Here is a 41560-nt window from a genome sequence, read left to right on the forward strand (position 1 = left end):
AAGGCGCAGGCGCGACGCCGGGCGATTTCCCGCTCGCACGCGATGGCGGCCTGACGCAAGCGGCGCTCGAACGTCTGCCGGTCGATCTGCGCGGCGTGACCGATATCTATCCGTTGTCGCCGATGCAGCAGGGCATCCTGTTTCATTCGCTGTTCGCGCCGGAACAATCGACGTATGTGAACCAGCTCGCGGCGACGCTGATCGCGCCCGACGTCGAGCGTTTGCGCGCCGCGTTCGAAGCGGCCGTGCCGCGTCACGATATCCTGCGCACCGGCTTCACGCCCGACGAAGCCGCGCCGATGCAGATCGTGCATCGCCAGGCGCGCATGCCCTTCGATGTGCTCGACTGGCGCGATCGAAACGATTCGCTTGCATCGTTCGAAACGTGGCTCGCGGAGGACCGCGCCCGCGGCTTCGATCTCGCGGTGCCGCCGTTGATGCGCGTCACGCTGATTCGCCTTTCGGATGAAGAATGGCGCATCGTGTGGACGCGTCATCATCTGCTGCTCGATGGCTGGAGCACGGCGCGCATGTTCGCGGACGTGTTGCGCGATTACATCGAGCCGCCTCGCGCGCAGCCTTTCGCCGCGCATTCGATGAAGACGCGCTATCGCGACTTCATCGCATGGCTCGCTGAACGCGACGCGCAGGCCGACGAGGCATTCTGGCTCGAACGCCTTGCACGTCTGGACGAACCGACGCGTATCGCGCAACGCGAGGCGAGCGATCGACCTGCGCTCGACGATCACCGTACGTGGCGCGCGACGTTCGATACCGCGACGACCGCACGCCTCATCGATACCGCGCGCCGTCTGCGCGTGACGCTCAACACGCTCGTGCAAGGCGCTTGGGCGCTCGCGTTGCAGCGCATGACGCATCGGACGAGCGTCGCGTTCGGCGCGACCGTGGCGGGCCGCCCCGACACGCTCGCGGATATCGACGACGTGCTGGGCCTCTTCATCAACACGCTGCCGGTGATCACCGCGCCGCTGCCGCAGCGTGCCGCGTCCGCGTGGCTGCGCGAGTTGCAGGCCGATAACGCCGCGGCCAACGAACATGCCCATACGCCGCTCGCGGAGATTCAACGCTGGGCGGGCCAGGGCGGCGGTGCGCTGTTCGACACGCTCGTCGTCTTCGAAAACTATCCCGTCGATGAAGCCTGGGCTGGCCGCGATGAACGCGCGCTTGCGATGCGCGATCTGCGCAATATCGAAGCGACGGACTTCGCGCTGACGCTCGTGGTCGAGGCGGGCGAATCCATCGTCATCGATTATGGATATGACGCGGCGCGTCTCGATGGAGCGCGCGTGGCGGCGCTGCATCGCGCGATGTCCGTCTGTCTCGATGCATTCGCCGCGAACGCCGATGCGCCGCTGGGCACGATCTCTCTTGCCGAAGACGCCGCGCGTTTCAACGCAACGGCGCGTGAATGGAACGACGTCGAGCGCGCGCCACTGCATCGGCAGTTCGAGCGCATGGCGAAGGCCGCACCGGATGCCATCGCGCTCGAAATAAATGCTGGCGATGGCGCTTCGATCCGCATGACGTATGCCGAGTTGAACGAACACGCGGAGCGCGTCGCGGCCGCGCTCGTGAGCGTGGGTGTCGCCCCGGACACGGCTGTCGCGCTGTGCGTCGAGCGTTCGTTCGACATGGTCGTCGCGCTGTTCGGCGTGTTGAAGGCGGGCGCGGCGTATCTGCCGATCGATCCGGATTATCCGGCCGAGCGCATCGCCTATTTGCTCGACGATGCGAAGCCCGCCGTCGTGCTGACGCGAACGCATCTGCGCGAGCGCGTGGAAGCCGTCGCTGCCGATGCGCGCGTCTTCGATATCGCCACGCTCATGCAGAACGACGCGACGCTCGCAACGCCCATCGAAGTCAGCGATGCGCAACTCGCGTATCTCATCTACACATCCGGCTCGACGGGCAAGCCCAAAGGCGCGGGTAACACGCACGGCGCGCTGGCGAACCGCATCGCGTGGATGCAGGACGCGTATCGCCTGACGCGCGAGGACGTCGTGCTGCACAAGACGCCGTTCGGCTTCGACGTGTCCGTGTGGGAATTCGTGTGGCCGCTCGCGACGGGCGCGAAGCTCGCCATCGCGGCGCCCGGCGATCATCGCGATCCCGCGCGGCTCGTCGCGGCCATCGAAGCGCATCGCGTGAGCACGCTGCACTTCGTGCCGTCGATGCTCGCGGCGTTCGTCGCACATATCGATGAGTTCGGCGATGCGCATCGCTGCGCGAGCGTCGAACGAATCGTAGCAAGCGGTGAAGCGCTCGCGCCGGAACTCGTCGCACGCGTCGCGAGGCTGCTGCCGAACGCGCGGCTCTACAACCTCTATGGTCCGACCGAAGCCGCCATCGACGTATCGCATTGGACATGCGGTGCGCGCGATATCGAATCGGCTTCCGTGCCGATCGGTCATCCGATCGCGAATCTGCAACTGCATGTGCTCGATGCGGCCTTGCATCCGGTGCCTGCCGGCGGCATCGGCGAACTGTATCTCGGCGGCGCGGGTCTCGCACGCGGTTATCTCGGGCGCGCATCGCTGAGCGCCGAACGCTTCGTGCCCGATCCGTTCGTCGCGGGCGCGCGTCTGTATCGCACGGGCGATCTCGCACGTCGCCGCGACGATGGCGCGCACGACTATCTCGGCCGCATCGATACGCAGGTGAAGCTACGCGGGCAGCGCATCGAGCCGGGCGAGATCGAAGCGTTGCTGCGCGCCGAGCCGAATGTGCGCGATGCGGTCGTGATCGTGCGCGACGAGCAGTTGATCGGCTATATCGCGTGCGCCGCGCCCGATGCGTTCGATGAAGCCGCCGTGCTGAGTTCATTGCGTTCGCAATTGCCGGCCTACATGGTGCCGTCGCACGTGATCGCGCTCGACGTGCTGCCGGTGACGCCCAATGGCAAGTGCGACCGCCGCGCGCTGCCCGCGCCGATGCGCATGCAAGGAAGCGTCGAAGCGCCGCATACGCCGACCGAACGCGAACTCGCCGCGATCTGGCAGCGCGTGCTGCATCTCGAAGCCATCGGCCGCGATGACGACTTCTTCGCGCTCGGCGGCCATTCGCTGCTCGCGACGCAGGCGAACGCGCAGGCCAATCTGCACTGGTCGCTGACATTGCCGCTGCGCACGCTCTTCGATGAACGGACGCTTGCACGTTGCGCCGCCGCGATCGATGCCGCGCTCACGCAACGCGATGCAACGGGCGGCGCACATGACGCGGCGAGCGCCATCGACGCGCTGCTCGGTGAACTGGAGACGCAATGAGAACCGCAAGAAAAAGAGGAAACGCATGACGCAGGCCAAACCCGATCTGCTCTCGCTCGCGACGCGCTTCGCGCAGTTGCCCGATGCGCAGCGCAAGGTGTTCGTCGCGCGGCTCGCCGACGCGGGCATCGACTTCCGTATGCTGCCGATTCCGCCTCGCGCAAGAAGCGAGGGCTGCGACGAGCCAATGAAGGGCGTCGCCGCGTCGTTCGCGCAGACGCGTCTGTGGCTGCACGCGCGCATGATCGACGAGCCCGCCGCGTATCACATCACCGAGCGCATGCAACTCGACGGCGCGCTCGATGCGAACGCGCTGCGCCTGTCGTGCGATGCGTTGATCGCGCGTCACGAAGCGCTGCGCACGACGTTCTCGGAAGGCGCGGACGGCGTGCTGCAAACCGTGCATGCACCGATGCGCTGTCCGTGGCAATCGGTGGATCTCACGCATGTTCCCGTCGCGGAGCGTGAGGCGCGTGCCGCCGCGCTTGCACTCGCCGACGAATCGCGCGCCTTCGATCTCGCACACGCGCCGCTCGTGCGCGCGCATCTGATCAAGCTCGACGCGAACACGCACTGGCTTTCGCTGACGACGCATCACATCGTGTCGGATGGCTGGTCCGCCGATATCGCGCTGGCCGAGCTCGCATCGTTCTATCGCGCGTATGCACGGGGCGAGGCGGTGTCCGTCGCGCCATTGCCGATTCAATACGCCGATTACGCGCTCTGGCAGCGTCGCTGGCTCGATGCGGGCGAGCGCGAACGGCAACTCGATTTCTGGCGCAAGCGGCTCGATCCTTCGCGCGACGTGCTCATGTTGCCGGGTGCGGCAGCGCGTCCCGGCGAACGCAGCGCGCGCGGTGCGCGTCATGTATTCACGCTCGATGCGGCGCTTGCCGCGCGTCTGCGCGGCTTCGCCAACGAAAGCCGCGCGACGCCTTTTGCCGTGCTGCTTGCCACACTCGATGCGCTCTTCGCGCGCGCATCGGGCGAAGCGCATATCCAGATCGGCGTGCCCGCTGCGAATCGCGAACGCGCGGAGACGGCGGGGCTGATCGGCTTCTTCGTCAACACGCTGACGCTCGCGGCGCGGGTCGATGTAACGCAGCCGTTTTCGACACTCGTCGATGCCGCGCAAGGCGCGCTCGTCGATGCGCAATCGCATCAGGACGTGCCGTTCGAGCAAGTGGTCGAAGCGCTCGGCGTCGTGCGCAGCGCGAGTCATCATCCGCTGTTTCAGGTCATGGCGGCCTATGGCGCGCGTCGTTCGTTGCCTCTATTCGCCGATGTGCGCGCAACCGAATTGCCTTCCGGCACGCCGTTCGCGAAGTTCGATCTGACCGCGAACTTCGAGGAACGCGCGGATGGCTCGCTCGATGCCGCGTTCATCTATGCGCTCGATCTCTTCGATGCCGATGCGATCGGGCGTCTCGCGCGCCGCTTCGTCGAACTGTTGCGCAATGCGCTCGATGCGCCGCACACGCTCGTCGGCGATCTGCAATGGCTGCCGCAGGACGAGCGCGCGCAGCTCGAGGCATGGAATCGCAATACGCCTGAACGCGCGCCGGAATTCATCTCCGTGCAGGAACGTATCGCACGTCATGCGCGGGCGGTGCCAGATGCGCGCGGCGTCGCGGATATGGAGCGAGCCTTCACGCGCGGCGAAGTCGATGCGCGCGCGACGCGTATCGCGCAACGTCTCATCGATGCGGGCGTGCGTCCGGAAATGCGCGTGGGCGTCGCGTTGAGCCGTTCGGTCGATCTGCTCGTGGGCCTGATCGCGGCGCTGAAGTCGGGCGGCGCATTCGTGCCGCTCGATCCAAGCCATCCGCGCGAACGGCTCGCGCAGATTCTCGGCGATGCGCGCATCGAGCATATCGTCACCGAGCGCGCGAGCCTCGCTGCGCTGCCCGTGCCCGCGAACGCGCGCATCCTGCTGCTCGACGATGAAAGCCTCTACGCCGACGATCACACATCGCGCGTCGCATTGCCCGAAGTCGCGTCGGAACAGGCGGCCTACGCGATCTACACATCGGGATCGACGGGCAAGCCGAAGGGCGTGATCGTCGATCACGGTTCGTTCGCGCGGCATTGCGTGGCGATCGCCGAACGTTATGGCGCGACCGAACGCGATACGTTCATGCTGTTCCAGTCGGTCAATTTCGACGGTGCGCACGAAGGCTGGTTCTCGCAGTACATCTCGGGCGCGGCGGTCGCGATCACTGCCGACACGCTCTGGCCGCCCGCGCTGACATGCAAACTCATGCGCAAGGAAGGCGTAACGATGACCTACGTGCCGCCGGGCTGCGCGACGCAGCTCGCGGAATGGGCGCTCGTGCACGGCGCACCGCCCACGTTGAAGTCGATCACGGTCGGCGGCGAAGCGACATCGCGCGAAGCCTTCGCGTTGATGCGCCGCGCGTTTCCGAACGCGCGCATCGTCAATGGCTACGGTCCGACTGAAACTGTCATCACGCCGATGCTGTGGATGTTCAATCCCGGCGACGATCCCGCGAAGCTCGCGGATTGCGCGTATCTGCCGATCGGCACGCTCGTCGGCGCGCGTACCGCGCATGTGCTCGATGAGCGTTTGAATCCGCTGCCCGTCGGCGTGATCGGTGAGCTATATCTCGGCGGCGAAGGCGTCGGCGTTGCGCGCGGCTATCTCGACCGTCCCGCGCTGACCGCCGAGCGCTTCGTGCCCGATCCGTATGGCGAGCCGGGCGCGCGTCTGTATCGCACGGGCGATCTCGTGCGACGCCGCGCGAATGGCGTGTTCGACTTCATCGGCCGCGTCGATCATCAGGTGAAGCTGCGCGGCTTGCGTATCGAGCTCGGTGAAATCGAAGCGCAGCTCGCCGCGCATGACGATGTGCGCGAGGCGTGCGCCGTGGTGCGCGGCAAGGGCGCGCAAGCCGCGCTCGTCGCGTATGTCGAATTGAAAGCCGATGCGCGCGAACGCGCAACGCTCGGCCGTGCCGCCGATGCCACCGAACTCGATGCGCATCTGCGCCGCACGTTGCCCGATTACATGGTGCCGGCGCATATCGTCGTGCTCGATGCATTGCCGCGCAACGCGAACAGCAAGGTGGATCGCGCGATGTTGCCCGAGCCGCCGAAGAAGGAGCGCCGCTACGAAGCGCCTTCAGCGGGGACCGAAGCCGCGCTCGCGAAAATCTGGCGCGAAGTGCTGAACGTCGAGCGCGTGGGACGTGCCGATCATTTCTTCGAACTCGGCGGGCATTCGCTCGTGGCCGTGCGGGTCGTGACGCGCATCGCGGAGATGCTCGGACGCGATGTGCCGGTGCGCGCGCTGTTCGAAACGCCGGTGTTGTCGCAATACGCGAAGCGAGTGCAGCAGGCGAGTGCATGCGAAGGCGCAGCGGATACGGTGCAAGGCACGTTCGAGCCCGACGAGAACGGCATATGGCCGCTGTCCGCCGCGCAACTCGGCCTCTGGTTCCTGTGGCGGGCGCAGCCGCAAAGCGCCGCGTACAACATTCCGGTCGCGGTGAGACTGCGCGGTCCGCTCGATGCCGACGCCTTGCGCGAAGCGCTCGCGCAAGCGGCCGCGCGTCATCCGGCGTTGCGCACGCAACTGGTCGAGCGCGAGGGCGCGGCGCCGGGTCAGCGCATCGCGCCGATGTGGCGTTTCGAGTTGCCGGTAATCGATGTCGCGGGCCGCGTCGATGAGGCGAAGCGCATCACCGATGAAGACGCGCTCACGCCCTTCGATCTCGCGCACGCGAAGCGTCTATGGCGCGCGCGTCTGCTGCGCATCGACGACGACGATCACGTGCTGTCGCTCGTCGTGCATCACATCGTGTCGGATGGCACATCGATCGATCTTTGGCTCGACGATATCCGCGCGACGTACGTAGCGTTGCAGAAGGGCGCGTCGGTGGCGGAGCGCGTATCGAATGCGCTGGTGCTGCCGTCGTCCGCGACGGGCGCGCGTCTCGCGTTCTGGCGCAACGCGCTGAAGGCACTGCCCGCGATCGCATTGCCCGCGCCGGCATCGGGCCGCATGGAAGACCCGCAATGGCTCGCAAGCCGCATCGCGTTCGATCTCGACGATGCGCTCGTCGAACGCGGCCGCGCGCTCGCAATGGCATGCCACGCCACGCTGCCGATGCTGCTGCATGCGGCGCTCAACGCGGCCTTGCATCGTCTGACGGGCGCGCTCGATCAGCCGATCGGCGTGCTTGCATCGACACGCGAATCGACGGGCGATGCCGCACGCGATGCGCTCGGGCTCTTCATCAACGCGGTCGTCGTGCGCACGCGCATGTCGACGGACGATACGCCCGCGACCTTGCTCGCCACCGTGCGCGACGCGGCGCTCGCCGCCTATGCACACGCCGATGCGCCGTTCGCCGATGTCGTGTCCGCGTTGAACTCGCAGCGCCCCGGCGCGGCCAATCCGCTCTTCCAGGTGATGTTCAACTACCTCCGCCCGGCCGCGATGGCCGCGCGCGATTGGGCGGGCCTCGCGATCGAAGGCTTCGATGACGTGCGTCATCGCGTGGTGTTCGATCTGGAGCTGGACGTGACCGAATATCCCGATGGCCGCGTGAGCTGCGCGTTTTCCTATGCGAACGAGCGCGTCGATGCTGCGTTCGTCGAGACGCTTGCGCGGCGTTATCTCGCGACTGTCGAACAGTTCGCGCACGCGCCGCATGAAGTATTCGACGCGTGCGAAGAAACGCTCGAAGGTGTTGCGCGTATCGCACCGCAGTCATCGAACGAAGAGAACGAAGCGACCGGCGAAGCGCGAACGCTCGCGACCATCTGGAGCGAACTTTTCGACGGCCAAATCCTCACGCCGCACGACGATCTCTTCGCGGCAGGCGCGACATCGTTCGCCGTCGTGCGCTTCGTCGATGCGGCGCGCAAGGCCGGGTTCGATATTGCCATTCGCGACGTATTCGCCACACCGCATTTCGCGGGCCTCGCCTCGACGCTCGCACGCCGCTTCTCGCTGGCATCGACCAATGACATCTGAGAGACACAGGGAAATGAAGAAAGAAACCGTATTCGATCTGATCGGCGTCGGCTTTGGGCCGTCGAATCTGTCGCTCGCCGTGCGCCTCGCCGAAGAGCGCGGTACGTCGGACATGAAGCAGTGCTACATCGAGCGGCAGCCCGAGTTCGGCTGGCATCGCGACATGCTGCTCGACGATTGCCGCATGCAGATTTCGTTTCTGAAGGACCTCGTCACGCAGCGCGACCCGACGAGCCGCTTCACGTTCATCAACTATCTGTTCGAGCGCGGACGTTTGAACGAATTCGTGAACCTGAAGAACTTCTATCCGACGCGCGTCGAGTTTCACGATTATCTGAGCTGGGTCGCGCAAGCCTTCGACGATCGCGTGCATTACGGACAGAGCGTCACGGCCATCGAACCGGTGTTCGAAGCGAACGGCGACGTAAGCGCGCTGCGCGTCGTGTCGCAGGACGAGGACGGACGTGAATGGCGTCGCGTGACGAAGGCGTTGTCGGTCGGCGTCGGCGGCACGGCGCGCGTGCCGGAACCGTTCGCATCGCTCGGGCCGCATAACGTGATTCATTCGTCGGCGTATCTGAGTTCGATCGAGCGCGTCGCGGGCGATGGCCGCAACGGCAAGAAGCGCATCGCGGTGATCGGCGCGGGACAGAGCGCGGCCGAAGTGTTCTCGGATCTCACGCGCCGTTTCCCGCATGTCGATGCGACGCTCGTGATTCGCGCGAGCGCACTCAAGCCCGCCGACGATACGCCCTTCGTCAACGAGATCTTCAGCCCCGAGTTCACCGATGTCGTCTTCGCGCAATCAGAAGACGGACGGCGCTCGCTGATCGAGCGCTTCCGCGACACGAACTACGCGGTCGTCGATCGTCCGCTGATCGAGCAGATCTACGAAATGCTCTATCTGCAGAAGGTTTCGGATGACACGCGGCATCGGCTGCTGGCGAATACGGTCATCGAAAGCACCGCGCGCCGCGCGAACGGCGAGATCGAACTGACGATGCGCGACGTGCTGACCGGCCACGCGCGCGCGGAGCGATTCGATGCGCTCGTGCTCGCGACGGGCTATCGGCGCGACACGCATCTCGCACTGCTCGACGACCTCGCGCCGCATCTGGACGACGCGCTCGCGCAACGCAATGTCGGCCGCGATTATCGGCTCGTCACGCCTTCGACGTTCAAGGCGCGCATCTATCTGCAAGGCTGCTGTGAAGACAGCCACGGTCTCTCCGACACGCTGCTTTCGGTGCTCGCGGTGCGCTCGGACGAGATCGCCGCATCGCTTGCCGGCGCGGGTCAGGAACACGCCGCGGAACCAGCGGCGGATGCGAGGAAAACCGGGGTGAGCGGCGGCCGCGTGGCCGTGGCTCTTTGACAAAGTAGCGGCGCACAGGAAGCCGCATTGCGATGGAGAGTAGAAGAATGACGTGGGGAAGAGGGACGCGCCGTGCGATTGCCATAGCGGCGAGCATGGCATTCAGCCTGGCGGCCGCCGATCATGCGCTGGCACAGGAACAGGCACAGGAACAGGCACAGGCCGCGCAGCAGGATGCGCCGCAGACGAGCACATTGCCCGCGGTTCGCGTGAACGCGGCGGCGGACAGGAACGATACCGTCGGGCTCGTCGCGCGCAAGAGCCGCACGGGCACGAAGACCGATACGCCGATCGACGAGATTCCGCAGACGATCAACGTGGTCACGTCGACGCAGATCGAGGAAACGGGCGCGACCACCATCAACGAAGCGCTGCGCTATGTGCCGGGCTTTTCGTCGTATGGCTCGGATGTTCGCTCAGACTGGTATTCGGCGTTGCGCGGCTTCACGCCGACGGTTTTCGTCGATGGACTTCAGGTGCCGAATACGCTGAACCTGTCGAGCTGGCGCGTCGATCCGTACATGATCGACAGCATCACGATTCTGCGCGGACCGACATCGGTGCTGTACGGTCAGGGCGATCCCGGCGCGATCGTCGATGTGCAGAGCAAGCTCGCCGATGGCGGGCGTTATCGCGAGGCGGGCGTGCAGATCGGCAACTATGCGCGCAAGCAGGTGATGTTCGATATCGGCGACAAGATCGACAAGGACGGCACCTTGTCGTATCGCGTGCTCGCGGTCGGGCGCGACGGCAATTCGATGACCGGTCCGCACGCGGAGCAGCGCTTCGCGGTTTCGCCATCGGTGCGCTGGCAGCCGAACGCGAACACGTCGTTGACGATCGCGGCGAGTTATCTGCAGGACTGGGGCGATGCATCGAATAACTTCCTGCCCGCGCAAGGCACGGTGCTGCCCAATCCGAACGGCAAGATTTCGGAGAACCTTTATACGGGCGATCCGACCTACTCGTACTATCGCAAGAAGGAATGGTCGGTCGGCTATCAGTTCGAGCACAAGTTCAACGACATCTGGACGTTCCGCCAGAACACGCGCTGGATGCATCTCTCGCTCGACAACGGCGCGGTGTGGGGCGGCGGTCTCGATCCGAGCGATCCGAGCGAGCAGACGCTCGCGCGTTATGCGGGTCTGTTCCAGCCGAACTATAGCCGCTTCGATATCGACAACAACGCGCAGGCGCGCTTCGGCACGGGGCCGCTCGAACATACCGTGCTGCTCGGCTTCGAGTACAACCGCCAGAATTCGACCGATAGCGAATGGCTCGCGCAGGCGCCGAGCCTGAACATGTACAACCCGGTCTATACGCCGGTATCGACCGCGATCTTCAGCGGCCCGGATTCCTTCGGCCAGACGAACACGCGCACGACGCTCGATAACTTCGGCCTCTATGCGCAGGATCAGGTGAAGTGGAATCGCTGGATGCTGACCGTGGGCGCCCGCGAGGACTGGAGCAACACGAAGCAGGACGACATCGTCGGCGGCACGCAACTGAAGCAGGACGACAGCGCGTTCACGGGACGCGTCGGCCTGACGTATCTCGGCGATTACGGTCTTTCGCCGTATATCAGCTATTCGACTTCGTTCAATCCGATCATCGGCGTGAAGATGGCCGATGGCGGCTTGCCTGCGCCGACGAAGGGCCGCCAGATCGAAGCGGGTTTGCGCTGGCAGCCGCCGGGCAAGAACCTGATGCTCGGCGCGGCTGTGTATCAGATCAACCAGACGAACGTCCTCACGCCCGATCCGACCGATCCGACCGGCACGTTTTCCGTGCAGACGGGCGAGGTGCGTTCGCGCGGCATCGAGTTGTCCGCGGTGGGCAACGTGACGCGCAATCTGTCGGTGATCGCGGCATACGTCTATCAGGATGTGAAGAACATCCGCGCAAACGACGTGACGCTCGACAAGTGGCCGGTGTCGATTCCGTTGCCGCGCCAGATGGCGTCGTTGTGGGCGGACTGGACGTGGCATTCGGGACCGCTCGACGGCCTGGGCTTCGGCGCGGGTATCCGCTATCAAAGCGGCCTTGCGGGCGCGGCGGATAACTCGCTCTATATCCCGAGCTATACGGTCTACGACGCGGCCGTTCATTACGACACGCAGCATTGGCGTTTCGCGGTGAATGCGTCGAACATTTTCAATCGCACGTTCGTGAGTGGATGCCAGTCCGATTCGGCCTGCTTCTATGGCAATCCGCGCACGGTGATAGCGAGCGCCCGTTATAACTGGTGATGATCGTCGGCGGCGCGGTTGGCTCATGATTCGCGCCGCCATACTTTCGAGCAGGATTCAATGACGAAGATAAAGCTGGTCTACATCATGTCCTTGCGCAACGCCGCGGCGGATCGCGCGGGACAGCATATCGAATACAAGGGCGGCACGCGCTATATGAAGTCGCCGCTGGAATACCTTGTCGAGCAACTCAATGTTTCGCCTCTGGGCGATCTCTATTCGCTCGAAGGCGTGATCTATGACGATGACGAGGACTCGCCGCGAGATCGCGAAAAGCTCGCAGGATATGGGTTTCGTCATGCGCCGGGCGGGCAGTGGATTCATCCGCCGGAGCTTGCTGTGCAGGGCGTGCGGGTGACGAGTCTGCTGCATGCGATTCCGTCTTCTTATCGGCGTTTGGCCGTGGATGCGGTTGGCGAACGCGCGGTGCAGAAGAGCGTGTTCGAGAAGCGTCTACTCGACAAGCTTCATGCGCTCGATGCGGATTTCGTCGTGCTCGATGGATTGCTTGTGATTCTCGATGAGCTCGTTCGGCCGGGGGCGGAGTTTTGTCGGCGTATCGCGAATATTCATCCGGGCGTCACGCGGTTGGGCTCGCCGTTTGAGCGGCGCGGGGCTTATGCGACGCTCGATGCGCTTTATGGCGCGCGGGGTCAGCGCGTGGCGGACTGGAGCACGATGCGCGTGCAGTCCGCTCCGGTGATCGATCGGACGGGGGCTTCGTTTCATTACGTCGATAACGGGATCGATTCGGGGGAAGTGATTTTTGATGTGCTCGGCACGAGTATCGATCCTGCTGACACTATTCTCGAATTGCGCTGGAATAACTTTCAGCGGAGTTTGTTTCCTGCGCTTGAAGGGGGGCTTTTGGCTATGGCCGAAACGCTTGCCGGGGATGTTGTTTAGGGGTTTTTTTGTTTTCGCCGGATCCCGGTTTCGCGGTGGTCTATTAGCACTGCCCCTCCCCGGGGCGGGGGTCACTTTCTTTGCTGCTGCAAAGAAAGTAACCAAAGAAAGCAGCTTCTCATCGCCCGCGGTCACACGCACGTTGGCCATGCTTGCCAGCAGGAAGCGGCCCTCGCCTAAGTGTCGCCCTCAAAGGCCCACTCGGGCTTGGATCGCGCACGGTCTGCCGAGCTAGAGGGTTTAGCGCGCTGGTTCAGCACTAAATAGCTTCGGCACAGCGCTGCGCGCTGCCGTGGGGTTTGCAAGGGAAACCATCTATAGGAGAGGCATCAGCAAAGAAGCACGCGCAGACCCGATTGACCCATCGGCCGCGAAGCGGGCCGGAGCTATTTGGCGCTGAACCAGTGAGGCAAAACATTTGGTGGCGCAGACCGTGCGCGGTCCAAGCCCTTGTCTGCTTGTGGGGGCACTCGCTACTGCCGGGCCATTCAGCCAATCGTCTGTGCCGCGGCCGGTGTGAAGTGCTTAGGCTGGGGATAGCTGTTTCTTTGGTTACTTTCTTTGCAGCAGCAAAGAAAGTGACCCCCGCCCCGGGGAGGGGCAGAGCTAATAGACCGACACGAAAACAGGACTTACCGAAAGCCCAAGCGAACCCAAACCCAAACCCAAACCTACCCGAGACTCAACGATGAACATCCGTTTCGATCCAGACCTAGCCGCAACAGCAAAGCAACCTGCGAACCGCCCATTGACAACATGGAACGCAGACGCGTTGCTAGAAGCGCTATGCGACATCTACTGCAACGAACCTGAGCGCCGCACGGCGACGCTTGCACTCCAGTATTCCGGCACCGACGCACAAAAAGCCGAAGCCCTCGTAACACAAGCGCAAAACCAAAACCTGATCGACAACGCAAAACACGTCGAAGACCATCTGCTCCTGACGACATCCCGCCAGACGTTCTGGCAAATCGCCAAACCGTGGTTGAAGGCGCCCGCATCGAGCGAAACCTTGCTCAGCTACACGCAAACCGGCGATGTCACGCACCCGGTAAGACCCAACAACACCGAAGGCACGATCTACGAACGTCACTTCCCTCAGATCGACATGACCTTCAGCCTGCGCACCGCCGACCCCGACGCGGATTCGCAAGTCTTCAGCGATTGGATGAATCTCGACCGCGTCGCGCACTTCTGGGACCAGCGCGGCACCCGCGCCGAGCACGCGGCTTACCTGAAGGAACGTCGCGAAGATCCGCACATGCATCCGATGATCGGCTACTTCGACGACCACCCCTTCGGCTACTTCGAGTTCTACTGGGCGAAAGAAGATCGCCTGGGCCCGTTCTACGATGCGGGCGACTTCGATCGCGGCCTGCACCTGCTGATCGGCGATGCGCAGTTCCAGAGCGCAGGCAAGCTCAAGGCGTGGTGGAGCGGCGTGCTGCACTACATGTTCATCGACGATCCGCGCACCGAACGGCTCGTCGGCGAACCGCGCGTCGATCATGTGCGGCATATCGCGTACATGCATCGCATGGGCTTTCATACGCTGAAGGAATTCGACTTCCCGCACAAGCGCGCCGCACTCACCGTGATCGACCGCGAAAAATTCTTCAACGATTTTCGCTTCTGAAGCGCGTCGGCCGAATGGGGGCCGGAGCGCAAACGCAGTAACGGCGGCGGATTTGCGGCGTTGCAACATACCCTTAAGGGAAAACCCTTAAATCTGTTACAATGTCGCAAAGTTTGAGGACCTTTACTATGCGCCGCCGTTACGAAGTCATCGAGAAAGTTGCTTTTGCCCTGCTCACGCTGTCCGCCGTCATGGACGCGAGCTACATCACCTGGGAAAGCCACCCCAACTTCCGTGAAAATGTCACGGAAATCGTGAAAATGAGCGCGGATCTTTCGATGGCCAATCCGGGCGTCGGCGAGCCGACTCCGCTGGTCCCGATGGCCTTCAATTAAGCGCCGCCGCACCCTCTGCTTCAGGTCACATACAGGTTATTCGGCGCGCCGCCGCCCGGCGCGCGCTGACTGCTTTATGCTGGCGGCTTCCCGTGCCGTCGCCGCCCAGCATGTCTTCCGCTCTCCATTCGAACGCCGCCTTCGGCGACCAAGTCCGCAGTTTCGCCCGCGCGATCGGGCAAATCGTGCTTCAGCGCAATGCCGCGACCGGCGCGCTCCTGTTTCTCGCGGTCCTGTGCGCGAGCCCGCGCCTCGCGTGCGGCCTTCTGATCGGCACGCTGACGGGCAATGTCATCAGCGTGATCATCGAGGATGACGACGCGCCCGCGTTTCGCGACGCGCTCTACGGCTTCAATGGCGCGCTCGCCGCGCTCGCCGCGTTCGCGTTCATCGGCGATGCGTCGCAGGCGACGGCCGTCGCCATTGTCGCGTCGATGTTCGCGACCTTTCTCGCCAGCAAGCTCACGCACGTTCTTTCGCGCTACCGGTTGCCGACTTTTTCGAGCCCCGCCATCATCGTCACGTGGTGCTGGCTGCCGCTCTTCGCCGATCGCGGCGATACGGGCGCAATCCCGCAAGTCGCCGCCGGCTTTATCCCGATGCTCGAAGCCGCGTTCGCGGGTCTCGCGCCGATCACGTTCGCGACCGGCGCGCTCGCGGGCGCGTTGATCGCGGCGGGATTGTTCGCGTCGCGACCATCGCAGGCAGGCTGGGCGCTCGCGGGCAGCGCGCTCGGCGCGACACTGCACGGCCTCGGCGGCGCGAGCGATGCCGTCGTGCTCTCGGGCGCGTGCGGCTTCAATGCGGCGCTTGCGGCGCTCGCGGCCGCGCCGCTCGGCAAGCGCTATGCGATCATCGCGATCGTCGCCGCGGTGTTGATCGAGCGCGTGATCGATTGCATCGGCATTGCCGCATTGACCGCGCCGTTCGTGCTGGCGTCATGGGCGGTCATCGCCCTGGAGCGGCGCCTGTCCGGACCATCGAAACTAGGAGATTCGCATGTCGTTCACCCACACGCCTGAGCGCAGGATCGCGGAAAGCGGGCCGCGCTCGGCAGCCGAAGCGGCGACGCGCGTCGAACTCGCCGCCGCGTACCGGCTCGTCGCGCTCAACGGCTGGGACGATGTCGTCTACACGCATATTTCCGCGAGCGTGCCGGGCGAGCCGGGGCGCTTTCTGATCAATCCGTTCGGGCTTTCATTCGATGAAGTCACGGCGTCGAATCTCGTGAAAATCGATATCGACGGCAACGTGATCGGCGAGAGCGCGCATCCGGTGAACGCGACGGGCTTCGCGCTGCACGGCGCCGTGCACGCCGCCCGGGAAGACGCCGCGTGCGTGATGCATCTGCACGTGCGCGAGGCGATCGCCGTCTCGGCGCAACCGCATGGCCTGCTGCCCGCGTCGCAACACGCGATGCGCTTTCACGGCCATCTCGCGTATCACGATTACGAAGGTCTCGCGTTTTCGCCGGCGGAAGGCGAACGCCTCGTCGCGAGTCTCGGCGCGCATCGCGCGATGCTGCTGCGCAATCACGGGCCGCTCACGCTCGGGCGCACCATCGCCGAGGCTTATGTGCTGATGGATATGCTCGTCAAGGCGTGCGATATTCAACTTCGCGCGCTCGCGGGCGTGAGCAAGATGATCGTGCCGACGCCGGACGTGGTCACGCGCACCGCGGCGCAATTGCACGACGACGACGCCATCGAAGGCGCGCTCGAATGGCCGGCGCTATTGCGCAAGCTCGATCGCATCGATGCGTCGTATCGCGACTGAATACCGGTCCAACTCAAACAGGAGATCAACGGCATGCCGACATTCAACATTCAGCTATTCGAAGGCCGCACGGCGGAAGAGAAGCGCAAGTTCGTCGAGGCGATCACGCGCACGACGTGCGAGACGCTCGGCTGCGAGCCGGGCTCGGTGGACATCATTCTGACGGACGTGAAGCGCGAGAACTGGGCGACCGCGGGCAAGCTCTGGTCGGAGCAGTAGTAACGACGGCAGAGCGGTTCTGCTCTGCCGTCGGGCGCTAGTCAGCCAGCCATTTGTACAATCCGTAGACAGCCGCACCTAGAGCCAACGGGGCGGCTGCCGTTACGGCGACGCCAGCAGCCATGCCACCACCTACCGCCGCACCTACAGTCGCCAACCCCGACGTGATTCCGGCTGCCGACAGACCGGGAACGCCTAACGCAGCAACGGCGCCGACCGTTCCGACTGCGCCGGCCGTCGCACCTGCACCGGTCACGAGCATTGCTTCTTCATCTTTTTTCATTAGTGCTCCAAAATTTATTGCCGCTCATTGAGAGGGGCCTCTTGAGTTTTTAGCATTATCAACAGAATGCCTGTTGGATTTTCCCCTCTAAGGCTCTCGCTGCAAATACGGAAAATCTTACTATGGTGATTCTTTTGGCGACCGATTGGTAAGGGGCGCGCAAGTCTGCCTGTTGTCTGCTATGAGTGAGAAAACGCAGCCACGTGGCTGCGTTTTCTCAACGAGCTTTACGCCGATGCCTTCACGGCAAGACGGAACTTGTGCAGCAACGGTTCCGTATAACCGCTCGGTTGCGTGCGTCCTTCGAACACGAGCGCGCACGCGGCCTTGAACGCGAACGAGCTGTCGAACGAGGGCGCCATCGGGCGATAGTACGGGTCGGCTTCGTTCTGCTTGTCGACGACGGCGGCCATGCGTTCGAGCGTCTGGCGAACCTGCTCTTCCGTGACGATGCCGTGACGCAGCCAGTTCGCGATGTGCTGGCTGGAAATGCGCAAGGTTGCGCGGTCTTCCATCAGGCCGACATCGTGAATGTCCGGCACCTTCGAGCAACCGACGCCCGAATCGACCCAGCGCACGACATAACCGAGAATGCCCTGCGCGTTGTTCTCGATTTCGTTCTTGATGTCCTCTTCCGACCACGTGGGCTTGTCGACGACGGGAATCGTCAGCAGGCCATCGAGCAGCTCGTTCTTCTGGCCGTCGTAGTCGATGCTTTCGAGTTCCTGCTGAACCTGCTGCACGTCGACCATGTGATAGTGCAGCGCGTGCAGCGTGGCTGCCGTGGGCGAGGGCACCCATGCGGTGTTCGCGCCGGCCTTCGGATGCGCGATCTTCTGTTCGAGCATCGCGTGCATGAGATCGGGCATCGCCCACATGCCCTTGCCGATCTGCGCGCGTCCGCGCAAGCCGGTGTTCAGGCCGACGAGCACGTTGTTGCGCTCATACGAGCTGATCCACTTCGACGACTTCATGTCGCCCTTGCGCATCATCGGGCCGGCTTCCATCGACGAATGCATCTCGTCACCGGTGCGGTCCAGGAAGCCCGTATTGATGAACGCGACGCGCGCGCCCGCCGCCGCGATACACGCCTTGAGGTTGACGCTCGTGCGGCGCTCCTCGTCCATGATGCCCATCTTGATGGTGTGACGCGGCAGTCCGAGCAGGTCTTCGACGCGCGAGAAGAGCTCGTCGGCGAACGCCACTTCGGCGGGGCCATGCATCTTCGGCTTCACGATATAGATGGAACCCGTGCGCGAGTTCATCTTGTTCTTCAGATCGTGCAACGCGCCGAGCGTGGTCATTACGGCATCGAGGATGCCTTCTGGAATCTCTTTGCCGTCGCGGTCGAGCACGGCGGGGTTCGTCATCAGATGGCCGACGTTGCGCACGAACAAGAGCGAACGTCCGTGCAGCTTGAGCGTCGAGCCGCTCGGCGCGGTGTATTCGCGATCCGGATTCATGCTGCGCGTGAAGGACTTGCCGTTCTTCGTCACCTGCTCGGCGAGATGGCCCTGCATCAGCCCGAGCCAGTTGCGATAGAGCTGCGTCTTGTCGGCGGCATCGACGGCGGCGACCGAATCCTCGCAGTCGATGATCGTGCTCACCGCCGCTTCGATGAGCACGTCCTTCACATGCGCAGCATCCGTCTTGCCGATGAAGTTGCTCGCGTCGATCTGAATCTCGAAGTGGAGGTCGTTGTGCTTGAGCAGGATCGCGACGGGTTCTTTCGCGTCGCCCTGATAGCCCGCGAATTGCTCGGCGTTGGCGAGGCCGCTCTTGGCACCGTCCTTCAGCGTGACGACGAGCTTGCCCTGTTCGACGCTGTACTTCGTCGCGTCGGCGTGCGAGCCGTGCGCGAGGGGCGCGTTGTCGTCGAGGAACGCGCGCGCATAGGCGATCACCTTCGCGCCGCGCTTCGGATTGAACTGCGCGGTGCGCTCGGCGCCGTCGCTTTCATCGATGGCATCGGTGCCGTAGAGCGCGTCGTAGAGACTGCCCCAGCGGGCGTTGGCGGCGTTGAGCGCATAGCGCAGGTTCGAGAGTGGCACGACGAGCTGCGGGCCGGCCTGCTCGGCGATTTCGCGATCGACATTGGCGGTGCTCGCCTGCACATGCGCGGGCGCGGGCACGATATAGCCGATCTCTTCGAGAAACTTGCGATAGGCGCGCGGATCGCGCACCGGGCCGGGATTGCTGCGATGCCAGTTGTCGAGCTCGGTCTGAAGACGGTCGCGCTCGGCGAGCAACGCGCGGTTTTTCGGCGCGAGATCGTGGACGATGGCATCGAATCCCTTCCAGAAGGACGCGCTATCGACGCCCGTGCCGGGGATGGCTTCTTCATCGACGAACTTCGCGAGATTCGCGTCGACCTGAAGGCCGTGTTGTTTGATCATGTCGGTCATGGGCACTCCGGCTGAGTTTGCTGCTGCACAGGGGTTTGGGGATGGGCAGGTAGCTATGGTAGCGCGTCTTGGGGGAGGATCGAAGCGTGGCGGCGTTGCAAGCGGTGTGCCTGTGCGCGCGCGGGACCGGAGCCGCGCCTGATGGAATCGCCCTGTAGGACGCTAACTGGCGCTCTTCAGTTCGATGGCGAGCGACTCGAACTGTTTGCCGAGCGCAGGCAGGTCTTCACGGACCGTCACCCAGACGACGCCGAAATCGATCTTATGGTAGCCGTGCGTCAGAGCGTTTCGCATTTCGTACGCGGACTGGAACGGGACTTCGGGATGCTGGGTGACGAAGGCGGGAAAGTATCGGCGGATATTTCGACACGCTTCGCCGATGACTTCGATATTGCGGACCACGGCGTCTTGCACCAGCTCGTCATCGCTGAAGGCTGCTTCGTTTAACGCGTCGGTATAGCGGGCGATTCGTCCGATCGCCGTTATAACGTGATCGACGTATTCGCTTAACGTAAGCGCGTCCCGGCTCATACCGGAATGGCGCCTGCGATGATCGCATCGCGAGTCCGGTCAGGCAGCGAGCGGGGAGTCAACACATCCACTTTCACGCCAAGCAACTCGCGCAACTCATGGCGCATCGCACCGATATCGAGCAGTGATGTTTTCGGGGTAGGGTCGATCAGGAGATCGAGGTCGCTTTCCTCCGTGTCTTCACCGCGTGCGACTGAACCGAAGATGCGTGCGTTCTTCGCGCGATGCGCTTCGATAATGCGACGGATCTCGTCACGATGAGCTTCTAGTGCGATTGAGGGCTTCATGGTTATCTGGAAGGTTGATCCGCTGCGCGAGTCAACGGCTGTACGGTGTCCGTCTCTTCGGCGTAGAACCGCGCATGCAGTCTAGCATAGCGATTTTGCCGTAGCGTCTCGTGCGAAAGGGCGGTCCCGCCTGACTCGACTTCAAGCCTATGAAGGGGCCACGCGCCACTCAATGAAGCGAAGACGCGTCGGCGCCGCAGCAGTGTTTGTACTTGCGTCCGCTGCCGCACGGGCACGGCTCATTCCGGCCGATTTTCTCCACTTTCAGCCGCGCCGTTTGCGGCACACCTGCATTCGCTCTTGCCCTTCGGTGCGGTTCGAAATAGCGGTAGATGTGGCTCAGGCCCCCGATCATCATTGTTATCACGTCTTCCCGATTTTCGAGTCCTTTCGGGTTGGTGCGTGACTTGGGGTCCGGATCATGCTCGTGACACAGCATCAAGATAGGCACCAACGATCCAGCGTGGTCGTCGTCATCGAACAACTCGTGCCAGCTTCCGTGCCGCATCTCTACACCGCTCATGAAGCCGATGGCCCACTCATTGGCCAAGGCAGTGCCGTCTTCGTCCACTGACAGCACCGGAAAATAAAGCGCCTCTTCATCGTAAAGCGTTCGCTCGAGTTCATCTGCGATCGTGTTCCAGTGACGGATCATCATACCGAGGATCTGCTCGCCTTCCTTGTTGGTCGTGAAGGGGACGCTATTTCCCAATACGGCGGAGAGCCATTCGTTGGGCATGATCAATTCAGGGCCGCAAATGAGCGCGGCGAAAAAGCCGTCCATCATTTCGACGGTCATCGCTTCGTCGCCGAGGGAGTCGAGAAAGTCTTCCAGGCGATCGAATTCCCGCTCGGTCAGCGGATTTCCAGTGCGGTCTTTCATTGGTTTGCCCGATGGATGCGCGAGTCGAACACCGATTCGCCACGGACTCCATTATACGAATCCGGTCTGACCGAATCGGCCCGGCTTCCGCATCGTCGAACGCGACGGAAGCCGGGGCGCGCCGCAAACGCGCTTACAGCAAGTCCTCGATCATCACCGGCAGCTTCCTCACGCGCACGCCCGTCGCGTGATACACCGCACCCGTAATCGCCGCCGCGATTCCCGCCAACCCGATCTCCGCGATCCCCCGCGCGCCGAGCTCGTTGAAGATCGTATCGGGATAGTCGAGGAACGTGACGTCCATCTTCGGCGTATCGGCGTTGGTCGCGACGACGTAATCCGCGAGGCTGCTGTTGACCGGCGCGCCGCTTCGTTCGTCGTAGACGGTGTGCTCGAAGAGCGCCATGCCGACGCCCATCACGACCGCGCCTTCGATCTGATTGCGTCCCGCACGCGGATTGAGGATCTTGCCCGCATCGATCACGGTGACGACGCGGCTCACCCGCAGACGCGCCGTCGACGGTTCCCACGTCACTTCGGCGAAGTGCGCGCCGTACGAGTGGATCGACCACTTCTTCTTCAGCGGATCGTCGAAGCCGCCTTTCGCGCTGCCGCTACCCGACGCCGCATGCAGCTTCGCGGCTTCGAGAATGCGCCCGAACGGCACGCCGCTTTCGGGCCGCTCGTTCTTGCGATGCACATGCCCGCCGCTCATCGCGAGCTCGTCCGCCTTGGCGCCCGCGAACGGCAATCCTTCCGCCTTCACGGCACGCGCGAGCAGCGTCTTGATGGCCGCGCGAACGGCGTCCGATACCGCCGGAATCACCGAAGCCGTCGCCGCCGATCCGCCCGACACAGGACCGAGCGGCAGCGACGTATCGCCGAGACCGACTTCGATCTTGTCGAGCGGTATGCCCGTATGCTCCGCGACGAGCTGCGCGAGGATCGTGTACGTGCCCGTGCCGATATCCTGCGTGCCGCACGCGACGCGCGCGGTGCCATCCGAACGCAGATCGACGGTCGCGTCCGCCGAAAAGCGCAGACCCGGCCAGCTGCACGCGCCGACGCCCCAGCCGAGGGTGAGACCGTCGCGCGTCATCGAGCCGACTTCCGGCGTGCGCTTCGACCAGCCGAACTTGTCCGCGCCCGTCTTCAGGCACTCGACGAAATGCCGCGACGAAAACGGCAGACCGCTGCTTTCATCGACGCTCGGCTCGTTTCGCAAACGCAGCTCGACAGGATCGATCTTCAACGCGATGGCCAGCTCGTCCATCGCCGATTCGAGCGCGAAGAGGCCGGGCACCGCGCCGGGTCCGCGCATCGACGTGGGCGAGCCGACATTGCGCTTCACGGTGCCGCCCGTCACGCGCAGATTGGGCGTGCTGTACATCGACGGCGTCGCTTCGCCGCAGTCTTCCGCGTAATCGTCGGCGATGGCTTCGTGATTCACGAAGTCGTGCTGCAACGAGACGAGCTTACCGTCCTGCGTCGCCGCGAGCCGCACGCGCTGCTGCGTGGTCGGCCGGTGCCCGACGTTCTGGAACATCATCTTGCGCGACAGCACGAGCTTGACGGGCCGCTCCAGTTGCCGCGTCGCGGCCGCGGCGAGCAGCGAATGCGGCCACATCCACAGCTTGCCGCCGAAGCCCGAGCCGAGATAGCGCGAGATCACGCGCACCTTCTCTTTCGGCAGGCCGAGCATCTGCATCAGCGTGCCCTGATGGTTGGCCACCGCCTGACTCGTCTCATAGAACGTGTAGCTCTCGCCGTTCCAGTGCGCGACGGTCGCGTGCAGCTCGATCGGGTTATGCGTTTCGACCGGCGTCACATAGTCTTCGTCGATCTTCACGGGCGCATCGTCGAACGCCTTGTCGGGATCGCCGCGCTCGCTGTGCACGTCGAGCTTCTTGTCCGTATCGAGCGTCGCGCTCACGTCGTGCGGCGTCTTGTCGTAGCCGACCTTGACCGCGCCGGCCGCGGCGCTCGCCGCTTCGAACGTGTCCGCGACCACGAGCGCGACGTATTGCCCGTAGTAGCGAATCACGTCGTCTTCGAACGGCGGGCGATTCTCGTCGACGAAACCGGTATCGATCGAATTGCCGGAGATGCGATAGAAGCGGCCGATATTGCCGCGATGAAGAATCAGCTTCACGCCGGGCATGGCTTGCGCGGCGGCGAATTCGAGCGACGTGATCCTGCCGCTCGCGATGGTGGCGCCGACCGGCACGGCGTACAGCATGCCGGGCAAGTCGATGTCGGAAGTGTAAGTCGCGCGGCCGCAGACCTTCAGCGGTCCGTCGATGCGCGACTGGGGCCGTCCAATGAAGGACTGCGTGATGTCGGGCGCGGTGGACATGTTCGGGTTCCTCGGTCGGGTTCAGGATGTTTGCGTGACCATCTTGAGCGTATGCACGATGCAGCGCTTCGATAGCTCGACCTTGAAGCCGTTCTCGCTTTGCGGCTTCGCATCGGCGAGCGCGGCATCGGCGGCGCGCCTGAAGGTGGCTTCATCGGGCGCGGCGTCCTGCAGTTCCTTCTCCGCCTCGCGCGATCGCCACGGCTTCGTGCCGACGCCGCCGAGACCCACGCGCGCATGGGCGATGCGTCCATCCTTCACGCCGATCACGACGCCCGCCGACGCCAGCGCGAACTCATACGACGCGCGATCGCGCAGCTTGAGATAAGCCGAGCGCGCGCCTTCGACCGGCGGCGGCAAGGTGACGTGCGTGATCAGATCGCCGGCATCGAGCACGTTCTCGCGATCGGGCGTGGCGCCGGGCACGAGGAAGAATTCATCGATGGGAATCGCGCGCTTGCCGGCCGTGCCTTCGATATGAACCGTCGCTTCGAGCGCCTGCAGCGCCACGCACATGTCCGACGGATTGCTCGCGATGCACGACTCGCTCGTGCCGAGAATCGCCATCATGCGATTGAAGCCCTGAATCGCCGAGCAGCCGCTGCCCGGCTCGCGCTTGTTGCACGGCGATGTCGTGTCGCGGAAATACACGCAACGCGTGCGCTGCAGGATGTTGCCGCCGGTGGTCGCCATGTTGCGCAACTGCACGGACGCGCCGGCCAGCACGGCTTGCGACAGCACCGCGTAACGATCGCGAATCAGCGGATGATGCGCGAGATCCGAGTTGCGCGAAGTCGCGCCGATAAGCACGCCGCCGTCCTTCGTTTCCTCGATCTTGTCGAGCGGCAGGCGGCTGATATCGACGACGCGCATCGGCCGCTCGACGTTGAGCTTCATCAGGTCGAGCAGCGTCGTGCCGCCCGCGAGAAAGCGCACTTCCGCGCCTTGCTGCGCGGTATGCGCGAGCGCGCCTGCGTTGATCGCGTCGCGCATGTCGCGCGCGCGGGAGAGTCGGAACATGTCCATGTCGGCGCTCCTTATTTCGACGACGGCTTGGTCGCCCGCACCGACTGGATCGCGCTGACGATGTTCTGATACGCGCCGCAGCGGCACAGATTGCCGCTCATCGCTTCGCGCACGTCGTTGTCGCTCGGACCGATGGGTTCATCGAGCAGCGCCACCGCCGACATCAACTGGCCGGCCGTGCAGTAGCCGCACTGATAGCCGTCGCATTCGACGAACGCGGCCTGCAGCGGATGCAGCGCCTCGACTTCGCCGATGCCTTCGATCGTCGTGATGGTGTCGCCATCGCAGGCGGCTGCGAAGCACAGACACGAGTTCACGCGGCGGCCGTTCACATGAACGGTGCATGCGCCGCATTGGCCGTGATCGCAGCCTTTCTTCGTGCCGGTCAGATGAAGATGCTCGCGCAATGCATCTAATAGCGTCGTGCGCGGATCGATCGACAGCGTATGGCTGCTGCCGTTGACGGTGAAGGTGAACGTGGCGGTGGACTCGTCGGCTTTGGCTCGCCGCGTCTTGTTGGGTGTGTCGGCTTGCGTGGTTTTCGATTGGGGGATGTGACGTTGTGGCATCGGGCAATCTCCTGGAATTGTGCAGCAAGCTGCTGCACGAATGCGGCGATGAAGCGGCACGGCTGAGAGAGGCGAAGATGCGGCGAAGCGTGTCGGGCGCCGAGGGCGCGAAGGAAGGGCGGCGAAAAAGGGTCTGTGCTGCGGGCGCAGGACCTTCGGGCGCCGGCGATGCGGCGAAGACGACACTCAGCCAGTATAGGCACCTGACGCGAAACTTTCCCGATCGAAAGCCTGGCGCGGGCCACGAGATGCTGCGGGCGCACGAAGCATGCCCGCAGCGGCGAAGCGGTTCAGTGCGTGAGCACGGCCCGCGCGACGAGCGACAGAAGGAACTCCCCGACCGTCGTGAAGACGACGAGCGCCACGAGGATCAGGATCAGGCGAAGAATCATCTGCATCGTGGCGCTCCAAAAAAAATGGCCGCATGCGCGGCCGGAAGGAGGGGTTGGGTCAGTCAGTCTTTAGCGTAAGCGCGCTTTCTTAATTCAGACTTAAGCGGACCGGATTTCCGTGCGGGCCGCCCATTCTCCTTCCTTTGCGAGCGCAATGCAGCAGGCTTACCGCAGCGCGTCGCTATAGCGGTCGCGCAGCGGGAGAATCGTCAGGAGCGCGACCGCGCTGCCGAAGATCACGTAGTAGCAGATCGAGAGCGGGTCGCCCGTGGTCATCGTCAGCCATTGCACGATGGCCGGCGCGAAGCCGCCGAAGATCATCACCGCGACGTTGTAGCTCACCGAGATGCCCGTCGAACGCACGCTCGAAGGCAGCAGTTCGGAGATGAACGCCGGATAGCAGCCCTGGAAGATGCCGAGATACGTCATCAGCAGCGCCTGGCAGACGATCAGCATCGGCAGGCTCGGATGCGCGGTGAGCACGGCGAAGATCGGATACGCCGTGACGAGCGACAGCGCGAGCGCGGTCGCCATCAGCTTCTTGCGGCCGACGCGATCCGACAGCCGGCCGAAGATCGGGCAGCAGACGAGATACACGAGCGCGCCGATCGTCGAGCTGATGAGGCCGTCGGTGAGCGCCATGTGCAGCACGCGCGTGGCGTGCGTCGGCAGATACAGCAGGAAGATGTACGTGCCGATGGTGCCGAACACCGTGAGGCCGAAGCCCGCGAGCACGGGCATCCAGTGCTTCGTGGCGGTGTCGCGGATCGGCCGCGTGCTCAGTTCGTTCTTCTGCGCCTTCTCGACGAACACCGGCGATTCATCCAGTTTCGAGCGCAGATACAGGCCGACCGGCACGATGAGCAGACCGCAGACGAACGGAACGCGCCAGCCCCAGCTATTCAGATGCTCGGGGCTCAGCGTGCGCGTGAGCACCGCGCCGAAGAACGCGCCCGCGAGACTCGCCGCCGCTTGCGCGACCATCTGGAAGCTGCCGAAATAGCCGCGCTTGTTGGCGGGCGCGTACTCGACGAGAAACGCCGTCGCGCAGCCCACTTCGCCGCCCGCCGAGAAGCCCTGAATCAGGCGGCCAAGCAGCATCAGCAAGGGCGCGGCGATGCCGATCGCGGCATACGTCGGCGCGAACGCGATGATCGCGATGCCGACCGCCATCAGCGAGATCGTGAGCGTGAGCGCCGACTTGCGCCCGACGCGATCCGCGACCGCGCCCAGCACGATGCCGCCGAGCGGCCGCGTCAGAAAGCCGACGCCGAACGTCGCCCAGGTCGCGAGCAGCGAGATGGTGGGGTTCGTCGCGGGAAAGTACAGCTTGGCGATGATCACGGCGAAGAAGCCGTAGACCATGAAGTCGAACCATTCGAGCGCATTGCCGATGGTCGATACGACGATCGCTCGGCGGCCGGACATGTTGATCGCGGCGTTCTCTTCGGCCGCGTGGGCTGCGGGTAGTACGGTGCTCATCGAATGCACTCCGTGGGCGTGGGGCGATTGATCAGGGGCGACGACATCCGCTTTTATGTCGGCTCGCACCATGCACGCGAGCCGCTGCAACACGCAAACATTACGCCGAGTTGAAATAAGAAAATATAGAATTTCTGAACTGACACTCAAGGAAACCTGATCGAACGATCCGGGTTCTCCCCAACGCACGATGAGCAACATTCGCTTTTTGCGCACCTTCATCGCCGTCGCGCGATACGGCTCCTTCGCCGCCGCCGCCGAGAAAGTCGCGCTCACGCAAGCGGCGGTGAGCATGCAGATGCAATCGCTCGAAGACGATCTGAAGCGGCCGCTCTTCGACCGCGTGGGGCGCACCAACCGGCTGACGAACATCGGCAAGCAGGTCTTGCCGCAGGCGGAGCGCATCGTCGCGCTGTACGACAGCATGCGTCTCACCGGCCTCGACGATGAAATCGCCGGATCGGTCGCCATCGGCGCAGTCGATTCGGCGATGGGCGCGCTCGCATCCGTCGTCACCGAATTGAAAGGCCAGTATCCGCGGCTCGATGTGCGGCTTTTCACCGGCAAGGCGCTCGCGCTCGCGCCGCAAGTGGAAGCGGGCGAGATCGACGCCGCGGTGATCGTCGAGATGGCGGGCAAGACGCCGGCGAGTCTCAACTGGACGCCGCTCTATTCGGAGCCGCTCGTCGCGGTCGGTTCGCGCGCCATCGCCCCGGTCAGCGTGGCCGACATGCTCGCGAGCCGGCCGTTCCTGCGTTTCGATCGCGCGCAGCGCACCGGCGCGCTGATCGGTCGCGCGCTGAAGCACAACCGTCTCGCGGTGAACGAGTTTCTCGAACTGAATTCGCTCGAAGTGATCGTCGAACTCGTGCGGCAGGATGCGGGCGTTTCCGTCGTGCCGCTGCTCGAATACGGCTCGTGGGCGAGCGATCCGGCGTTGCGCGTGCTGCCGCTCGCGAAGAACACGCCGCGCCGCGTCGTCGGCATGCTGGAGCGCAGGATTCACGACCGTCATGCGGTGATGAGCGTCGTGCAGGAACGCATCCGGATGCGTTCGCGTGGCGCGATACCGGCGAAGGAAAGCTAAAGCTTTCCTTAAGTCACGGACAAGAAATATCAGCTTTCGCTGTTATTTCCGGCCATCGACAATGCTTCGGTCACTCAATCACACACGAGGCAAGCATGTCGATCATTCCCGAGATCGCCCGGTCGCGCGACGAGATTCAGGCCATTCGCCGCGATATTCACGCGCATCCCGAACTCTGCTACGAAGAAGCGCGCACCGCCGAACTGGTCGCGCAGAAGCTCGAGAGCTGGGATATCGAAGTGACGCGGGGGCTCGGCAAGACGGGCGTCGTCGGCGTGTTGAAGAAAGGCGCGAGCAAGCGCGCGATCGGACTGCGCGCCGACATGGATGCGCTGCCGATTCCCGAGCTGAACACCTTCGCGCATGCGTCGCGCCACGAGAACAAGATGCATGCGTGCGGCCACGACGGCCACACCGCGATGCTCCTCGGCGCCGCGCAATATCTCGCGAAGCATCGCGACTTCGACGGCACGGTCGTCTTCATTTTTCAGCCTGCGGAGGAAGGCGGCGGCGGCGCGAAAGCGATGATCGAAGACGGCCTTTTCGAGCGTTTTCCCGTCGATGCCGTGTTCGCGCTGCATAACTGGCCGGGCATGGCGGCGGGCGAATTCGGCGCGCGTGTCGGTGCGACGCAGGCATCGAGCAACGAGTTCGAGATCCGCATCGAAGGCGTGGGCGCACATGCCGCGATTCCGCACGATGGCGTCGATCCCGTGTTCACCGCGCTGCAGATCGGCACGGGCTTGCAGAGCATCGTGACGCGCAACAAGCGGCCCATCGACGCCGCCGTGCTCTCGATCACGCGCATGCAGGCGGGCCACGCGATCAACGCAATCCCGACGACCGCGACGCTTGCCGGCACCGTGCGCACGTTTTCCGTCGATGTCCTCGATCTGATCGAGACGCGCATGAGGGAGATCGTCGCGGCGACGGCGACGGCGTATCGATGCAAGGCCGAAGTCAGTTTCGTGCGCAACTATCCGCCGACGGTGAACACGGAAGCCGAGACGCAGTTCGCGCTCGGCGTGATGCAAAAGGTCGTCGGTGAGGACAAGGTGACTACGAACATCGATCCGACGATGGGCGCCGAGGACTTCTCGTACATGCTGCTGGAGCGGCCTGGCTGCTACGCGTATATCGGCAACGGACTGGGTGCGCATCGCGATCACGGTCATGGAATCGGACCGTGCATGCTGCACAACAGCAGCTACGATTTCAACGATGACGTCCTCACGCTCGGCTCGACGTACTGGGTGCGTCTGGTCGAAGCATTTCTCTCGCGCGCCTGAGGAGGCGGACATGTTTTCATCGACCTATCGCGAGGCGCGCCAGCGATTTCTCGATACGGCCGCCGAGCGAAAACTCGCGGTCGATACGCGCGTGCTCGAAGGTGTCGACGGTCTCGAAGGCGAGACGCTCGCAACCGATGTCGTGCGTATCGGCCCGGCCGATGCGAAGCGCTTGCTCGTGCTCACGTCCGCGACGCATGGCGTCGAAGGCTTTTGCGGCTCGGGCGCGCAGATCGCGTTGATGCGCGACGAAGTTTTGCCCGCGCTGATGGAGAAGCTCGGCGTCGCGATGCTGCTCGTACATGCAATCAATCCGTATGGCTTTTCGTATCTGAGCCGCACGACGGAAGGCAATGTCGATCTGAATCGCAACAGCGTGGATTTCAGCGGGCCGTTGCCGCAGAACCCTGGCTACGCGGAACTGCACGATCTGCTGGTTCCCGCGAGCTGGCCGCCCGACGAAGCGAACGTCGCGGCGATTCGCGCTTATATCGACACGCGCGGGCAATGGGCGTATCAGCAGGCGGTGACGACGGGCCAGTACACGCACGCGCAGGGCATGTTCTACGGCGGCGAAGAGACGGCGTGGAGCACGCGCACGATGCGCAATCTGCTGGCGGAATACGGCGAGACGTGCACGGCGATAGGATGGATCGATTTTCATACGGGACTCGGCCCGAGCGGCTTCGGCGCGAAGATTTGCGTCGGCGACGTGGCGCGCGCGCGGCGCTGGTGGGGCGCGGACGTGACGAGCCCTGCGGATGGCACGTCGATCGCGGCCGATGTCGCCGGGCCCTTGCTCGATACCTTGCGGCAGACGTGCGCCCATGCCGCGATTGCATCGATCGCGATCGAGTACGGCACGGTGCCGCTCACCGACATGCTCGACATGCTGCGCGCGGACGTCTGGGTGCGCCATCACGCGGACGCGTCCGATGCGCTGAAGGCCGACATTCGCCGCCAGATTCGCGCGGCGTTTTATATCGACGACGATATCTGGCGCGGGATGATCGTCGGTCAGGCGCGGGCGGCGGTGTTGCAGGCGCTGTACGGCCTTTCGCGCGAAGAGGGCGCTTAACGCAGTTCGAGCCACATCGGCTGATGATCCGATGACCGGCTCGACTGGTCCGCTTCGCAGCCCGCGATGCGCGGCTTCAGCTCTTCGGTGACGAAGATGAAGTCGCACGCGAACGGGCCATCGGGCCATTGATCGTGATCGTACAGACCGACGGTCGCTGCGCGCGGCTCGTTCGGATGCGCGCAGGTCCATGCATCGACGAACGAGGGCGCATCGGCAAGCGGCTCCAGCATCGCGCGATAAGCGGAACTGTCGAAGGCACTGTTGAAGTCGCCGCAGACGATTGCGGAGATCGGACGCGCGGTGTCGGCGAACGGGCTTGCCTGGCCTTCGGCCTTCGCGGGCTGACGCGCGTGCGCGCATGCTTCGGCGTGAAGCTCGCGCAAGCGCGCGACTTGCGCGAGCCGCTGTTTCTCCGAATAAAACTCAAGATGCGTGCTGATGATGCGCAGCGGGCCGACGTCCGTATCGATGACGGCTTCGAGCGCGACGCGCAGCATCGACGGATTCGCGGGATCGGCGGGCCACGGCAATGAATGACGCAGAACCTGACGCACCGGCAGGCGGCTGACGATCGCGTTGCCGAACTGACGGCGTGCGATACCGGCGCCCACGGGCGGCAGGTCGGAGCCGATTGCATCGATGACGGTCGCGCCGGGAATCAGCGTTTCGAGTTCCGCGAATTGATCCGCGCGCGGGTGGCCCGCGAGTCCGCCCGCCTGTTCGCTTTCGTGAAAGCCGCGCGTCACTTCCTGGAGGCACAGGATATCGAAGTCGTGCAGCGCCTTCGCTTCGGCGACGATGCGCGCGAGATCGACGCGGCCATCCACGCCGCGTCCCCATTGGATGTTCCAGTCGACGAGTCGCATGTTCAGCCTCGGCGAAGAAGCGTTGGAAGTTGATCGTCCTTCATATCGGCAGCAAGACGTGTGCTTGGTCCGGTACGCCTGCGTCTCCATGCAAAATTCTGAAACTAAGTATTTCTTACCGTTTTCAGGCGCTGACGGCGATACAATCTACGCCTTAGAAACCGAAGTCGTCTGCATCATGAAATCACGCATCTCCGCCACGCTGGCCGCGTTTCTGTTGTGCTCCGCCAGCATCGCCTGCCGCGCGCAGCAATCTCAGTCACCGCAGCAAGCAATCTACCCCGCCGCTCTCCAATCGCTCACGAAGGAGCAGCAGGCGGCGCTCGACCAGCAGGACCGTGACATCGCTCAAGTTGCATCGGCCATCGTCGCGCTGATCGATCAGAACAAGGCAGGAGAGGTGTGGGATCAGGCCTCGCCCATCGCGAAACGCATCATTTCCCGCGATGACTTCATGAAGAAGGTCGCGCGCGACCGTTCGCCGCTCGGCGCACCGGGTCTGCGCATGCCTTTGGGCGCGAAGCACTATCGCTACGACGGCACCGGCAACCTGCCCGCGGGCGCGTATATCAACATTCTCTACGACACCCAGTTCAGTCAGCCGAGTCAGCCGTCGCGCGAGATGGTGACGTTCATTCTCGATTCGGACAAGGTGTGGCGCTTCGTCGGCTATTCGGTGCGCTGAACCGGCTTCACATGTTCGTGTAGGACGCGCACCATCCGCGGCCAGCCACGAGTTTGCCGTTGAATAGCGAGCAGCCACCCCAGGCGTCGCTCGACTTGCCCTCATACAGCGAGCAGTTCGCGCACGTCTGTCCTGCCGCGAAGTTGGAATATTTCGCCTTGTCCACCTTCGCGGCGTCCTCCTTGTAGCCGACGGCGACCGCCGCCGGATCGGATTCGCTCAAATGCGGCGCATCGGCGCGGGCTCGCGTGAGCCACAGCGCCGTGCCCATGCCGATGCTGACAACCATGAAGCTGCGACGGGACGTGTTCATTGTCGTGGACCGTTCTTTTGTCTGCGGGGAATGTCGTCGTGCGCTCTCGGGGCGCTAGTCGAACGATACCCCGACGCACGCCGCGCTGCCCGGATCGCGGTCGTTCGATGCCATACGTTTGCGGAATCGCACGCGCGATCGGTTTCTCCGATGCCCGTTTTCGCATTCTCTTTCAACGTGACGCCAACGTCGTTCATTCCATCGCACTAAACCTTTGCGCGCGCGTGCCGTAAATCAGGCCAGAACGTAGTTGAAATTGCGTGAATCAACCCCGCGGCGCCCCGGCCGCGGCTCAATTCGAAGGAGAACCACCGTGAGTGACTTGGACTGGATGATGGCAGGCGTGTATATGGCGGCGCTCGTGAGCAGCACGCTTTTCATGAGCGTGCTCGCGCGCCGCAGCTTGAGCAGGGTGGAGGATCGCGGGCACTGAGAACATCCGGACTAGTGGGTTTGCATTCCCCCGCGCTCGTCGATACCAATTTTTGGTATTCTTGACGCTCAAGCAACGGGGAAATGTCATGCCCAAGAACACGTCAGTTTCGCTCGGCGATCATTTCACGGACTTCGTCGAGAATCGGGTACGCGCTGGCCGCTACAGCACCGCGAGCGATGTGGTCCGCGCCGGCTTGCGCCTGCTGGAAGAACAGGAAGCAAAGCTCGGTGCATTGCGCGCGGCGCTGGAAGCGGGCGAGCAGTCGGGCCCGTCGAAGCCGCTGGATTTCGATGCGTTCATCGCACGCAAGCGCAAGTCCAGCCGATGAAGCAGTGCGTATTCACGCCTGCGGCCATTCAGGATCTCGATGGCATCTGGGACTACTCGTTTGACAAGTGGGGCCCCGCACAGGCCGAGCGCTATGTGCGCATGATCCAGGACACGGTCGTCGGACTCGGCGCGGGCACGCAGCGCAGCCTGTCTGCCCAAGACATTCGTGACGGCTATCGGAAGGCGCTCGTCGGCATGCACGTGCTCTTCTTCAAGGATGCCGCGGACACGATCCAGATCGTGCGGATTCTTCATCAGCAGATGGATCTTTCAGCTCATCTCGGCGAAGCCGAATAGCTTGCCGTCGCCAAATGAAACGCGCGCCGTGAGCCGATGAACCACATCGGCCGTCCGGCGCGCGCAAACATCACCTGCCCAATCAGTGGAACAGCTTGACTGCCTGCGTGAGCGTGTTCGTGACGCCCCATGCGAGCGGAATCAGCACATACGCCCAGAACAGCACGAGCAGCCCTTTATTCGACGGGTGCGCTTCCTGTGTATCGATGCGAGTATTCATCGCGAATCTCCTCTTTTGACTTTTAGCTTGCCGTCTGCGCCGACGTGTCCATGTGATGCTTCTCATGCACGCGCGTGACGAGCAGATTGCAGAGGAAGCCGACGACGAGCAGCGCGGCCATGATGTGCAGCGTCATCGTGTACGCTTCTGCGCCGACGACGCCGTGCGCTACCTGATACGCGCGCACGTAATTGACGAGCACCGGACCCGCGACGCCCGCCGCCGCCCACGCGGTCAGCAGCCGGCCGTGAATGCCGCCGACGAACGCCGTGCCGAACATGTCCGCCAGATAGGCCGGAATGGTCGCGAAGCCGCCGCCGTACATCGAGAGGATGATCCCGTACGCCAGCACGAACAGCGCGATATTGCCCGAGCCCGCGAAGTGAGGCACGAGGAAGTACAGCACCGCGCCGAGCGCGAAGAAGGCGAAGTAAGTGTTCTTGCGCCCGATCCAGTCCGATGCCGACGCCCACACGAAGCGCCCGCCCATGTTGAAGAGCGACAGCAATCCGACGAAGCCCGCCGCCGCGCCCGCCGTGATCGAGGCCTTGAAACTCTCCTGAATCATCACCGAAGCCTGGCCGAGCACGCCGATGCCCGCCGTCACGTTCAGGAACAGCACGAGCCACAGCAGATAGAACTGCGGCGTCTTCAGCGCCTGATCGATGTGCACGTGGTTTCGCGTGATCATCTTGCTGGCGGTCGCGGGCGGCGTCCAGCCAGCCGGCTTCCAGTCCACCGGCGGGATGCGGATCGCGAGAGCGCCGATCGTCATCGAGATGAAATAGAGCACGCCGAGCACGACGAACGTTTCCGCGACGCCGGCGCTCGTCGCGCTCTTGAAGTGGTTCATCAGCGCGACGGAACCGGGCGCCGCGATCATCGCGCCGCCGCCGAAGCCCATGATCGCCATGCCCGTCGCCATGCCGCGGCGGTCCGGGAACCAGCGGATGAGCGTCGATACCGGCGACACGTAGCCGAGCCCGAGCCCGATGCCGCCGATCACGCCATAACCGAGATACAGCAGCCAGATCTGATGCAGATAGACGCCGAGCGCCGAAACGAGAAAGCCGCCGCCGAAGCAGCAGGCCGCGGTGAACATCGTGCGGCGCGGGCCGACCTTCTCCAGCCACTTGCCGGCGAACGCGGCGGACAAGCCGAGAAACACGATAGCCAGCGAGAAGATCCAGCCGAGCGTCGTCAGCGACCAGTCATCCGGCGCGGACTTCGTGATGCCGATGATCTTCGTGAGCGGCGCATTGAACACCGAGAACGCATACGCCTGCCCGATGCACAAGTGAACAGCCAGCGCGGCGGGCGGCACCATCCAGCGTGAGAACCCGGGCCGGGCGATGGTCGCCTCCTTGGAGAAGAAGCTTGTCGGGCCGTGCACGGCCCCCTGATTGATTGTGCTGTTCATTGTGGTCTCCGTGGCGCGTCATGCATGCACGTGCGCGCTCATCGTTTGCTTGAGGTGCCGGCGTCCGGGGTGGCCGGACACGAGCAGCCCGCCGTGGTCGTGCGAACGTCGATGCGGTCTGCATCGCGCGCTCGCAAGGCCATTTCGCGCCATCCAAACATGCGATCAAATGCCATATAGGTGCGGCGCTTTGCCACGGCTGGCATGACCATAGACAACTGCGTAAGGCTTTGCAATATGAACACCCGTGCCATAAGCGTTTGCCCGAGGCGAATCGGGCGCGTCTGCGCTGCCGGGATCTTGTGTCGCATCGCTACAGCGACGGGGCAGGTGTTCTGAATGTGAACAGTTCACATCGGCCTCGTGGAAACCCTGACGATGCGTCCCGAAACCGCGTGACGATGCGGCTTGCGCGCCGGTCGCATCGTCGCGCAAGGCATGGCATGGAACTCGCAATCAAGAGCGACCGGCGCCGGACATCGGCAGTACCGGCCCGTTCACGTCGACATGCGAGGAGCACATAGAAATGAATCACGCAGAGATGCAGTTCCTGAGCACCGAATACCCCTACAAGAAGCAGTACGGCAACTACATCGGCGGCAAGTGGGTGCCGCCGGCGGGCGGTGAGTATTTCGACAACATCTCGCCGATCACGGGCGAGCCCTTCACGTCGATTCCGCGTTCGCGCGAAGCCGATATCGAAGCCGCGCTCGACGCGGCGCACGCGGCGAAGGTGTCGTGGGGCAGGACTTCCGTCACCGATCGCGCGAACGTGCTGCTCAAGCTCGCCGATCGCATGGAGCAGAACCTGCCGCGTCTCGCGCTGGCCGAGTCCATCGACAACGGCAAGCCGCTACGCGAGACGATGGCCGCCGACATTCCGCTCGCGATCGATCACTTCCGCTATTTCGCGAGCGCCGCGCGTTCGCAGGAAGGCGGCATCTCCGAGATCGATCACGATACGGTCGCGTATCACTTCCATGAGCCGCTCGGCGTCGTCGGGCAGATCATTCCGTGGAATTTCCCGATTCTGATGGCCGTGTGGAAGCTCGCGCCCGCGCTCGCCGCAGGCAACTGCGTCGTGCTGAAGCCGGCCGAGCAGACGCCCGCGTCGATTCTCGTGCTGCTCGAAGTGATCGGCGATCTGCTGCCGCCGGGCGTCCTCAACGTCGTGAACGGCTTCGGTCTGGAAGCGGGCAAGCCGCTCGCGTCGAACAAGCGCATCGCGAAGATCGCGTTCACCGGCGAGACCACGACGGGCCGCCTCATCATGCAGTACGCGAGCCAGAACCTGATTCCCGTGACGCTGGAACTGGGCGGCAAGAGCCCGAACATCTTCTTCGAGGATGTGCTCAACGCCGACGACAGCTTCTTCGACAAGGCGCTCGAAGGCTTCACGATGTTCGCGCTGAATCAGGGCGAAGTGTGCACGTGCCCGTCGCGCGCGCTCGTGCAGGAATCGATCTACGAGCGCTTCATGGAACGCGCGTTGAAGCGCGTCGCGGCGATCGCGCAGGGCCATCCGCTCGACACGAAGACGATGATCGGCGCGCAGGCGTCGCAGGAGCAGCTGGAGAAGATCCTGTCGTATATCGATCTCGGCAAGCAGGAGGGCGCGGAATGCCTCTCCGGCGGCGAGCGCGCCACGTTCGACGGCGAACTGAAGAACGGCTATTACATCAAGCCGACGGTCTTCAAAGGCCACAACAAGATGCGCATCTTCCAGGAGGAAATCTTCGGGCCGGTGCTGTCGGTGACGACCTTCAAGACCGAGGAAGAGGCGCTCGAAATCGCCAACGATACGCTCTACGGTCTCGGCGCGGGCGTGTGGACGCGCGACGGCACGCGGGCTTATCGCTTCGGCCGCGCGATTCAGGCGGGACGCGTGTGGACCAACTGCTATCACGCGTATCCGGCGCACGCGGCGTTCGGCGGCTACAAGCAGTCGGGCATCGGACGTGAAAATCACAAGATGATGCTCGATCACTATCAGCAGACGAAGAACATGCTCGTCAGCTATAGCGACAAGCCGCTCGGCTTCTTCTAAAGCCTGCGGGGCCGTCGCCGTTTCCGGCGGCGGCCGGCTCGAACAACGGGGACATCATGAGCGAACAGGAAGTGCAGCGCGTGACCGCGACGCCCGCCGCGATCGACTTGATCGAAAAGCTCAAGACCGAGCACGGCGAGGTGCTGTTCCATCAATCCGGCGGATGCTGCGACGGCAGTGCGCCGATGTGCTTTCCGGTCAAGGAATTCATGGTCGGCGGCTCGGACGTCAAGCTGGGCGCGATCGGCGGCGTGCCGTTCTACATGACCGAATCGCAGTACGAGTACTGGCAGCACACGCAGCTCATCATCGATGCCGTGCCGGGCAATGGCGGCATGTTTTCGCTGGAGCGTCCGTCGGGTTTGCGCTTTCTCACGCGCTCCCGTCTATACAGCGATGAAGAGAACGCGTGGCTCGACAAGCATCCGGTCGAGCACGTGACTTAGGCGTTCAATCCCGACGCGGCGGACGCTTCTCGATGAACGCCTGCGTTCCTTCGAGCGCGGCGTCCTGCATCATGTTGCAGGCCATCGTTTCCGATGCGAGTGCATATGCAGCTTCGATGCCGGTTTCGAGTTGCCGATAGAACAAACCCTTGCCCGCCGCGACCGCTTCGCGCGGTTTGGCGGCGATGGTCGCGGCAAGCGTGCGCACGGCATCGTCGAGTTCGGCTGGCGACGCGACGCGATTCACGAGGCCGCGTTCGCACGCGGTCGCCGCATCGATGAATTCGCCGGTGACGAGCATCTCGAACGCGGCCTTGCGCGCTACATTGCGGGACAGCGCCACGCCCGGCGTCGCGCAAAAGAGCCCGAGATTCACGCCCGATACGGCGAAACGCGCTTCGCTCGATGCCACCGCGAGGTCGCACATCGCGACCAACTGACAGCCCGCCGCGGTCGCGACGCCATGCACACGCGCGATGACCGGCTGCGGCATGCGCTGGATCGTCAGCATCATGCGCGAGCAGCGCGCGAACAGCGCGCGATAGTAATCGAGCGCGGGTTCCGCGCGCATCTCCTTGAGATCGTGGCCGGCGCAGAACGCGCGCCCCGCGCCCGCGAGCACGACGACACGCGCATCCGATTGGGCGATGTCTTTCAGCGCGCGTTCGAGCGCTTCGAGCATCGCTTCCGATAACGCGTTGAACGCATCGGGCCGATTCAGCGTGAGCTTGACGACGCCCCGGGTTTCATACGCATCGCCTTCGATCAGAACGAGTTCGCTCATGCTCATGCTCTCCTTCAGACATCGATCGCGGTCACCGAACCCGCGCGCTTGCGCAATTCGAATTTCTGAATCTTGCCGGTGGATGTCTTCGGCAACTCGCAGAACTCGATTGCGCGCGGCACTTTGAATCCCGCCAGATGCTTCTTGCAATGCGCGATCAGATCCTCCGCGCTGACTTGCGCGCCGGACTTCAGTTCGACGAACGCGCATGGCGTTTCGCCCCAGCGCGCATCCGGTTTCGCGACGACGGCCACCGCGAGCACGGCCGGATGCCGGTACAGCACATCCTCCACTTCGATGCTCGATATGTTCTCGCCGCCCGAGATGATGATGTCCTTGCTGCGATCCTTGATGCGCACATAGCCATCGGGATAGGCGACCGCGAGATCGCCCGTATGGAACCAGCCGCCGCGAAACGCGTCTTCCGTCGCGGCCGGGTTCTTGAGATAGCCTTTCATCGCGATGTTGCCGCGGAACATGATCTCGCCGATGGTCTCGCCGTCCGAAGGCACGAGCTCCATCGAAATCGGATCGCGCACGGTCACCGCATCCTGCAGGTGATAGCGCACGCCTTGCCGGGCATTGAGCCGCGCGCGCTCGCCGATATCGAGCGCGCTCCATTCGGCCTGTTGCGGACACACCGTGGCCGGGCCATAGACCTCGGTGAGACCGTAGACATGGGTCAGCTCGAAGCCCATGCGCTCCATGCCTTCGATCATCGCGGCGGGCGGCGCGGCGCCCGCGACCATCGCGTGAACCTTCTGTTCGATGCCGGCCTTCATCTCGTCGGGTGCGTTGACGAGCAGGTTCTGCACGATCGGCGCACCGCAATAATGCGTGACGCGTTCGCTGCGGATCAGATCGAGGATGGATTTCGCATCGACGCGGCGCAGGCACACGTTCACGCCCGCGCGGGCCGCGACGGTCCACGGGAAGCACCAGCCGTTGCAATGGAACATGGGCAGCGTCCACAAATACACGGCGTGCTTCGGCATGTCCCATTCGAGGATATTGCTGACTGCATTCGTGTAGGCGCCGCGATGGTGATAGACGACGCCCTTCGGATTGCCCGTCGTCCCCGACGTGTAGTTCAGGCAGATGGCGTTCCATTCGTCCGATGGCGGCGACCATTCGTATGCGGGATCGCCGCTCGCGAGCAACGTCTCGTAGTCGATTTCGCCGATGCGCTCGCCCGCGCCCGTGTACTGCGGATCGTCGACATCGATGACGAGGACGTCTTGCGGCACGTCTTTGAGCGCTTTACGCATCACGTCCGAGAACTCGCGATCGACGAGCACCGCTTTCGCTTCGCCGTGCGTGAGCATGAAGGCGAGCGTGGCGGCGTCGAGCCGTGTGTTGAGCGTGTTGAGCACGGCGCCCGTCATCGGTACGCCGAAGTGCGCTTCGACCATTTCGGGCGTGTTGGGCAGCATTGCGGCGACGGTATCGGAGAGACCGATGCCTCGTGCCGCGAGCGCCGACGCGAGCCGCCGCGTGCGCGCGTAGGTTTCGGCCCAGTTGCGCCGCACGTCGCCGTGCACGATCGCGGGGCGCGTCGGATACACGGACGCCGCGCGCTCGATGAACATGAGCGGCGTCAGCGCCGCGAAGTTGGCGGCCGTTTTGGGAAGGCCATCGTCGTACATGCCGGGTGTCATCGTCGTCTCCTGTGCGCGCATTTCAATGCGTTTTCTTCGATTATGCCCGCAAGCCTTACACACGACTGACGCAGGCGCACCACGCGAACGTCAGACGAGATCGTCGAGCTTCACCTCGAAGCCGCGTTTGACGGCCGGGCGCGCGAAGAGCGCCTCGTACCAGCGCTTGACGTTGGGGTAATCATCGAGCGAAACCTGATGACGCTCGTGCCGCCACGCCCAGCCGAGAATCGCGAAATCGGCAACCGACAAATCGCCTGCCACGTATTCCACCTGCGCGAGACGCGTGTCGAGCACGCCATACAGACGGCGGGTTTCATCGGAATAGCGCTTCAGTGCATAGCGCCGGTCGCATTCCGCCTCGACCATGCGGAAGTGATGCACTTGCCCCGGCATCGGGCCGAAGCCGCCCATCTGCCACATCAGCCATTCGAGCACGGGCACGCGTTCGCGCAAATTTGCGGGCAGGAACTTGCCGGTCTTTTCGCCGAGATAGAGCAGGATCGCGCCGGATTCGAAAATGCTGATCGGCTGACCGTCGGGGCCGTGCGGATCGACGATCGCCGGAATGCGGTTGTTCGGGCTGATGCGCAGAAAGCCGGGCGCATGCTGCTCGCCCTTCGTGATGTTCACCGTTTTCACGGTGTAGGGCAGTTGCATTTCCTCCAGCGCGACGCTGATCTTGCGTCCGTTGGGCGTGTTCCAGGTATGCAGTTCGATGGTCATGGCGATGCGTCCAGGTTCAGGTCAATGCAGGCGACACATGACGCTGAAAGCCTGCGCGCTGCGTGATGCCCACGTACCAGCGCTCCAGCTCGGGCAACGACGGCCGCACGAGTTCGGCGATGCCGAACCAGCGGCGCGCATAAGCGCCGATGACGATATCGGCGAGCGTGAACGTGTTGCCTTCGAGATAGTCGCGGCCTTTCAGATGCGTATCGATGACGCGCCAGAGCTTTTCGACTTCGCTCGCGGCGGCGGCGAGTTGCTTGACGTCGCGATCTGCGGCGTTCGTACGGATATAGCCCCAGAAGAGCGGGCGCTCGGCCGGTTGCAGCGTGGAGAGCGCCCAGTCGAGCCAGCGGTCGGCGCTTGCGCGAATCTTCGGCTCGGCGGGGTAGAGCGTGGTGGCCGGGCCGTATTGCATCGCGAGATAACGGATGATCGAATTCGATTCCCACAGCACGAAATCGGCGTCGACGAGCGTGGGCACGCGGCCCATCGGGTTCATCTCGAGATAGCCGGGTTCGTTGTTGCGACCGAATTGCAGGCCCGCGTCGATGCGCTCGTACGCGAGGTTTAGTTCATCGCAGCACCACAGCACTTTCTGCACGTTGACCGAGTTGGCTCTGCCCCAGATCGTCAGCATTCGATGTCATCCTCCGGTGGTGCGCCGCGTTCGGCGCGTCGAAGGGTCAATCTTAGAGTGAGTTGGGGAGTTTCGCTGGATTTTGCTTATCGGTTGGGTTCGGGTTTTTGTTGCCGGATCCCGTATTCGCGTTGGTCTATTAGCACTGCCCCTGTGCGGGGCGGCAGTCACTTTCTTTGCTGCTGCAAAGAAAGTAACCAAAGAAACAGCTCTCCCCAGCCTAAGCACTTCACACC

34 protein-coding genes (1 of these 34 only partly in view) are annotated in these 41560 nt (G+C 63.7%); 18 read left to right on the top strand and 16 right to left on the bottom strand.

Features of this window, described 5'->3' with window-relative positions:
* From QCE73_RS19665 to QCE73_RS19710, 10 genes are all read left to right on the top strand, one after another.
* Positions 1 to 3284, top strand: partial view of a non-ribosomal peptide synthetase gene (locus QCE73_RS19665; protein WP_309883199.1) — the end only. The gene continues 6271 nt to the left of window position 1, outside the view; the window shows 3284 of its 9555 coding nt (coding positions 6272-9555); the start codon falls outside the window, past its left edge; the stop codon is at positions 3282 to 3284.
* A gap of 25 nt (positions 3285 to 3309) precedes the next feature.
* Positions 3310 to 8286, top strand: coding sequence for a non-ribosomal peptide synthetase (locus QCE73_RS19670; protein WP_309883200.1), 4977 nt, complete (start codon positions 3310 to 3312; stop codon positions 8284 to 8286).
* Between the two features lie 13 nt (positions 8287 to 8299).
* Positions 8300 to 9661 (top strand): lysine N(6)-hydroxylase/L-ornithine N(5)-oxygenase family protein, encoded by a 1362-nt coding sequence (locus tag QCE73_RS19675; protein ID WP_309883201.1) that lies wholly within the window; start codon positions 8300 to 8302, stop codon positions 9659 to 9661.
* Positions 9662 to 9708: 47 nt separating this feature from the next.
* A complete protein-coding gene (locus tag QCE73_RS19680; RefSeq protein ID WP_309883202.1) occupies positions 9709 to 11910 on the top strand; it encodes a TonB-dependent siderophore receptor in 2202 nt (733 codons plus the stop codon).
* A 60-nt stretch (positions 11911 to 11970) separates the two neighbouring features.
* A complete protein-coding gene (locus QCE73_RS19685) occupies positions 11971 to 12816 on the top strand; it encodes a N(5)-hydroxyornithine transformylase PvdF (protein WP_309884169.1) in 846 nt (281 codons plus the stop codon).
* Positions 12817 to 13504: 688 nt separating this feature from the next.
* Positions 13505 to 14452, top strand: a complete 948-nt coding sequence (locus QCE73_RS19690; RefSeq protein WP_309883203.1) for a GNAT family N-acetyltransferase — start codon at positions 13505 to 13507, stop codon at positions 14450 to 14452.
* A gap of 128 nt (positions 14453 to 14580) precedes the next feature.
* A complete protein-coding gene (locus QCE73_RS19695; RefSeq protein WP_035508654.1) occupies positions 14581 to 14787 on the top strand; it encodes a hypothetical protein in 207 nt (68 codons plus the stop codon).
* A gap of 110 nt (positions 14788 to 14897) precedes the next feature.
* The gene (locus QCE73_RS19700) at positions 14898 to 15809 is read left to right on the top strand and encodes an urea transporter (protein WP_309883204.1); all 912 of its coding nucleotides are present in this window, start codon (positions 14898 to 14900) and stop codon (positions 15807 to 15809) included.
* A complete protein-coding gene (locus QCE73_RS19705) occupies positions 15787 to 16563 on the top strand; it encodes a class II aldolase/adducin family protein (RefSeq protein WP_309883205.1) in 777 nt (258 codons plus the stop codon). The genes QCE73_RS19700 and QCE73_RS19705 overlap by 23 nt, the downstream gene beginning before the upstream one ends.
* A gap of 33 nt (positions 16564 to 16596) precedes the next feature.
* Positions 16597 to 16782: a 4-oxalocrotonate tautomerase gene (locus tag QCE73_RS19710; protein WP_016347879.1), complete on the top strand. Its 186-nt coding sequence runs from the start codon at positions 16597 to 16599 to the stop codon at positions 16780 to 16782.
* Between the two features lie 510 nt (positions 16783 to 17292).
* Here QCE73_RS19710 and QCE73_RS19715 read toward each other — a convergent pair.
* The 8 genes from QCE73_RS19715 to QCE73_RS19750 form a co-directional block, all read right to left on the bottom strand.
* Entirely contained in the window at positions 17293 to 19470 is a 2178-nt protein-coding gene (locus QCE73_RS19715) for a malate synthase G (protein WP_309883206.1), read from the bottom strand.
* A 162-nt stretch (positions 19471 to 19632) separates the two neighbouring features.
* On the bottom strand, positions 19633 to 20001 hold the full coding sequence (locus QCE73_RS19720; RefSeq protein WP_309883207.1) for a DUF86 domain-containing protein: 369 nt from the start codon (positions 19999 to 20001) through the stop codon (positions 19633 to 19635).
* Positions 19998 to 20288 (bottom strand): nucleotidyltransferase family protein, encoded by a 291-nt coding sequence (locus QCE73_RS19725; protein WP_035508667.1) that lies wholly within the window; start codon positions 20286 to 20288, stop codon positions 19998 to 20000. The genes QCE73_RS19720 and QCE73_RS19725 overlap by 4 nt, the downstream gene beginning before the upstream one ends.
* Positions 20289 to 20457: 169 nt before the next feature.
* Complete coding sequence (locus QCE73_RS19730; protein ID WP_309883208.1) at positions 20458 to 21171, bottom strand: UPF0149 family protein; 714 nt, start codon at positions 21169 to 21171, stop codon at positions 20458 to 20460.
* Positions 21172 to 21304: 133 nt separating this feature from the next.
* Complete coding sequence (locus QCE73_RS19735; RefSeq protein ID WP_309883209.1) at positions 21305 to 23527, bottom strand: xanthine dehydrogenase family protein molybdopterin-binding subunit; 2223 nt, start codon at positions 23525 to 23527, stop codon at positions 21305 to 21307.
* Positions 23528 to 23548: 21 nt separating this feature from the next.
* The gene (locus tag QCE73_RS19740) at positions 23549 to 24553 is read right to left on the bottom strand and encodes a xanthine dehydrogenase family protein subunit M (RefSeq protein WP_309883210.1); all 1005 of its coding nucleotides are present in this window, start codon (positions 24551 to 24553) and stop codon (positions 23549 to 23551) included.
* Between the two features lie 11 nt (positions 24554 to 24564).
* Positions 24565 to 25122, bottom strand: coding sequence for a 2Fe-2S iron-sulfur cluster-binding protein (locus QCE73_RS19745; protein ID WP_309883211.1), 558 nt, complete (start codon positions 25120 to 25122; stop codon positions 24565 to 24567).
* A 557-nt stretch (positions 25123 to 25679) separates the two neighbouring features.
* The gene (locus QCE73_RS19750; RefSeq protein ID WP_309883212.1) at positions 25680 to 26996 is read right to left on the bottom strand and encodes an MFS transporter; all 1317 of its coding nucleotides are present in this window, start codon (positions 26994 to 26996) and stop codon (positions 25680 to 25682) included.
* Positions 26997 to 27186: 190 nt separating this feature from the next.
* Between QCE73_RS19750 and QCE73_RS19755 the strand changes: the two genes are divergently transcribed.
* From QCE73_RS19755 to QCE73_RS19765, 3 genes are all read left to right on the top strand, one after another.
* Positions 27187 to 28083, top strand: a complete 897-nt coding sequence (locus QCE73_RS19755) for a LysR substrate-binding domain-containing protein (protein ID WP_309883213.1) — start codon at positions 27187 to 27189, stop codon at positions 28081 to 28083.
* 95 nt (positions 28084 to 28178) lie between these two features.
* Complete coding sequence (locus QCE73_RS19760) at positions 28179 to 29372, top strand: M20 aminoacylase family protein (RefSeq protein ID WP_309883214.1); 1194 nt, start codon at positions 28179 to 28181, stop codon at positions 29370 to 29372.
* A 10-nt stretch (positions 29373 to 29382) separates the two neighbouring features.
* Positions 29383 to 30450 (top strand): M14 family metallopeptidase, encoded by a 1068-nt coding sequence (locus tag QCE73_RS19765; RefSeq protein WP_309883215.1) that lies wholly within the window; start codon positions 29383 to 29385, stop codon positions 30448 to 30450.
* Here QCE73_RS19765 and QCE73_RS19770 read toward each other — a convergent pair.
* Positions 30447 to 31319 (bottom strand): endonuclease/exonuclease/phosphatase family protein, encoded by an 873-nt coding sequence (locus QCE73_RS19770; protein ID WP_309883216.1) that lies wholly within the window; start codon positions 31317 to 31319, stop codon positions 30447 to 30449. The genes QCE73_RS19765 and QCE73_RS19770 overlap by 4 nt on opposite strands.
* On the opposite strand from QCE73_RS19770, the gene QCE73_RS19775 reads away from it, so the two are divergent.
* Positions 31318 to 32004, top strand: coding sequence for a DUF4019 domain-containing protein (locus tag QCE73_RS19775; RefSeq protein ID WP_309883217.1), 687 nt, complete (start codon positions 31318 to 31320; stop codon positions 32002 to 32004). The genes QCE73_RS19770 and QCE73_RS19775 overlap by 2 nt on opposite strands.
* Positions 32005 to 32011: 7 nt before the next feature.
* Here the strand turns inward: QCE73_RS19775 and QCE73_RS19780 are convergent, their stop codons facing one another.
* Positions 32012 to 32317, bottom strand: a complete 306-nt coding sequence (locus QCE73_RS19780; protein WP_035508692.1) for a high-potential iron-sulfur protein — start codon at positions 32315 to 32317, stop codon at positions 32012 to 32014.
* Positions 32318 to 32838: 521 nt separating this feature from the next.
* Between QCE73_RS19780 and QCE73_RS19785 the strand changes: the two genes are divergently transcribed.
* Both QCE73_RS19785 and QCE73_RS19790 read left to right on the top strand, forming a co-directional pair.
* A complete protein-coding gene (locus QCE73_RS19785) occupies positions 32839 to 33081 on the top strand; it encodes a type II toxin-antitoxin system ParD family antitoxin (protein WP_309883218.1) in 243 nt (80 codons plus the stop codon).
* On the top strand, positions 33078 to 33380 hold the full coding sequence (locus tag QCE73_RS19790; protein ID WP_309883219.1) for a type II toxin-antitoxin system RelE/ParE family toxin: 303 nt from the start codon (positions 33078 to 33080) through the stop codon (positions 33378 to 33380). The genes QCE73_RS19785 and QCE73_RS19790 overlap by 4 nt, the downstream gene beginning before the upstream one ends.
* Before the next feature lie 82 nt (positions 33381 to 33462).
* Here QCE73_RS19790 and QCE73_RS19795 read toward each other — a convergent pair whose 3' ends face one another.
* Both QCE73_RS19795 and QCE73_RS19800 read right to left on the bottom strand, forming a co-directional pair.
* A complete protein-coding gene (locus QCE73_RS19795; RefSeq protein ID WP_035508698.1) occupies positions 33463 to 33600 on the bottom strand; it encodes a hypothetical protein in 138 nt (45 codons plus the stop codon).
* 22 nt (positions 33601 to 33622) lie between these two features.
* Entirely contained in the window at positions 33623 to 35020 is a 1398-nt protein-coding gene (locus QCE73_RS19800; protein WP_309883220.1) for an OFA family MFS transporter, read from the bottom strand.
* Between the two features lie 526 nt (positions 35021 to 35546).
* On the opposite strand from QCE73_RS19800, the gene adh reads away from it, so the two are divergent.
* Positions 35547 to 37067, top strand: a complete 1521-nt coding sequence (adh, locus tag QCE73_RS19805; protein ID WP_035508704.1) for an aldehyde dehydrogenase — start codon at positions 35547 to 35549, stop codon at positions 37065 to 37067.
* Positions 37068 to 37123: 56 nt separating this feature from the next.
* Positions 37124 to 37513, top strand: coding sequence for a DUF779 domain-containing protein (locus QCE73_RS19810; protein WP_035508707.1), 390 nt, complete (start codon positions 37124 to 37126; stop codon positions 37511 to 37513).
* Positions 37514 to 37517: 4 nt separating this feature from the next.
* Here the strand turns inward: QCE73_RS19810 and QCE73_RS19815 are convergent, their stop codons facing one another.
* From QCE73_RS19815 to QCE73_RS19830, 4 genes are all read right to left on the bottom strand, one after another.
* A complete protein-coding gene (locus QCE73_RS19815) occupies positions 37518 to 38297 on the bottom strand; it encodes an enoyl-CoA hydratase (RefSeq protein WP_309883221.1) in 780 nt (259 codons plus the stop codon).
* A gap of 14 nt (positions 38298 to 38311) precedes the next feature.
* Entirely contained in the window at positions 38312 to 39955 is a 1644-nt protein-coding gene (locus QCE73_RS19820) for an acyl-CoA synthetase (protein ID WP_309883222.1), read from the bottom strand.
* 90 nt (positions 39956 to 40045) lie between these two features.
* The gene (locus QCE73_RS19825) at positions 40046 to 40681 is read right to left on the bottom strand and encodes a glutathione S-transferase family protein (protein ID WP_309883223.1); all 636 of its coding nucleotides are present in this window, start codon (positions 40679 to 40681) and stop codon (positions 40046 to 40048) included.
* Positions 40682 to 40697: 16 nt separating this feature from the next.
* Positions 40698 to 41324, bottom strand: coding sequence for a glutathione S-transferase N-terminal domain-containing protein (locus tag QCE73_RS19830; RefSeq protein ID WP_309883224.1), 627 nt, complete (start codon positions 41322 to 41324; stop codon positions 40698 to 40700).
* Between the last annotated feature and the right edge of the window lie 236 nt (positions 41325 to 41560).

This window comes from Caballeronia sp. LZ029 (assembly GCF_031451275.1).
GTDB classification, from domain to species: Bacteria; Pseudomonadota; Gammaproteobacteria; order Burkholderiales; family Burkholderiaceae; genus Caballeronia; species Caballeronia jiangsuensis.

Excerpts from the sequence above, each read along its gene's own strand:
- QCE73_RS19670 (WP_309883200.1), top strand. The coding sequence starts at position 3,310 with ATGACGCAGGCCAAACCCGATCTGCTCTCGCTCGCGACGCGCTTCGCG.
- QCE73_RS19675 (WP_309883201.1), top strand. The coding sequence starts at position 8,300 with ATGAAGAAAGAAACCGTATTCGATCTGATCGGCGTCGGCTTTGGGCCG.
- QCE73_RS19680 (WP_309883202.1), top strand. The coding sequence starts at position 9,709 with ATGACGTGGGGAAGAGGGACGCGCCGTGCGATTGCCATAGCGGCGAGC.
- QCE73_RS19685 (WP_309884169.1), top strand. The coding sequence starts at position 11,971 with ATGACGAAGATAAAGCTGGTCTACATCATGTCCTTGCGCAACGCCGCG.
- QCE73_RS19690 (WP_309883203.1), top strand. The coding sequence starts at position 13,505 with ATGAACATCCGTTTCGATCCAGACCTAGCCGCAACAGCAAAGCAACCT.
- QCE73_RS19695 (WP_035508654.1), top strand. The coding sequence starts at position 14,581 with ATGCGCCGCCGTTACGAAGTCATCGAGAAAGTTGCTTTTGCCCTGCTC.
- QCE73_RS19700 (WP_309883204.1), top strand. The coding sequence starts at position 14,898 with ATGTCTTCCGCTCTCCATTCGAACGCCGCCTTCGGCGACCAAGTCCGC.
- QCE73_RS19705 (WP_309883205.1), top strand. The coding sequence starts at position 15,787 with ATGTCGTTCACCCACACGCCTGAGCGCAGGATCGCGGAAAGCGGGCCG.
- QCE73_RS19710 (WP_016347879.1), top strand. The coding sequence starts at position 16,597 with ATGCCGACATTCAACATTCAGCTATTCGAAGGCCGCACGGCGGAAGAG.
- QCE73_RS19715 (WP_309883206.1), bottom strand. The coding sequence starts at position 19,470 with ATGACCGACATGATCAAACAACACGGCCTTCAGGTCGACGCGAATCTC.
- QCE73_RS19720 (WP_309883207.1), bottom strand. The coding sequence starts at position 20,001 with ATGAGCCGGGACGCGCTTACGTTAAGCGAATACGTCGATCACGTTATA.
- QCE73_RS19725 (WP_035508667.1), bottom strand. The coding sequence starts at position 20,288 with ATGAAGCCCTCAATCGCACTAGAAGCTCATCGTGACGAGATCCGTCGC.
- QCE73_RS19730 (WP_309883208.1), bottom strand. The coding sequence starts at position 21,171 with ATGAAAGACCGCACTGGAAATCCGCTGACCGAGCGGGAATTCGATCGC.
- QCE73_RS19735 (WP_309883209.1), bottom strand. The coding sequence starts at position 23,527 with ATGTCCACCGCGCCCGACATCACGCAGTCCTTCATTGGACGGCCCCAG.
- QCE73_RS19740 (WP_309883210.1), bottom strand. The coding sequence starts at position 24,553 with ATGGACATGTTCCGACTCTCCCGCGCGCGCGACATGCGCGACGCGATC.
- QCE73_RS19745 (WP_309883211.1), bottom strand. The coding sequence starts at position 25,122 with ATGCCACAACGTCACATCCCCCAATCGAAAACCACGCAAGCCGACACA.
- QCE73_RS19750 (WP_309883212.1), bottom strand. The coding sequence starts at position 26,996 with ATGAGCACCGTACTACCCGCAGCCCACGCGGCCGAAGAGAACGCCGCG.
- QCE73_RS19755 (WP_309883213.1), top strand. The coding sequence starts at position 27,187 with ATGAGCAACATTCGCTTTTTGCGCACCTTCATCGCCGTCGCGCGATAC.
- QCE73_RS19760 (WP_309883214.1), top strand. The coding sequence starts at position 28,179 with ATGTCGATCATTCCCGAGATCGCCCGGTCGCGCGACGAGATTCAGGCC.
- QCE73_RS19765 (WP_309883215.1), top strand. The coding sequence starts at position 29,383 with ATGTTTTCATCGACCTATCGCGAGGCGCGCCAGCGATTTCTCGATACG.
- QCE73_RS19775 (WP_309883217.1), top strand. The coding sequence starts at position 31,318 with ATGTTCAGCCTCGGCGAAGAAGCGTTGGAAGTTGATCGTCCTTCATAT.
- QCE73_RS19770 (WP_309883216.1), bottom strand. The coding sequence starts at position 31,319 with ATGCGACTCGTCGACTGGAACATCCAATGGGGACGCGGCGTGGATGGC.
- QCE73_RS19780 (WP_035508692.1), bottom strand. The coding sequence starts at position 32,317 with ATGAACACGTCCCGTCGCAGCTTCATGGTTGTCAGCATCGGCATGGGC.
- QCE73_RS19785 (WP_309883218.1), top strand. The coding sequence starts at position 32,839 with ATGCCCAAGAACACGTCAGTTTCGCTCGGCGATCATTTCACGGACTTC.
- QCE73_RS19790 (WP_309883219.1), top strand. The coding sequence starts at position 33,078 with ATGAAGCAGTGCGTATTCACGCCTGCGGCCATTCAGGATCTCGATGGC.
- QCE73_RS19795 (WP_035508698.1), bottom strand. The coding sequence starts at position 33,600 with ATGAATACTCGCATCGATACACAGGAAGCGCACCCGTCGAATAAAGGG.
- QCE73_RS19800 (WP_309883220.1), bottom strand. The coding sequence starts at position 35,020 with ATGAACAGCACAATCAATCAGGGGGCCGTGCACGGCCCGACAAGCTTC.
- adh (WP_035508704.1), top strand. The coding sequence starts at position 35,547 with ATGAATCACGCAGAGATGCAGTTCCTGAGCACCGAATACCCCTACAAG.
- QCE73_RS19810 (WP_035508707.1), top strand. The coding sequence starts at position 37,124 with ATGAGCGAACAGGAAGTGCAGCGCGTGACCGCGACGCCCGCCGCGATC.
- QCE73_RS19815 (WP_309883221.1), bottom strand. The coding sequence starts at position 38,297 with ATGAGCGAACTCGTTCTGATCGAAGGCGATGCGTATGAAACCCGGGGC.
- QCE73_RS19820 (WP_309883222.1), bottom strand. The coding sequence starts at position 39,955 with ATGACACCCGGCATGTACGACGATGGCCTTCCCAAAACGGCCGCCAAC.
- QCE73_RS19825 (WP_309883223.1), bottom strand. The coding sequence starts at position 40,681 with ATGACCATCGAACTGCATACCTGGAACACGCCCAACGGACGCAAGATC.
- QCE73_RS19830 (WP_309883224.1), bottom strand. The coding sequence starts at position 41,324 with ATGCTGACGATCTGGGGCAGAGCCAACTCGGTCAACGTGCAGAAAGTG.